Raw genomic sequence first — 53,872 nt, forward strand, 5'->3', positions numbered from 1 at the left:
GAGCTCTTCGAGAACGTCGGCCCCATCGACTGGGACGACCTGCCCGCCGCCGCCGAGCTGACCCAGCGGCTGATCCGCGAGTTCGCCGCGGACAAGGCCCTCTTCCGCAGGCTCCTGCTCGCCGTCGAGCACGACCCGTACCTGTGGGCCAAGTGCGAGGAGGACGTGGTCGAGGACAAGATCGTGCTCTGGGACGACGTGGAGAAGGGCCTGCGCATCAGGCTCCGGATGTCCACCGACCACCAGCAGCAGCTCGCCCACAACCACCGCTTCTCCTTCACCAACCTCGTGCTGCGCGGCACCTACCTGCACCGCAACTACGTGGCCCGCAACGGCTTCGACGAGAACACCCTGCCCGACGACGTCCAGCCGCTGATGCTGCACGAGGACCGCGCGGGCGAGTGCTTCACCATCCACCACAACGCCCTGCACTCCACGCCCTTCACCGAGCTGGGCACCATCTCCCTGGTGCTGCGCGGCAATCCGGTCAAGGACCGCGCGCCGGTCATGTTCAAGGAGGCCCGCGGCCGCGAGGAGGCGCTGCGCCGGCTGACCGAGGGGCAGGCCGAGGGACAGGCCGAGGGGCGCGGCGAGCTGTCCGAGATCGAGCCGGAGACCGCCGAGGTCGGCACCATGTTCTGGCGCGTCGGCGAGGACCGCGAGTCCGCGGAGCGCCGCGCCGAGCGTCAGATGACCAAGGAGAAGTACCACTTCTGGTGCCGCAGGCTGGAAGAGCTGGGGATCATCTGAATGGCCATCCGACGGCTCACCCCGGGGCGGGGAGCGCTGCGCTACGGGCTCGTCGGCCCCGGCGGCCACGCGCAGGAGAACCTGCTGCCCGCCCTGGCGGCACTCGACGGGGCCCGGCTGACCGCCGTGGCGGCCCGCCGGCCCGAGGCCGCCGAGGAGGCGGCCCGGCGCTGGGGCGCGGAGCTGTGGACCGACGACTGGACCGAGCTCATCGACGGCGCGGCCGGTCCGGCCGTCGACGCCCTGGTCGTGGCCGGCTCGCCCGAGCTGCACGCCGAGGTCCTGGAGCGGGCCCTCGCCGCGGGCGTCAGCGTCCTCGCCGAGAAACCCCCGGCGCCCGACACCGCGACGCTGGAGAAGCTGGCCGCCGCGGAAGCGGCGGCGCCGCGGGGCACGGTGGCGTTCGTCGGCTTCAACTTCCCGTACGGGCAGTCCTACCGGAAGCTCCGCGACACCCTGCGCCCGCACGGGACGCTGCGCACCCTGGACGTACGGATGGTCTCGGCCAAGCCGACCTCCCCGGTCTGGGGCTGCGCCACGGTGGAGGACAGCCTGCTGCAGGGTCTCGGCACGCACGCCGTCGACCTGGCACTGCGCGAACTCGGCGTCCCGGACCGGATCACGGCCCGCCGCGCGGACATCGACGCGCGGCGGCGGGCGATCCGCGTCCTCCTGGAGTACGCCGACGGGCGGCTCGCCACGCTCCTCGTGGGCAACTACTCCAACCGCCTGGAGTACCGCTGCGAGCTGGTGACCGACGAGGGCGTGGTCGGCAGCCTCGACCACTTCAACACCCTGACGGTCGCCCGCCCGGCGACCGCTCCCGGCGCGGGCGTCCTGGACGCCAAGGAGACGCTGACCTACGAGTGGCCCGGCCGCCGCGGCGGTTACGGCCGCACCGGCTACGCCACCGAACTGGAGAGCTTCCACCGGAGCGTCGTGCGGGGCGAGCCCAGCGACTCGCCGCTCTCGGCCTGCCTCGACGTCTACCGCGTCCTCGACGAGGTCCGCCGGCAGACCGGAGCGCGCGCATGACCGCCGCGCCCGCGTCCCTGGCGGGGCGCACCGCGCTGGTCACCGGCGGTGGCAGCGGCATCGGCCGGGCCGTGGCGGTCACCCTCGCGGCGCTCGGCGCCCGGGTCGCGGTCAACCACCCGCCGGGCGCGGACGCGAGGGAGCTGCCCGAGGGCTGCTTCGCCGTACCGGCCGACGTCCGTGACCGGCGCCAGGTGTCCGCCATGTTCGAGACCGTCGGCCGGCGCTTCGACCGGCTGGACATCCTCGTCAACAACGCGGGCGTGTTCCCGCGCGCCCAGGTCCTGGACATCGACGAGGCGGGCTGGGACCTGGTCCTCGACACCAACCTCAAGGGCGCGTTCTTCTGCGCCCAGGAGGCGGCGGCGATGATGATCCCGCGCCGCTCGGGCCGGATCGTGAACGTGGCGTCGAGCGCCGCCTTCACCGGTTCGCCGAAGGGCGCCCACTACGCGGCCAGCAAGGCCGGGCTCCTGGGCATGGGCAAGTCCCTCGCGCGGGCCCTCGGCCCGTACGGCATCACGGTGAACACCGTCGCGCCGGGTGTGACGCGGACGGCCCAGCCGGGCCTGGACGAGGAGGGCTTCCTGGCCGAGGGCCGGAAGATCCCGCTCGGCCGGGTGGCCCGGGCCCAGGACGTGGCGGACACGGTCGCCTTCCTCGTCGGCGACGCCGGCGGCTACCTCACCGGCCAGACGCTGGGCGTCAACGGCGGGACGGTGATGGTGCCGTGAGTGACGTGAGCGGCGTGAGACCCGAGAGCGCCGACGGTGCCGGGTCGTCCTACGGGGCGTCGTCCGGGAGTCCGTCCGGGAGCCTGTCCGGGAGTCCGTACGAGGTCCCGGCGGCCGGCTCCGTACGGGCCGAGCTGACCGAGCGGTGGGGCGCGCCCCTGCCGCGCGTGCGGGCGAAGCTCTCGCCGGTGCTGCACCCGTGGCTGCGCCGCTTCGTCGAGCTGTCGCCGTACGTCGTGGTGGCGAGCTCGGACGGGGACGGGCGCTGCGACGCCTCGCCCCGGGGCGGCGCCCCCGGCTTCGTACGGGTCGTGGACGAGCGGACGCTGTTCCTCCCCGAGGAGTCCGGCAACCGTCTGCTGCAGACCCTGCGGAACCTGGAGCACAGCCCCGGGGTCGGGCTGCTGTTCCTCCTCCCGGGCATGCCCGAGACCGCCCGGGTCAACGGGTGGGCCGAGCCGCTGACCGGGAGCGACCCGAGGTGGGAGCTGCTGCCCCTCGACCCTGAGGAGCGGGAGCGCCTGGCGTGGGGATCGCTCGTCCACGTCGAGGAGGCGTACTACCACTGCGGTCGGGCCGGCCGGTTCGCCGGGCTGTGGGACACCGCGCGGATCCACCGCAACCAGACGGACCCGCCGCTGCCGAAGCGGCCGGCCGTGGTCACCGAAGGGGAGAAGCATGTGCGGAACGGTCGGTCTGTTCATGGGGTGCTCGGCGGTGAGCCTGTGCCCGAAGCAGGCGCTGTTCGCCCGGCGGGATGACGAGACCGGGACCGCACCGGAGGGGGCCGGCCGGGACGCGGCCGGGCGCGACGGGCAGGAACCGGACCGGACCGCTGAGGACGCGTACGTCAGCCCGTTCCGCAACTGGTACGAGCGGTCCACCGTGCGCTCGGCCGAGCGGCGCACCCTCGGCCCGCTCACCGCCGGCCAGGGCTTCTTCGCTCCCGAACTGGTGCCGCTCGCCTCCCACCCGCTGATCGCGGGCCTGCGCGACGAACGGCCCGAGATCTACCGCGACGTGCTCGTCCGGCATCTGTACCGGTACCTGGACTTCACGGCGAAGCTGGAACACCTCGTCGTCAACCGGACCGTGCTCGGCATCGCCCACGGCACGATCGGGGTGCGGCTGCCCGAGGCCATGCGGCTGGACGCCTTCAAGATCTACTGCGACGAGGCGTACCACGCGCTGTTCTCGGCGGACCTCGCGGCCCAGGTCCGTGCGGCGACCGACGTCCGCGCGGAGCTGCCGGAGGTGCCGTACTTCATCACCCGCCTGGAGCGGTACCTGGAGGAGACGCCGGACGACCTGACGGCGCTCACCGAGATCCTCTTCGTGATCGTCTCGGAGACGCTCATCACGGCGCAGCTGTCGGACATGTGGAACGACCGGAGCGTCGCTCCCGCGGTCCGCGAGGCGGTCCGCGACCACGCGCTCGACGAAGGCCGTCACCACGCCTATTTCGCCGTGTTCCTGCGTCATCTGTGGGGGCAGCTGACACCGGACACCCGGCGCCGCGCGGCCCTTCGGGTGCCGCGGTTGATCCGTATCTTCACGGACCCCGACATTCCGTCGGTGGAGAGCGAGGTCGTCGGTTACGGGCTTTCCCGTGACGAGGCCCGGCAGATCGTCTCCGAACTCTTTCCGGCCGCGGCCGTCACGGCGTACGCGAAAAGCGTGGCGCAGCAGACGGTCCGGCATTTCGCGTCGGTCGGCGCATTGGACGACGAGCAGGTGCGCGCGGAGTTCGCGGCGCACGGACTGCTGTGAGGCGGCACGGGCTGCCGCGGGCCGGAGCCGGACGCAGAGCCGGCGACGAAGCCATCCGTACAGCCAGAGGCAGAGGCAAGGAAACAAGGACAGGATGATGGTGCACACGATCACCGCCGAGGACGGCCCGCGCCTCCTCGGCCTGCTGCGCGAGCAGGGGCTGCTGCCGGACGGGTACCTGTGCGTGTACGCGGCCGGTTCCCTGGTGCGCGGCTGGGGCAACGAGACGAGCGACCTCGACCTCTACGTGGTGACCGGCGAGCCGGCCCCGATGGAGACGGTGGAGGACTTCCACCCGGTCGCGCTGACCCCGGACCGGGTGCCGGTCGCGGTCCCCACCCTCGGGGACCGGCGTGGCGACGTCGAGTACTGGTCCGCGGGCCAGCTCGACCAGCTGCTCGCGAAGGTCTCCTGGGAGGCCTACCGCACCGAGCGCGACATCGGCGCCACCGTGAGCCAGGTCGAGCGCGACGCCCTGGTCAAGCTCGGCCACGCGGTGGCCCTCGACGGCGCACCCTGGCTCGCCGAACGGCAGCGGCTGCTGCACTCGTCCGCCTTCGGCCGGACGATCGCCGCCCGCAGCCTGGACCTCGCGGACACCTTCGCCGAGGACGCCCTCGGCCAGCTCGGCTCGGGGGACGCGGAGAGCGCGCTGCTCACCGCGAAGCTCGCCTTCGGGTACGCCGCCGACGCCCTGCTCGCCCACCACGGCGAGTACGGCATCACGGCCAAATGGCGGTCGAAGAAGTACCGGGCCGCGGCACCCGCCGTGCTGCCCTTCGAGCGGTACTGGCGGATCGAGACCATGCGCGACTACGACCCCGAGGACCCCGGCCGCTGGATCGAGGACGTCATCGGCTGGGTCCGGCGCATCTCGATGGAGGTGGAGGTCTGATGCCGGCGGAGATCCACGGACACACTGTGCCGCGGCACAACCTGGAGGTCCGCATCCGGTCCTCCGAGGGCGCCATCCTGCTCGCCCGGTACGACCAGGCGTACGAGCTGCCCGAGGTGGCGGCGTTCATCTGGCGCCGGATCGACGGCACGGGCCGGGTCGAGGACATCTCCCGGGCCGTCGCCGAGCACTACGGCATCGACGCCGGCACGGCGCTCACCGACACCACGGAGATGCTGGGCTGGCTGCTCGAAGAGGAGCTGATCCGGCTCGGCAGCTGACCGAAAAACCTCCTGAATTCCGCCCGCATAAGGGCTGGAAAAGCCGTTCTCGAATTCCGAGGACGGCTTGGAGGCGTTTCCCGAATTTCCTCGGAAATAAATTTCCCGAGCGGGGTTGCAATACCTCGGGAATTGCTCATAGAGTCGGCCACGTCGACGCCGCACCGGAACCGACGGGGCGGCGGCTCACTCACTGAATGAGGTGTTTGTTATGCAGCAGTACGCGAAGCCGCAGGCGAAGAAGATCGACTTCTCCCGCGTCATGATGAACAACCGCTAATAACGAGCGGACCGGGGCGCCTCTGCTTTGCAGTCAGAGAGGCGCCCCTCCTCTTTTCACCACCTCTTTTCACCACCCCTTTTCAGTCTTTCGTCACTCCTCGGCATCACCCATCGGAAAGGAACGGCAGCATGTGCGGACTCGGCGGTCTCGCCCGCATCGACGGGCAGGACCTCGGTGTCGAAGCCGACGCGATCCTGGCGACCATGGCCCGCACGCTGGCGCACCGCGGACCCGACGAGGAAGAGCTGCTCCGCCAGGGGCGGGTCGGCCTGGCGTTCACCCGGCTGTCCCTCGTCGACCCGGAGAACGGCGGCCAGCCTCTCTACAGCGAGGACCGCTCGGTCGTCCTCATCGCCAACGGCGAGGTCTACAACCACAAGGAGCTCAGTGCCACGCTGCCGGCCGGCACCCGCTTCCGGACCGGATCCGACTGCGAGGTCCTGGTCCACCTCTACCAGCAGAAGGGCCTGGACTTCCTCGACGACGTGCGCGGCATGTTCGGCCTCGTGCTGTGGGACCGGCGCCGCGACGTCCTGCTCCTCGCCCGCGACCACTTCGGCGTGAAGCCGCTCTACTTCACGCGCGACGACCGGCGGATCGCCTTCGCCTCCGAGATCAAGGCGCTCTTCGCCGACCCCGCCACCCCGCGCCGCGTCGACTGGGACGGCGCCCTGGTCAACCCGACCGTGACGTCCGCCCCTTCGCTCGACCTCGGCGCGCCCGCCACCTACTTCGAGGGTGTCGAGTCCGTCCCGGCCGCCACGATCCTCGAGATCGACCTGCGCGACGGCGCGACCCGGCGGCACACCTACTGGACGCTGCCCGACTTCGACGGCGACTCCACCCGTACCGACGCGGAGATCATCGGCGACTTCCGCGAGCTGCTCGCCGACTCCGTGCGGGCCTGCGCCACCGCGGACGTCTCCATCGGCCTCTTCCTCAGCGGCGGCGTCGACTCGGCCGCGGTCGCCGCGCTCGCCGCCGACACCACGGACCTGCAGACCTTCTCCGTACTGAGCGGCTCGACCGTGGTCAACGGCGACGCCCGGCACGCCCGCCTCGTCGCCGACAAACTCGGCGTCGCCAACCACCAGGTCCGCTTCGACGCCTCCGACGTGCCGACGGCCGACGAGTGGAAGCGGCTGCTGTGGCTCACCGAGATGCCCACCTGCAGCCCGGAGCAGTACTACAAGCACGAACTCCACCGCTACGTCCGCGCCGAGCACCCCGAGATCAAGGGCATGCTGCTCGGCGCGGCGGCCGACGAGTTCTGCGGCGGCTACTCGACCACCACCGCCGGCGACGGCGGCTGGCAGGCCTTCGAGGACGCCCTCGCCGGCATGGCCCGCCGCGGCCGGCTCGACAGCGGCCGGCCCCGGCTCGCCGCGTGGTGGGAGGGGACCGAAGGCGGTCTGCTGACCGACGCGGCGCTCGGCGCGGCCCGCGACCTGGTGGGCCGCGACCCCTACGGCGCCTTCGTCGCGGCGAAGATGCGCGACGTCGAGCAGTTCAACTGCTGGCACGAGGACCGCACGGCGGCCGGCAGCGGCACCGAGGCCCGCGTTCCCTTCCTGGACCGGCGCCTCGTCGAGCTCGTCGCCTCCATCCCGGCCGCCCGGCGCGAACGGCTGCTGTGGGACAAGGCCATCGTCCGCGAGGCGGTCGCCGATCTCCTCCCGGCCGAGGTGACCCACCGCCCCAAGGTGCCCTTCTTCTACGGCGAAGGCGTGCAGCACACCCACCGCCCGTTCATCGAGATGCTCACCCGCGACGGCGCCGCGCTCGTCGAGGAGGCCCTCGCCACCCCGCGCGGCCGGGAGATGCTCGACGCCGACCGCGTCCGGGCGCTGCTGCGCCGCCTGGCGGACGCACCGCTCTCCGCCCACGTGGAGCGGCTCCTCCCGCTGCTCAACCTGTGCCTGCTCGACACGATGGTCGCCGAACTCCCGCCGCCGCTCGTGGACTCCGCGGTGCTGCTGCCCGCCGTCCGCCCCGCCCACCGGTTCACCGACTGGGCCACCGAGGCGCCGCGGATCGAGGAGCTGGTCTTCGCCGCACCGCGCTGGACGCCCGACAGCGTGCTCGCCCTCGCGGACCACGTCGAACTGCTCCGCGACGCCACCGGCACCGCGTACCTCGCGGTGGAGGGCTCCCTGGAATACGTCCTCGGCGCCGACGACACCTGGACGGCCCTGCTGCACTCCCTCGACGGCACGCGCACCCTCGCGGAGGTCTGCGCGGACCTCGACACCCACCCGGAGGCGTTCCGGCAGCTGCTCGACGACTCCCTCGACCTCGGCCTGCTGCGCCCGGGCGCGCCGGCACCGGCCACCACCCCCCACGACGGAGACAGGAACGTCTGATGACCACCGACCTGGCGATCGAGGCCGTGGACCTGGCCCGCTCCTACCGGACGCGGACCGGATGGCTCAAGCCCCAGCGCAAGACGATCGACGCCGTCCGCGGCGTCTCCCTCAGCGTCGGCCGCGGCGAGCTCTTCGGCCTGCTCGGCCCGAACGGCGCCGGCAAGACCACCACGATCAAGATGCTCAACACGCTGCTGCTGCCCACCTCGGGCAGCGCCCGGATCCTCGGCTACGACGTCGCCCGCCAGCCCCTTGAGGTGCGCCGGCGCATCGGCTACGTCTTCGGCGGCGACCGCGGCCTCTACGAGCGGCTGTCCGCCCTCGACAACCTCCGCTACTTCGCCGAGCTGTACGGGGTCGAGCCGCGCGAGCAGCTGCCCCGCATCCACGAACTCCTGGAGACCGTCGGCCTCAAGGGCCGCGAGAAGGAGCGCGTCGAGGGCTACTCCCGCGGCATGCGGCAGAAGCTCCACATCGCGCGCGGCCTGCTGCACCGGCCCGACGTCCTGTTCCTCGACGAGCCGTCGATCGGCGTCGACCCGGCCGCCGCCCGCGAACTGCGCCAGATGGTCGCCGACCTGGTCAAGGGCGGCACCACCGTGCTGCTCACCACGCACTACATGGCCGAGGCAGACGAGCTGTGCGACCGCATCGCCGTCATCGCCTCCGGCACCGTGCGCGCCGAGGGCACGCCCAACGAGCTCAAGGACCGGGTGCGCAAGCTCGACGTCCTGGAGGTCGAGGTCCACGACGCGGTCGGCGAGGAGCACCTGCGCCGGCTCCGGGAGACCGAGGGCATCGAGCGGGCCACCGTCGAGACCGACGGCACGGTCGACGTCGTCACCGTGCACGCCCGGCCGGACCACGGCAGCCACGCCTCGGTGCTGGCCGCGCTCGGCGAGCTGCGCACCGGCAAGGTGACCACGCGCGAGCCCACGCTCGAGGACGCCTACCTCTCGATCATCAGCGACGCGACGTCCGCGGGAGGCCAGGAATGACGGCCTACGGCAGCTCGCTCGGCCCGTACCGCTTCTGGCGGCTCATGGCCATGGGACTGCGCACCCATGTCCTCCACCTCTCCCGCTCCGGCGTCGAGCTGGTGATGGCGGTCTTCTCGCCGCTCGTCTACGCGACCCTCGCGGTCTATCTGTTCCGGGCCGGTGACCACCCGGACCGGCTGCTCCAGGCGGCCGTCGGCGCCGGTCTGATGGGCGTCTGGTCCGCCGTCCTCTTCGGGGCCGGCGGCGCCATCCAGGAACAGCGCTGGATGGGCACCCTGGAGACCCTGGTGTCGGCGCCGACCCGCTTCTCGCTCGTCCTGCTGCCGATCACCTTCGCCACCTCGTTCGTCGGCCTCTACTCGCTCGTGGCCACCGTGGTGTGGGGCGTGGTGCTCTTCGACATCCCCTTCACCCCGGTCTCCCCGGCGCTGCTCGCACCGACGATGCTGGTGTGCGTCCTGGCCCTCGGCATGATGGGCATCCTCATGGCGGCCACCTTCGTGCTGCTGCGCAACGCCAACGCCCTGGCCAACGCCCTGGACTACCCCGTGTGGATGTTCTCCGGCGTGCTCGTCAGCACGGCCTCACTGCCGGAGTGGACCCGCCCGGTCACCTGGGCGCTGCCGACCAGCTGGGCCGCCCGTGCGGTGCAGGCCGCCACGGGCGGCGGAGAGGTCCTGGTGCCGTCGCTCGTGGCCCTCGGTCTCGGCGCCGGCTATGTGGTCGCGGCCCTGATCGCCCTCGTCTGGGTGGAGCGCCGCGCCCGCGGCGCGGGCACCCTCGCACTGACCTGAGCGCCGGAAGACAGCGGAGACACAGCGATGACTGCACTGACGCGCGCCTTGCGCCTGACCTTCCACGGTGGCGGCCTGTCCTACCGTGCCCTGTTCAACTGGACCACCCCGCCCATGTTCATCGGCACCCTGCTGGTGAGCCCGCTGTTCCAGATCTTCTTCTTCGTCCATGTCGGACGGAGCCTGGGCGTGGCCGACGACCGCTTCTACCTGCTCGGGAACGCGGTGCTCGCGACGAGCGTGCCCTGCGTCTACGGCGGCATCATGGCCGTCGCCAACGAGCGCCGGTACGGCACGCTGGGCGCCGTGCTGCTCAGCCCGCGGTCCCGGGGGCTGATCTGGGGCGGCCGGGTCCTGCCGTACGTCCTCAACGGCTTCGCCGTGATGGCCTTCATGATGGGCGTCGGCTCCCTGATCCTCGGCCTTCCGCTGCCGGCCTCGACGCTGCTCGGCCTCGTCCAGGTCTTCGTGGTGGCCGCGGCCTCCTGCGCGCTGTTCGGCCTGGCGCTGGGGGCGCTGGCGGTGCGCATCCGGGACGTCTTCGTCATCTCGAACGCCGCCTTCACGCTGCTGATCCTCTTCAGCGGAGCCAACCTGCCGCCGGCCGCCATGCCGGACTGGATGAGCGCCATCGGCGCGTTCCTCCCGCTCTCCCACGCCATCACCGCGCTGCGAGCCCTGTTCGACGGGGCGCCGACGGGCGAGATCTGGACAAGCCTCGGCCTTGAGGTGGCAGTGGCGCTCGGATACGCGGCGCTGGCCTACGGACTGCTCCGCTTCTTCGAGTGGCGCAGCCGCGCGAACGCGGCGCTGGACGTGATGTGACCCTTTGCGTCCGCTCGATCTGACAAACTTTGGCAAGAAACGCCAAAGCGCGGCGGCTTGATCTAACCTCCCCTTGCACGCGTCGGGCAGGAGTTCGCCTGTTCGGCGTTCCATTCCGCGCACAACGGCCTGGCCGAAAGGCGCGGCTTGCAGGGGGAGTTAGAGGAATGACGAGTTTCAGGCCCGTGACCGGCGGTCTCGCCGTGCTGCTCGCCGCCGTGGTGCTCGCGGGCGGATCCGCTTCCGAGCGGGCGTCCGCCGCGACCGCGCCCCAGGCGGCGGGACGTACGGCGCCGATCGACTGGCCGTAACGGCCGGACTACGTGAAGTGCTCGGCGACTTGGCCAAATTGACTACATGGTCAAGATTTGCCACCGGGTGTCCGGATGTGAAATCATGCGGAGGCGGGTCATCGGTGACCCGCCCTCCTTTTTCGGGTGTCGACCCCTGCCCCGGGGAAGGCGAAGAACGGCTTTCCGACAGAGGTGCAAAGTGCTTGAGCAGCCCGGATTCGGCAAGCGGCTGCGGCAGTTGCGACAGCAGCGCGGTATTTCCCAGGTCGCCCTCGCCGGAACGGGAATGTCCGCCGCCTATCTGTCACGACTGGAATCCGGCGGCCGCCGCCCCACCGAACGGGCCGTCGCCTATCTGGCGGAGCGGCTCGGAATTCCCGTCGAGATGTTCGAGGACGACCGTCCCGAGGACAGCCTCAGCGATGTCGTCGCGATCGTCGCCGCCATGCCGGAGCGCGACCTCGACGCCGGCACCGGCGCGCTCCTCGCCGAGAGCCTGGAAGCCGCCGGCGAAGCGGACGACCTGACCCGCTGGCACGCGCTCGCCCAGCTCGCCCGGGTACACGAGGTGCTCGGCGACTTCCGGCAGGAGCGCGAGGCCCTCGTCGGCCTGAACGCGCTCGGCGAGAAGCTGGGCCGCGCCGCCCTCCAGGACCGCGCCCGGCTCAGGCTCGCCCACTGCGAACGCGACCTCGGCGACGTGAAGGCCGCCCGCGACGCCGTGGCCGAGGTCCTCGCCCACAGCGACGAACGGCGCATGCGGATCTCCGCCGCCGACTCGGTGCGCGCCCGGCTGCTGCTTGCGTCCTGCCAGGCGGAGCTCGGCGACCTCGCGGAGGCCGCGCGGCTCGTGGACGAGGTGTGCGAGTCGCTGCAGGGGGCCACCGGCGCGCTGGCGGCCCAGGCGTTCTGGAGCGCGGCCACGGTGGCCGCCCGGCAGGGCAACGACGTCCGCGCCGCGGAACACCTGGCGCGGGCCATGGCCGCGATCGACAGCCGCGACGACCTCACGCTCTGGATGCGGCTCCGGCTGGCCGGCGCGTCGCTCTCGCTCGCGGCCGACCCGCCGCGGCTGACCGACGCCGAGGAGTTCCTGACCGCGGCCGAGTCCGCGATGCGGCTCATCGGCAGCCCCCGCCACCAGCAGGAACTCATGCTGCTCCAGGCGAAGCTGGCCTTCCACCAGGACCGGCTCGACCGCACGGCGGAGCTGCTCGCCGCCGGCGAGGACGACAAGAACCTGCTCTCGTACCGCGACCAGATCCGCTTCGACGTCCTGGCCTGCCTGGTCGCCCTGCGCTCCGGCGACCGCGACGTACTGGACCGGCTCCGGGAGATCGCCGGCCAGGTCCAGGCCGTCAACATGCCGGACCTGGCGGCCGAGGTGTGGCGCACAGTCGCCCAGAACACCATCTGAGCAGTCGGGAAGACGGCGCGTAGCGACCGGCGAAGGGCCGTTCGCCATGCGCGGGCGTGGTGTACCACCCCGCCCGCGGCGCACAAGGCGGATGAGACTGGTCATCGCAGCACCTGATCATGGACGCGTTTCGCGCGAAGACCAGCCCGTCTACGACTACGCCAAGGACCAGCTCGGCGTGCAGACCCGGTTCGCACCCGCACCCGCCCAACGCGCCGCCGCCCCCGCCACCGTGACGAAGGCAACAACACGGGCAGGAAACGCGGAAGCCCCGCAGGTCATCGACCTACGGGGCTTCCGTCTGGTGCGCGAGGGGGGAGTTGAACCCCCACGCCCTTGCGGGCACTGGAACCTGAATCCAGCGCGTCTGCCTATTCCGCCACCCGCGCATTGGGTGGTCTCCCGGCTCCCTCACCTTTCGGTTCGTTCGCCTGGCGACATCTGAAGATTAGCACGCCGCAGGCCTTGGATTCACATCCGTTGTTTCGGCCCCTCCTCCGCGGACGAGGAGAGAGGAGAGCGAGGAGTGAAGGCGGGGAGTGAAGGACGGCGCCCTCCTGCTCTGCTCCCGGGTGCGGGACACTGTCCACAGGCCGCCTCTACGATCCGTGGGGGAAGGTCTGTGAGAGGTGACACTCGTCCACAGGGCAGAGAAGGGGAACCAGCCGATTTCCCGACGCGTGGATACGATCAGTAAGCAGTACGACGACAACGACGGAGGAGGTGCCCCATGGGAGTCCTGAAGCGGTTCGAGCAGCGACTCGAAGGTCTGGTCAACGGCACCTTCGCCAAGGTCTTCAAGTCCGAGGTCCAGCCCGTCGAGATCGCCGGCGCGCTCCAGCGCGAGTGCGACAACAACGCGACGATCTGGAACCGCGAGCGGACGGTCGTCCCCAACGACTTCATCGTGGAGCTGAGCGCGCCGGACTACGAGCGCCTCAGCCCCTACTCGGGCCAGCTCGGCGACGAGCTCGCCGGCCTGGTCAGGGACTACGCCAAGCAGCAGCGGTACACCTTCATGGGCCCGATCAAGGTCCACCTGGAGAAGGCCGACGACCTCGACACCGGTCTGTACCGGGTGCGCAGCCGCACGCTCGCGTCGAGTACGTCACAGCCGCAGCCGCCCGCCGGTCAGCCGCCTCAGGGCCAGCAGCCGCCCCGCGGCGGCTACGGGTACCCGCCCGCGGCGTACGGCGGCGGGGCTCCCGCCGGTGCCCCGCCGATGCCCGCCGCGCCGCCGCCGGGCGCCCCGGCGATGCCCGGGCACCGTCCGACGGCGCCCGCCGCGGGCCGTCCCGGCGGCCCCGCTCCGGCGTCCGCCGCAAGCGGTCAGATCCGTCGCTGGATCGAGATCAACGGCACGCGTCACCAGATTTCCCGCCCGACCCTGGTCCTGGGTCGCAGCACCGACGCGGACGTGAGGATCGACGATCCCGGCGTCTCGCGCCGGCACTGCGAGATCCGGACCGGAACGCCCTCGACGATCGCGGATCTCGGATCCACCAACGGCATCGTGGTGGACGGGCAGCACACCACCCGCGCTACGCTCCGCGACGGCTCGCGGATCGTCGTGGGCAGCACCACCATCGTTTACCGGCAAGCCGAAGGGTGAAGCGGGGGCAATGTCAGAGCTGACCCTGACGGTCATGCGGCTGGGTTTCCTGGCCGTTCTGTGGCTGTTCGTCATCGTGGCCGTCCAGGTCATCCGTAGCGACCTGTTCGGCACGCGGGTCACCCAGCGCGGCTCGCGCCGCCAGGACGCGCGCACGCAGCAGGGCGGGCGGCAGGCCGCCGCCCCGCCGCAGCAGCGGGGCGGCCAGCAGGCCGCGCCCGGCGGCCGGCAGCGTCGCGGCGCCCCGACGAAGCTCGTCGTCTCCGAGGGCACCCTCACCGGCACGACGGTCGCCCTGCAGGGCCAGACCATCACGCTGGGCCGGGCCCACGACTCGACGATCGTGCTGGACGACGACTACGCCTCCAGCCGGCACGCCAGGATCTACCCGGACCGGGACGGTCAGTGGATCGTCGAGGACCTCGGGTCCACCAACGGCACGTATCTCGACCGGACCCGCCTCACCACCGCCACGCCGATTCCGCTCGGTGCGCCGATCCGCATCGGCAAGACCGTCATCGAGCTGCGGAAGTAGTACGAAAATGAGCGAGCGGAGCGAGCGCGCCGGGACGGTCCCCACGACGGGCCGCCCCGAGGACCGCGCGGCGGCCCGGGCAGTGGGCCAGGGTGGGTACGGGCTCCCGACCGGAGGGTGGGCAGTGTGGCTCGAGACCGGCGGCAACCCGACACGGCGCCGACAGGGCAGGTGGGCATGAGTCTGTCACTGCGTTTCGCCGCGGGCTCGCACAAGGGCATGATCCGCGAGGGCAACGAGGACTCCGGTTACGCCGGTCCGCGGCTCCTCGCGATCGCCGACGGCATGGGCGGCCAGGCCGCCGGCGAGGTCGCCTCGTCCGAGGTGATCTCCACCCTGGTGACGCTCGACGACGACGTCCCCGGCTCGGACATCCTCACCTCGCTCAGCACCGCGGTGCAGCGCGCCAACGACCAGCTGCGGCTGATGGTCGACGAGGACCAGCGTCTCGAGGGCATGGGCACGACGCTCACCGCCCTGCTGTGGACGGGTCAGCGCCTCGGCCTCGTGCACGTCGGCGACTCCCGCGCGTACCTGCTGCGGGACGGTGTCCTCACGCAGATCACGCAGGACCACACGTGGGTGCAGCGGCTCGTCGACGAGGGCCGGATCACCCAGGAGGAAGCGACGACCCATCCGCAGCGCTCGCTGCTGATGCGGGTCCTCAGCGGCGATCCCGTCGAGCCGGACCTGTCGATCCGTGAGGTGCGGGCCGGCGACCGCTACCTGGTCTGCTCCGACGGGCTGTCCGGCGTCGTGTCGCACCAGACCCTGGAAGAGACCCTCGCCAGCTACCAGGGCCCGCAGGAGACCGTGCAGGAGCTGATCCAGCTCGCCCTGCGCGGCGGCGGCCCCGACAACATCACGGTGATCGTCGCCGACGTCCTCGACGTCGACGGCGGCGACACCCTCGCGGGTCACCTCTCCGACACCCCGATGATCGTGGGCGCGGTCGCCGAGAACCAGGCGCAGCTGCACGACGGCGGTGCCATGCACACGCCCGCGGGCCGCGCCTCGGGGCTCGGCCGGCCGGCTCCGCACCAGCAGCCGCCGTCCGGTGGTTTCGGCCCGCCCGGAAGCGGAGACGACCACGGCTACGGCGGGATGCCGCCGCAGGGCTCCTTCGGCTCGTACGCCGAGGACGACTTCGTGAAGCCGCGCTCCGGCCGCAAGTGGCTGAAGCGCTCCTTCTTCATCGTGCTGGCGCTCGCCGTCGTCGGCGGCGGTCTGTACGGCGGCTGGCGCTGGACGCAGACGCAGTACTTCGTGGGCTCGAAGGACGAGCACGTGGCGCTGTACCGGGGCATCAGCCAGGACCTGGCCTGGCTGAAGCTGTCGGAGGTCGAGAAGGACCACCCCGAGATCGAACTCAAGTACCTGCCGGCGTACCAGCGCAAGCAGGTGGAGGACACGATCGCGGGCGGCAGCCTCGGCAAGGCGCAGACGAAGATCGCCGAGCTGGCGCTGCAGGCCTCGGCCTGCAAGAAGAAGGAAGAGCGTCAGAAGGCCGCCGCGGACGCCGCGGACAAGGCGAGCACGCCGCCGCCGTCCACGGACGGTGCCGCCGCGCCGAACCCCAAGCCCACCACAGCCGCGCCGTCCCCTGGACCGACCCTGTCGGCGGAGGAGCAGAAGCTGGCCTCGAACTGCGGCAAGCAGTAAGCAGACCCGTAGGGGGCCTTTCACCACCATGAGCGTTGTCACCAACACGACCACCATCGGCGCCATCGAGGCGCCGAGCCGCCGTAACACCGAGCTGGCGCTGCTGGCGTTCGCCGTCGCCATCCCGGTGTTCGCCTACCTCAACGTCGGTCTGGCGATCGACGGCGAGGTGCCGCCCGGCATGCTCGGGTACGGTGCCGGCCTCACCCTGCTCGCGGGTGTCGCGCATCTCGTGGTGCGCAAGTGGGCGCCGTACGCGGACCCGCTGCTGCTGCCGCTCGCGACGCTGCTGAACGGCATGGGCCTGGTGCTGATCTGGCGCCTCGACCAGTCGCCGCGGCTGATCGCCCTGGCCAAGCGCTCGTACGGGGCGTTCAGCCCGTCCGCGCCGAACCAGATGATGTACTCGGCGATCGGCATCGCCATGTTCGTGGCGGTGCTGCTGCTCCTGAAGGACCACCGGGTGCTGCAGCGCTACACGTACATCTCCATGGTGGTGGCGCTGGTCCTGCTGCTGCTGCCGCTCGTGCCGGGTCTCGGCGCGGACGTGTTCGGCGCGAAGATCTGGATCCGGGTCGGCGGCTTCTCCATCCAGCCCGGTGAGTTCGCGAAGCTGGTCCTGGCCGTGTTCTTCTCCGGCTACCTGATGGTGAAGCGGGACGCGCTGGCGCTGGCCAGCCGCCGGTTCATGGGGCTCTACCTGCCGCGCGGCCGTGACCTCGGCCCGATCCTGACGATCTGGGCGGTCAGCCTCCTCATCCTGGTGTTCGAGAACGACCTCGGTACGTCGCTGCTGTTCTTCGGCATGTTCGTGATCATGCTGTACGTGGCGACGGAGCGGACGAGCTGGGTCGTCATGGGTCTGCTGATGTCCTCGGCGGGCGCCGTGGTCGTCGGTTCGACCGCGAGCCACGTGCAGTCGCGCGTCCAGGCCTGGCTCGACCCGTTCGAGTGCCTGAAGACGGCCCCCGAGGGCACGAACATGGCGTACGCCTGTGACCAGATGACGCAGGTGCTGATGTCGTTCGGCTCCGGCGGCATCCTCGGCACGGGTCTCGGCCAGGGCAACTCGGACCTCATCCAGTTCGCCGCGAACTCCGACTTCATCTTCGCCACGGTCGGCGAGGAGCTCGGCCTGGCCGGCGTCATGGTCTTCCTGCTCTTCTACGGGCTGATCATCGAGCGTGGTGTGCGGACGGCCCTCGCGGCCCGCGACCCGTTCGGCAAGCTGCTCGCCATGGGCCTCTCGGGCGCGTTCGCCCTCCAGGTCTTCGTCGTCGCCGGCGGTGTGATGGGCCTCATCCCGCTGACCGGTATGACGATGCCGTTCCTTGCCTACGGTGGTTCGTCCGTGATCGCCAACTGGGCGCTGGTCGGCGTGCTGATCCGCATCAGCGACACCGCGCGCCGCCCCGCGCCGTCCCCCGCCCCGAACCCCGACGCCGAGATGACGCAGGTGGTCCGTCCGTGAACAAGCCGCTGCGCCGTGTCGCGATCTTCTGCGGCCTGCTGATCCTCGCCCTGCTGGTGCGCGACAACTGGCTCCAGTACGTGCGCGCCGACGAGCTGAACGCCCACCCGAGGAACAAGCGGGTGACGATCGAGCGCTACTCCAACGAGCGCGGGAACATCATCGTCGACGGCAAGCCGATCACCGGGTCCGTGGACTCGGGCGACGAGTTCTACAAGTACAAGCGGACCTATGTGGACGGCCGCATGTGGGCGCCGGTCACCGGTTACGCCTCGCAGGCCTTCGACGCCAGCCAGATCGAGAAGATCGAGGACGGCATCCTCACCGGCAACGACGACCGGCTGTTCTTCGACCGCACGCTGGCGATGTTCACCGGCGAGAAGAAGAAGGGCGGCGACGTCGTCACCACCCTGAGCGGGGCCGCGCAGAAGGCCGCGTTCAAGGGTCTCGGCGACAAGACGGGCGCCGTCGTCGCGATCGAGCCGTCGACCGGCAAGATCCTCGCGCTGGCCTCCACCCCGTCCTACGACCCGGCGTCCTTCGCCGGCTACCACGACGCGGACGCCAAGGCCTGGCAGGCGCTGGAGAAGGACAAGAACAAGCCGAAGCTGAACCGCGCGCTGCGCGAGATCTACCCGCCCGGCTCGGTCTTCAAGGTCGTCACGGCCGCGGCGGCGCTGGAGAACGGCGCGGTCAAGGACATCAACGCGGCGACGGACACCCCCGAAGGCTGGAAGATCCCGCTCTCCTCGAAGGAGATGGTGAACCACGCCAGCGGCTGCGCCAACGCCAGCCTGAACCGTGCGCTGGAGATCTCCTGCAACTCGGTCTTCGCGAAGCTGGGTGACGACGTCGGCCGCGACAAGATGGTCGAGATGGCGGAGAAGTTCGGCTTCAACGCCGAGCAGTTCACGCCGGTCCGCGCCGTCGCCTCGGTGTACGACAAGAACGCCGACCGCGGTGGCAACGCGCTGTCGTCGATCGGCCAGTTCAACACGGCGACGACGCCGCTGCAGATGGCGATGGTCGCGGCGGCGATCGCCAACGACGGCAAGCTGATGAAGCCGTACATGATCGACGAGCTGCGGGCGCCGAACGTCGACCTGATCAAGAAGACGGAGCCGGAGGAGCTGAGCCGCCCCGTCTCGCAGAAGACCGCCCAGCAGCTCCAGGAGATGATGGAGAACGTCGTCCAGAACGGCACCGGCGGCAACGCCGACGTGAACATGGACGGCGTGAAGGTCGGCGGCAAGACGGGTACGGCGCAGCACGGCGAGAAGAACGCCAAGCGCCCCTACGCCTGGTTCATCAGCTACGCGAAGACCGACCAGGGCTCGCCGGTCGCGGTCGCCGTGATCGTCGAGGACTCGGAGGGCACCGACCGCGAGGACATCAGCGGTGGCGGCCTGGCGGCCCCGATCGCCAAGTCCGTCATGAAGGCGGTGCTCAAGAGCCGGAGCTGAGGGCAGAAGCCGCTCTTCCGGGCGTACGGCGCCGGTCCCGGTGACCGGCGCCACGCCGGGGCCCCGCCCGTGTACCGGTGTGGTATCAGGTGGCGGTCGGCGGACGAAGCGCTTCCCCGCGGCCGGTAGCGTATGCGCGAACAGCACACACCGCCGGACCACACATGGGTGCGGTCGGGACAGACGGAGAGGGCTGGAGAAGCTATGGAAGAGCCGCGTCGCCTCGGCGGCCGGTACGAGCTGGGCTCGGTGCTCGGCCGTGGTGGCATGGCCGAGGTGTACCTCGCGCACGACACCCGGCTCGGCCGCACCGTCGCCGTGAAGACGCTGCGGGCCGACCTCGCCCGTGACCCGTCCTTCCAGGCCCGGTTCCGCCGGGAGGCCCAGTCCGCCGCCTCGCTCAACCACCCGGCGATCGTCGCGGTCTACGACACCGGCGAGGACTACGTCGACGGGGTCTCCATCCCGTACATCGTGATGGAGTACGTCGACGGGTCGACCCTGCGTGAGCTGCTGCACTCCGGGCGCAAGCTGCTGCCCGAGCGCACGCTGGAGATGACCGTCGGCATCCTGCAGGCGCTGGAGTACTCGCACCGCGCCGGGATCGTGCACCGTGACATCAAGCCGGCGAACGTCATGCTGACGCGCACCGGCCAGGTCAAGGTCATGGACTTCGGCATCGCGCGCGCCATGGGCGACGCGGGCATGACCATGACGCAGACCGCCGCGGTGATCGGCACGGCCCAGTACCTCTCCCCGGAGCAGGCCAAGGGCGAGCAGGTCGACGCGCGCTCCGACCTGTACTCCACCGGCTGCCTGCTGTACGAGCTGCTGACCGTCCGGCCGCCGTTCATCGGTGACTCGCCGGTCGCCGTCGCCTACCAGCACGTGCGGGAGGAGCCGCAGCCGCCGAGCGTCTTCGACCCCGAGATCACGCCCGAGATGGACGCCATCGTCCTGAAGGCGCTGGTCAAGGACCCCGACTACCGCTACCAGTCCGCCGACGAGATGCGCGCGGACATCGAGGCGTGCCTGGACGGCCAGCCGGTCGCGGCGACCGCCGCGATGGGCGCCGTCGCGTACGGCGGCGGCTACGGCGGCGGCTACCCGCCGGAGGACCAGCCGACGACGGCCCTGCGCCAGGCGGACCCGGCGGGCCAGACGAGCATGCTTCCGCCGATGAACCCGGACGACGGCGGCTACGGCTACGACGACCGCCCGGACCGCCGCCGCCAGAAGAAGTCGAACACCTCGACCATCCTGCTGGTCCTCGCCGGCGTCCTGGTCCTGGTCGGCGCGATCCTCATCGGCCGCTCGATCTTCGACACCAAGGAAGGCGCCGACCAGGTGCCGGTGCCGCAGTTCGTCGGCAAGACGCTGAAGGAAGCGGAAAAGCTCGCGGAGAACTCGCAGGTCAAGGTGCAGCAGTCGGGCACCGAGCGCTGCGACCAGCCGAAGGGCGCGATCTGCAGCCAGACGCCCGCGTACGCCCCGACGGCGAAGATGGACGTCGGCGAGACGATCTCCGTGGTCGTGTCGGAGGGCGCGCCGCAGGTGGAGGTCCCGGACGTCACCGACAAGTTCCAGGACAAGGCCGAGGAGCAGCTCAAGGAGAAGGGCTTCAAGGTCTCCATCAAGTACGAGGAGTCCGACCAGGAGGCCGGCCGTGTGCTGCGGCAGAGCCCCGAGGGCGGCGCGAAGGCGGAGAAGAACTCCGAGGTGACGATCACCGTCGCCAAGAAGGAGCAGTCGCAGCTGCCGGACGTCACCGGCCGCAACTACGACCAGGCCGTGCAGCAGCTCGCCCAGCTCGGCTTCACGAACGTGGCCCGCCAGGACGTGGACTCCGAGCAGCCGCTGGGCACGGTCATCGGACAGAACCCCAACGGCAGCACCAACCAGCCGAAGGACGTCCAGATCACGCTGAAGGTCTCCAAGGGCCCGCAGCAGCCCGCGCAGGTCCAGATCCCGGCCGATGTCCAGGGCAAGAAGTTCAGCGACGTGAAGGCGCAGCTGGAGGGTCTGGGGCTCAACGTGGTGCAGCAGGGTTCCGACAAGGGCAGCGCGACCGTGATGGGCACGAACCCGCCGGCCGGCAGCATGGTGAACGCGGGTGACACGGTCACCGTCTTCACCATCGGCGGCAACAACGACGACGGCAACGGCGGCTTCTTCGGCTAGCCGCACCGAGCGGTCGACGGACCCATGACGTAAGCCCCGGCATCCAGGATGCCGGGGCTTACGTCGTCTCGGGTCTTGCGCCTCAGCGCAGTTCGGCCGGCGGGGTGCGGGCCGAGTCGACCTTCTCCGTGCGCTCCAGTTCGCCCCACACGATGTAGCGGTAGTCCGAGGTGTACATCGGGGTGCAGGTCGTCAGGGTGATGAAGCGGCCCGGCTTGGTCCTGCCGGACTCCTTGGGGACGGGCTGGAGGACGTCCACGTTGAACTTCGTGGTCTCCGGAAGGGTCTTGTAGACCTTGTAGACGTACCAGGTGTCCTTGGACTCGAAGACGATCGGGTCGCCCGTCTTCAGCTTGTGGATGTTGTGGAACTTGGCGCCGTGTCCGTCGCGGTGCGCGGCGAGCGTGAAGTTGCCCTGCTTGTCCTGGGGCAGGGCGGACTTGACCGGTTCGGTGTAATAGCCGGCGACGCCGTTGTTGAGGGTCTTGGTGTCGGTGCCCTTCTTCACGAGCACTTCGCCGTCGCCGAAGGCCGGCACGTGCAGGAAGCCGATGCCGTCCTTGGTGTCGAGTGCTCCGGGGCCGGTGTCGGCCCAGTGGTCGCGGACCTGGTCGCCCTCCTTGTCGGCGGCGCGGTCCGCGAGGACGTTGGTCCACCACAGTGAGTAGACGACGAAGAGTCCGAGGATGAGGCCCGCGGTGATGAGGAGTTCGCCGAAGACGCTGATGATCCCGGCGATCCGGTTGCGCGCTCGTGCCACTAGGTCGTCCCGTCGAGGTGTGGGTGGTCTCGGTAGTGGGGCTCAGCCTACGAGCGCGTCCGGCTTTCCCTTGTCGCGCGGGCGTTCGTCGACGAGCTTGCCCCACACGATCATGCGGTACGTGCTCGTGAACTCCGGCGTGCAGGTCGTCAGCGTGATGTAGCGGCCGGGTCCCGTGAAGCCGGAGCCCTTGGGGACCGGGTCGATGACGGCGACGTTCGACGGCGAGGTCTGCGGCAGGATGCTCGTCATCTCGTACGTGTAGTAGGCGTCGCGGGTCTCGACGACGATCGGGTCGCCGGGCTGGAGCCGGTTGATGTACCGGAACGGTTCGCCGTGGGTGTTGCGGTGGCCGGCGACGGCGAAGTTGCCCTGCTTGTCGGAGGGCATGGCGGTCTTCAACTGCCCCTCGGCGTAGTGGCCGACCATGCCCTTGTCGAGGACCTTGGTCTTGTTGATGCCCTCGGCGACGGGGACGACGACGTCCAGCTTCGGGATGTACATGATGGCGAAGCCCTTGCCGGGTTCGAAGGCGCCCGGCTCGCGGTCCTCCTGGGACCAGGAGTTCTCGATCTCCTCCTTGGCCTTGTCGGTCTCCTGGCCGGCGCGGACGTTGGTCCACCACAGCTGGTAGGTGACGAACAGGAGCATCACCACGCCGAAGGTGATGAAGAGTTCGCCGACGACCCGGCTGAGGACGACGCCGACGCTGTCCTTGGCGGCGCGGGCGGCGCGGCGGGCCTCGACGCGGGAGAGGGGGGCGGCGGGCGCCGCGGGTACGGCGGCGGGGGCCGGCTCGGCGGCGGCACCGCGGCCCTTGCGCCTGGCGGCGCGCCGGCGTTCGGCCCGTCCGGGGCCGGGCAACGGCGTGGTCTCCTCGACGGTGCGCAGCGCCATCGTCTCGGAATCGGGCACGGCCTCGTACGACGTCTCGCGCTGAGCCTCGTACGGCGCCTCGGGCGGTGCCTCGTAGCCGGCGTCGCCCGGTATCTCGTACGAGGGCTCGTAGGGCGCCTGGTAGGGCGTCCCGTACGGCGTTCCCTGCGCCTCCTGGGGCGTCGGGGGCGCCTGGTGGGGCTGGTACGCGTCCGGGGCCGTCGTCGCCTCGTAGACGGCCGTCTCGGGCTCATACGGGGCCTGTAGGGGCTCTGTGGGCCCGGGGACGGGTATCTGCCGGGGCTCGGGCTCCTCGGGCGGCAGGTTCGCCGCCCGGAACCACGGCGACCCGGCCGTCACGCGACGGCCTTGCCCACCACCGGCGCGAGTCCTGCCGACCGCGCGACGGCGCCCGTGTCCCCGCACTGCTCCAGCCAGTTGGCGAGCATCAGGTGGCCGTGCTCGGTGAGCACCGACTCGGGGTGGAACTGCACGCCTTCCACGGGCAGTTCACGGTGGCGCAGTCCCATGATGATGCCGTCCTCGGTCCGCGCGGTGACCTCGAGCTCGTCCGGCAGGGCGGCGGGCTCGGCGGCCAGCGAGTGGTAGCGGGTCGCGGTGAACGGCGAGGGCAGTCCGGCGAAGACGCCCTTGCCCCCGTGGGTGACGAGGGAGGTCTTGCCGTGCAGCAGCTCGGGCGCGCGGTCGACGATCCCGCCGTAGGCGACGGCCATGGACTGCATGCCGAGGCAGACGCCGAAGACGGGCACGCCGGTGGCGGCGCAGTGCCGCACCATGTCGATGCAGACGCCGGCCTGCTCGGGGGCGCCGGGCCCGGGCGACAGGAGGACGCCGTCGAAGCCGTCCTGGGCGTGGCTCAGCTCCACCTCGTCGTTGCGGAGCACCTCGCACTCGGCACCGAGCTGGTAGAGGTACTGCACGAGGTTGAAGACGAAGCTGTCGTAGTTGTCGACGACGAGAATTCGCGCGCTCACTGGCCGTCCACCGTCACATCGTTGAACGGAAGCAGGGGCTCCGCCCAGGGGAACACGTACTGGAAGAGGACGTAGACGACCGCGAGGACCAGCACGACCGAGATCAGCGCCTTCACCCAGGCGTTGCCCGGCAGGTGCCGCCAGATCCATCCGTACATGACGTCCGCCGCCCCTTCCGTTCGTTACGGGGACCAGAGTACGGGGCGCCGGGGCGGTCGGGGGTCAACCGTCCGAAGCCTGTGGACGACTCAAGGCCTGTGGACGGCCGGCCGTCACCGGCTGGGTGGCGTCCAGGTGCGCCCAGACGATCAGCCGGTGGCTGCTGCCCCACTCCGGGTCGCAGGTGGTGAGGGTGAGGTAGCGGCCGGGCCCGTCGTATCCCGACCTGCGCGGGACGGGGTCGATCACGGCGGTGTCGGTGGGCACGGTCCGGTACGGGGCGCGGTCGACGCGGTACGTGAACCAGGTGGTCCCGTCGGTGAGGACGACGGCGTCGCCGGGCCGGAGCCGGGGGAAGTCCTTGAAGGGGTCGCCGTAGGTGCGGCGGTGCCCGGCGACGGCGAAGTTGCCCGTCTCGCCGAGGCGCGCGGTGCCGGCGTAGTGGCCGAGGCCCTTCTTGAGGGTGCCCGTGCGGGTGCCTTCCAGGACGGGCCATTCCCAGTCCCTGCCGAGCCGCGGCACGTACATGACGGCGAAGCCCTTGCCGTCGGTGTACGGGGCCGGGGCGTGCCTCGCCGGGGGCGCGTCGGCCGGTGCGGCGGTGCCGACCGGTTCGACCGGGCGCTCCACCCACTCCCGCTGGAGGCTGTCGAGCTGGCCGGCGGTGGCGCTGCCGGCCTGGACGCCAGTCCAGTACAGGAGGTACGCGACGAAGAGGACGATGAGGGCGCCGACGGTGATGCACAGCTCGCTGAGGGTCCGTACGACCAGTCGCACCGTCACCGCACCCGGCTCCCCCCGGTCAGCGCATGCGTCAGCTCACAGGCTTCGCGTAGTGGAGGTCCACTGTGCCCGAGTAGCCGGGCAGAGTCACCGCCCTGTGCTCGTCGACTTTCCAGCCGAGGCCGTAGGCCTTGACGTACAGCTGGTAGTTCTTGATGGCCGGGGAGTCGGCGAGAGCCTTGCTGAGCTTGTCGCGGTCACCGACAGCGGTGATCTTGTAGGGCGGCGAGTAGACGCGGCCCTGGAGGATCAGGGTGTTGCCGACGCAGCGCACGGCGCTGGTGGAGATGAGCCGCTGGTCCATGACCTTGATGCCCTTGGCGCCGCCCTGCCAGAGGGCGTTGACGACGGCCTGGAGGTCCTGCTGGTGGATGACCAGGTCGTTGGCCTGCGGCTCGGGGTAGCCGGGCGCGGCCTGGGCGTTCGGCGGGGCGTCGTTGAGGGTGACGGAGAGGCCGGGACCGGAGGTCTCGGTGGTGCCCGCGGCGGCCTCCAGGGCGCGCAGCCGCTCGTCCTGGGCCTTGGTGGAGCCGTCGTCGCGGGCGGCGAGGGCGTCGACCTGGCGGCGCAGTGCGGCGGCCGACTCGTCGAGGCCGGCGTTCTTGTGGCTGCGTTCCTCGATCAGGTCGGAGAGCCTGAGGAGGGAGGCGTCGGTGCGGAGGTTGGTGCCCTTGGCGGTGTTGAAGCTGGTGACGAAGATCAGTCCGGCGAGGGCGAAGACGGCAGCGGTGAGCACCCGGACCGGGCGCCACCTGTGGCTGCGGGCCGGCCCAGCGGGAGTGTCGGCGGAATTGCTCAACGTACCCTGATCCCCTTCGGTGCCGCGGAACCACTACGCTAACGGACGCCCGGGGGACGCAGCGGTCCTCTGTGTCACATCCCGTTGTCACAGCCCGTCCGTCCGGCCCGGCACCAGCCACAGTTCCCTGCGCGGTCACGCAGCGCATCGACAGGAGAGTTCCTCGTGCCGAAGTCACGGATCCGCAAGAAGGCCGACTACACGCCGCCGCCCGCCACGAAGCAGGCCGCCGCCATCAAGCTGACCAACCGCAGCTGGGTGGCTCCGGTGATGCTGGCGCTGTTCGCCATCGGCCTGGTGTGGATCGTCGTCTTCTACGTCACCGACGGCACGCTGCCGGTCAAGTCCATCAGCAACTGGAACATCGTGGTCGGCTTCGGCTTCATCGCCGCCGGCTTCGGCGTCTCCACGCAGTGGAAGTGACGCGTCAAGCTCTGCCCTGAGTTATCCACAGTGTTGTGCACAGCACTGGATAACTTACGACGATCTGTGGATAACTCCCACGGAGTTGACGCCGATACGACCGCGGGAACGCCCGTTCGGGAACGCACCGCCCTCTGCCTCTGCCAAAGAACACCAGGCCAGAGCCAGGGGGCGCGGTCATGCACCCAGCTCGGCGGCGCGCTGGACACACACTGTGGATAACTCTGGGGAAAGCTTCCCCAGGGAGCTCTTCCACAGCCCTCCACGCTCAGGTGAGCGCGGCGGTCCGGCCCAGCACGATCCCCAGGTCGATCAGCAGCATCAGCCCGCACACCCCGTACTGCACCAGCTCCCGTCGCGCCCTGGGCGCGTGCACGAGCCCGTACGTGACGAGCGCGCCCGCCACGAGGCCGCCGATGTGCGCCTCCCAGGAGACGCCCGGCCGCGCGAACGTGAAGACCAGCGAGATCGCCACGAACAGCAGCACCGGCCCCATGTCGTGGCGCCGCCGCCGGGCGAGCACCACCCACGCGCCGATGAGGCCGAAGACGATGCCGGACGCGCCGAGCGAGGCCTGGTTCGCCGGGGCGACGAGATAGACGAGCGCCGAGCCGGAAAGACCGGAGAGCAGGCACAGCACGGCGTAGCGGATCCGGCCGAGCTCCGGTTCGACGATCCCGCCGATGACCCACAGGCCCAGCATGTTGAAGACGAAGTGCACGGCCTCCTGGTGGAGGAAGGCCGAGGTGATCAGCCGGTACCACTCGCCGTCCGCGACGCCGACGACCTCGCCGAGCACGGGGTTGTAGGCGTAGCCGATCATGACCAGCTCGTCCACGAACCGGTCGCCCGCCACCTGGGCCGCGATGAACAGGCCCAGGTTGATCGCGATGACGATCTTGGTGGCGAGCCGTCCGTCCGTCCGCACCCGGCCGCCGGCCAGCGTCCTCGGCCGGTTGGCGTCGGGCGCGTGCCCGGTGCCGGAGCCGGTGCGGACGCAGTCGGGGCACTGGAAGCCGACGGCCGCGGACACCATGCACTCCGGGCAGATCGGCTTCTCGCAGCGGGTGCAGCGGATGCCGGTCTCGACGTCCGGGTGTCGGTAGCAGTGCATCAGGGTCCTCCGAGGACGGTCGGCCGAGGACGGTGGGCGGGAACGGGCCAGCAGATCGCCCCGCCCTCCTGACGGACGGGCGGGGCGCGAAGGTTCCCGGGCCCGGACCGGGCCCGCCGGAACGGTCAGCGGTTCTCGATCACGACGGTCTCGATGACGACGTCCTCGACCGGGCGCTCGGTGCGCGGGTTGGTCTCGACGGCGGCGATCGCGTCCACGACCTTCTTGCTCGCCTCGCCGACGACCTCGCCGAAGATCGTGTGCTTGCGGTTCAGCCAGGTCGTCGCTCCGACCGTGATGAAGAACTGCGAGCCGTTGGTGCCCGGGCCGGCGTTGGCCATCGCGAGCAGGTAGGGCTTGTCGAAGAAGAGCTCGGGGTGGAACTCGTCGGCGAACTCGTAACCGGGGCCGCCCGTGCCGTTGCCCAGCGGGTCGCCGCCCTGGATCATGAAGCCCTTGATCACCCGGTGGAAGACCGTGCCGTCGTAGAGCGGGGACGTCGAGACCTCACCGGTCGCCGGGTGGGTCCACTCGCGCTCGCCGCGGGCCAGCTCGACGAAGTTCCGCACGGTCTTCGGGGCGTGGAACGGCAGCAGCCGAATCTCGATGTCACCCCGGCTGGTCTTCAGAATCGCGTACTGCTGGGCCACGTTCCGCCTTCCTCCACACCTCCGCACGGGCACGTCGTCGCCCACGCTTCCTGCACGTCCGCATCCTCGCATGCCCCGGATGCCCGCTACGCATGCCGGAGCACGGTACGGCAGGCATGATTCCGAAAAGGATGGAAAGGTGAAAAACCGACATCGCCACCGAGGAGGAGGAATCCCGTGACCCGCATGGACAGCGTGCGCGCCGCGACAGGTTCGGCGAAGGAGAGCGTCCTGCACGCCGCGGAAGTGGTGGCGCCGTACGCCGGCACGGCCCGGGACCAGGCCGTTCTCTACGCGCACGAGGCGCGCGTCAGGCTCGCGCCGAAAGTCTCGAAGGCCGCGTCAGCGGCCCGTGTTCAGGCCCGTCAGCAGTACGACAGCCATGTCGCACCGCACGTGCCGCCGCGGGTCGACGAGGCCGCGCATCGCGCCGCGGCCGTGACCCGCAAGGCCGCCCGTCAGGCGACCGACTACACCGTTCCGCGTGTCGGGCACGCGGTTGCCGCGACCGGTCCGGTCCTCGAGGAGGCCGGTTCGCGTTCGACCGCCGCCTGGGCCGCGCTGCGCGGTCAGGTGACGCCGAAGGACATCGACAAGATCATGAAGAAGCATGCGCGTCGGGCCAGGGCCGGACGCCTCGCCAAGGGATTCGTGGTCCTCGGCGTCGTGGTCGGCGGCGCGTTCGCCGCCTGGAAGTGGTGGGACAAGCAGGCCAACCCCGACTGGCTGGTCGAGCCGCCCGCTCCCACCGAGGTGGACGAGGAGACCGGGCTGTCGTCCGTCGACGACGCTTCGTCCCTCGATCCCGGCGTTGCGGCCAAGGAGGCCGAGGAGGAGGCCGCGGATCGCGACGAGGAACGTCGCTGACCACCGGCCGTTCCGGGCGGTAGGGCGCGGCGGAATCCGCCGCGCCCTACGCGGCAGCGGCGGCAGCGGCGGCGGTCGTGGTCAGCGCCGCGCCCGTCAGGTGGTGCGCTCCGGCCGGGTCCGAGCCGGCCGGGGCGTCCGCACGCAGGTGGCGGACGGAGGGCGAGGAACCGTGTGCCTCGGCACCGATGCGCTGCTTGATGGTGGGCGGCAGGGCGCGGCCCTGCGCGGTGTGCCACTGATGGCTGCTCCGCTGTGCCGGTACGGAGACGAGGGAGCGCGCGGCGGTCGTCGCCGCCTTCGCGGGGGCGGCCGCCGGCTCCTCACCCTGCTGGAGGGAGGGCTGCTGGGCGGCGGTGGCCGGGCTCGCCAGGCCGAGGGAGGCGAACAGGGCGAAGAAGAGGGAGATGAAGGCGGTCCAGAACTGCTTGACCTTGGCGGTGGCCATGGCTCCTCACTTTCCTGAGACGGTTTCAGGTGGGCTGAGATGTTCTCGGATGGTTCATTTCGGATTGCGCGCTTTTCGTACCTTCCTCATGATGAGGAAGCGCGTCCGCGATCCGTGGAGCTACGCCGTCACCGCGCAGTTCTTCCGATGAACACCACCCGTCCGGCTCAGTGCGCGCCCGCGAGCTCCGCGGCGGGGGCGCCCGGGGCCGTGTCCGCCAGGGCCCGGGAGCGCTCCGCCCAGCGCACCGCCGGCGCCGTCGCGTAGCCCGCCACCAGGAAGATTCCGCCCAGGACCAGCCAGCCCGCCGCGCCCCAGCCGATCAGCAGCGTGGTGACAAGCAGCGGCCCGAGCGTCCTGGCGACCGGCACGCCGGTGCCGTAGAAGCCCTGGTACTGGCCGATCCGGTCGGCCGGGGCGAGCGCGAAGCCGATCTGCCACGAACCCGCGGAGTGGCGCATCTCGGCGATCACCTGGAGGACCGCTCCGAGGACCAGGACCGCGACGCTCTGCCAGGCGCCGAATCCGGCGGCCGTCACGGCGAACACCGCGCAGGAGGCGAGCATCACCACGCCGGACCGGCCCACCGCCCGGGTGGCCGCGGGCAGCCCGGTCACCGAGCGGGCGGCCCGCACCTGGAAGAGCATCACGGCGCCGGTGTTGAGGACGAAGAGCCCCGAGACCGTCCAGCCGGGGGCCGAGGTGCGCTCCACGATCCACAGCGGCAGCGCGAGGCTGAGCAGCGGCAGGCGGAGCAGCAGGGCCGCGTTGAGCAGGGTGAGCACGGCGTACGGGCGGTCCCGCAGCACCACGAGCCGGGGCTCGCCGGCGCCGCCGGCCGGGCTGCCCGGCACCGGCGGGAGGCCGCGCAGCAGCAGGGCGCAGAGCAGGAAGCCGAGCGCGTCGAGGGCGAAGACCGTGAGGTAGGCCGTACGGGTCCCGGCGCCGAGGGCGAGACCGCCGAGCGCGGCGCCGACCGCGAGGCCGGCGTTGAGCGTGGCCTGCAGCCTGGCCAGCATCCCGACCCGTTCGGCCGGCTCGACGAGCCCCGCGAGGAGCGCCTGGCGGGCGGCGGCGAGGCCGCTCTGGGCGGTCGCGTACGCAGCGGCGGCGAGCAGGAAGGGCACGAAGGAGCGGACGAGGAGGAAGGAGGCGACGGCCGCCGAGGTCACCAGGGCGAGCAGGACGGCGCTGCCGCGCGGCCCGCGCCGGTCGGCGAGGTGCCCGAGCGGCACCCCGGCGAGCGAGCCGATGCCCCAGGCGACGGCGAGGCCGGCGCCGATCTGCGCGGCCGGGAGTCCGACGATCCGGGAGAAGTAGAGGGCCGAGGTCACATAGAAGGCTCCGTCGCCGACGGAGTTGGCGAGCTGGGCGGCCAGCAGTGTCCGGCGGGTCCTCGTACGCGTGTGCGTCGTGCTCCTCGTCTGCGTCATGACCACGAATCTAGGGGCCGGTGGCCCACGCCTCCTGGTCCATTTCCACCCCGGGACACTGGGCCACTTCGCCTCGGGCACGAAAAAGCTCCCTGCCTGCGTTTCCGCAGGTCAGGGAGCTTTTCTTACCGGAGTGGAGCCTAGGGGAGTCGAACCCCTGACATCTGCCATGCAAAGACAGCGCTCTACCAACTGAGCTAAGGCCCCGGAACGACAACAGAGTACCGGGTCACCCCCCGTATCCCGCAAAAGGATTGGGACTCCCCGTCGGCGACCACGCTCCGTAAGATGCTGATCGGGGTTCGCAGTGGCGAACCCAAGGGATGGGGAGAAGTAGTAATGGATACAGCGCAGCAGGAAGCCACGGCGAGAGCCCGCGAGCTTCAGCGCAGTTGGTACGGGGAGCCGTTGGGGGCGCTCTTCCGTCGACTGATCGACGATCTCGGGCTGAACCAGGCCAGGCTTGCGGCCGTGCTCGGGCTCTCGGCGCCCATGCTGTCGCAGTTGATGAGCGGCCAGCGGGCCAAGATCGGCAATCCCGCCGTCGTCCAGCGCGTCCAGGCTCTTCAGGAGCTCGCCCGCCTGGTCGCCGACGGCAGCGTGAGCGCCGCCGAGGCCACCGACCGGATGGACGAGATCAAGAAGTCCCAGGGCGGCTCCGTCCTGACCTCGGGCAGCCAGACCACCACGAGCAGCGGCGCGCCCACCGTGCGCCGCGTGGTCCGCGAGATCCAGTCCCTGCTGCGCTCCGTGGCCGCGGCAGGCGACATCATCGAGGCCGCCGACTCCCTCGCGCCCGTCCACCCCGAACTGGCAGAGTTCCTCCGGGTGTACGGCGCCGGGCGCACCGCGGACGCGGTCGCCCACTACGAGGCGCACCAGAACTGACGCCGGCCCGCCCGGGGCGACCCGGTGCGGACACGGCGACATCCGAGACGGCACGGGGAGCGGGCGCAGCGCGATGGGTGAGGTCTTCGCTGGTCGGTACGAGCTGATCGATCCGATCGGCCGCGGCGGAATCGGCGCGGTCTGGCGTGCCTGGGACCACCGGCGACGCCGCTATGTGGCGGCCAAGGTGCTCCAGCAGAGCGACGCCCACGCCCTGCTGCGCTTCGTGCGCGAGCAGGCGCTCAGGATCGACCACCCGCACGTCCTCGCCCCGGCCAGCTGGGCCGCGGACGACGACAAGGTCCTCTTCACGATGGACCTCGTGGCGGGCGGTTCCCTGGCGCACGTCATCGGGGACTACGGCGCGCTGCCGCCCCGCTTCGTGTGCGTCCTGCTCGACCAGCTGCTGTCCGGACTGGCCGCGGTGCACGCGGAGGGGGTCGTGCACCGCGACATCAAGCCGGCCAACATCCTGCTCGAGGTCACCGGAACCGGACGGCCGCACCTGCGGCTGTCCGACTTCGGGATCTCGATGCGCAAGGGCGAGCCCCGCCTCACGGAGACCAACTACGTGGTGGGGACGCCGGGTTATTTCGCGCCCGAGCAACTGATGGGCGCGGAGCCCGACTTCACCGCCGACCTGTTCGCGGTCGGCCTGGTCGCGCTCTATCTGCTCCAGGGCCGCAAGCCGGACTCGCAGGCCCTGGTGGACCACTTCCGGAGGCACGGCACGCCGGGCGCCCCGCAGGGCATCCCGGAGCCCCTGTGGCAGGTCCTGGCCGGGCTGCTCCAGCCCGACCCGCAGGCCCGCTTCAAGACGGCCACGGGCGCCCGGAAGGCGCTGACGGCGGCGGCCGAGCTGCTGCCCGAGCCCGCGCCCGGCGAGGAGCCCGTCGAGGTCTTCGACCAGATCGGCCCGCTGCCGCCCGGCTTCGGCCCGAACGGCCCCGAGACCGCGGACCACGGCGACCGGGCCCAGGCGTCCGCTGCCGCGGCTGCCGCGCAGGCCGACGCCCCGGCCGCCGTGCAGGCCGGCGCCCCGGCCGCCGCGCCCGTACCGCAGCAGGACCAGCAGCAGCCACAGTCCGCGCAGCAGGTCCCGGGCCCGTCGGAGACGGGCAGCTTCCATCTGCCGCCACCGCCCCGGCAGGCGCCGGTCCCGACACCCACGCAGGCCGTCGCGGCCCCGCCGTCCCCGGCCTACGCGCCGGCTCCGGCCCCCGTACAGGCTCCCGCGCATTCCCCCGCCTCCTTCGCCCAGGCCCCCACGGCCGCGGTGCCGTACGAGCGGGTCCCTCCTACTCCTGAATACACCGGTCAGGGCGCATCGGTTCCCGCCCGCCGGCCGGGGCCGCCGGCGAAGGTGGCGGTCCCCGTCCTGATCACGGCGCTGCTCTGCTTCGCCGTGGGCATCTGGGCGCTCATCCAGGCGTAGGGCCCGCCCCGGCCGCCGACCGCCGGGCGAGCAGCCACCAGGCGCCGAGGCCGAGCAGCAGGACGCTCCCGGCGCCGATCCCGGCCACGCCGACGACCTTCAGGGTGCCGCTCCTCGCCGCCTGGGGGCCGCTGTGCCCGCTGGCGGCCGCGTCCCGGTCGTCGTCGGTCACCGCGAAGGACCCGGCGGGTCCGTCGTACGCGGGCCCGGGCTTGGGCTGCCCGGTGAGGTTCACCCGCAGCGTGAGCGGCAGTGGCTTGTCCCCGTACGCCTTGGCGACCGCCGGGTTGAGCGTGGCCGACACGTAGTACCAGCCGGCGAAGCGCATGGCGCTCGTCGTGTAGGTCCCGGAGAAGCGGTTCTCGTAGGCCACCGGCCGCTCGGGGTCGAGCGCCATCCTCGCCGGGTCGCCGTCGTAGGTCATGGTGTCGCGGCTGACGTGGCCGAGGACCTGGTTCTCCAGCGACAGCGCGAGCGCGCCGCTGATGTACTCGTCCGATGCGGGGCTGCTGCCGAGCTCGGCGCTGACGAACAGCTGCTGGCCCCAGTCGACCGGCACCCGGTAGATCAGCGTCTGCCCCGGCTTGATGTCGGTGCGCCACTCGCCCTGCTTCAGGGAGGTCGCGTTGCCGAACCCGGCGCCGCCGTCACGCCGCTGCGGCCCGCCCGTGGGCGGCGCGGGCGTGCCCGAGGGCCAGTTCGACGGCAGTGCCGTCGGCCCCGTCTTCGTGAGCCCCGGCTCGGTGCGGAAACGGATCTCCAGTTCCCAGTCGGCCGGGTCGGACTCCTGGCCCGACTCCCGCTCGACGAGCACGTAGTAGGCGCCCGCCTGGCGGCACGTGGTGGAGTCCGGGTCGATGGTGCGGTCGGCGTACGCGGTGATCGGGCGGGGGAACTCGGCCGAGCCGAAGCTCGATTCCTGGGAGCCGCACTGGGTGCTGGAGCCGTCCTGCATGCTCACCTTGATGCCGTCGCCGTACGCGGCCTTGCCGCCGGCCTTCGGGACGGCGACGACGGAGACGTACGCGTTCTGCTTCGAGTCGAGGTCGACGCGGTAGTAGAGCTTGCCGTCCTTCTTGATGGTGTCGCGGTAGGTCTGCCCGGCCTTCAGCTGCTCGGCGTCCAGGTTGGAGATGGCGCCCTTCACCCGCTGCGCGCCGTCCTCGAAGGCATACCCGCCGCCGTCCCCGGCCGCCCACGCCGTGCCCGGCAGCAGGGCGGCCGTGCACACCGCCGCGGCCAGCGCTCCCGCCGCCCGCACGCCTGCCGTACGCCCTCCCGCCGTACGGCCGGTAGCCCGTTGCCTCTTCACGCTCATCCCCTCGTCGTGTCCGTGCCGGCCCATCCTGCCCGCCCGTACGGCCGACACCCTACAAATTCGCGAGAGCAAGTAATTCGTTCACTGAGGCAAACAGAATGAGGCCCCGGCCGCTCGAAGCGGCCGGGGCCTCACACAGACGATCTTTCGTCTCACACACCCGAACCTGCGGGCACGGAGTCGGTCGCCTCCGTCCACAGATCCTGCTCGGCGCGATCCGCCTGGATCTGGCGGTACACGAGGAGCCCGCCGATGGCGGCCAGTGCGACCAGGAGAAGCTTCTTCACCGCGCGACCTCGTCTTTCGTTGACGTAGGAGACTTCTGACGCCCACTCTACACACCGGCCGATACCGATCAGTGACCTAGGCCGACAAGGCGTGCCCAAAACCAATCGGCCCGGACGGGTGAACCGTCCGGGCCGATCTTCGATGTGGGGCTAACAGGATTTGAACCTGTGGCCTCATCCTTATCAGGGATGCGCTCTAACCAACTGAGCTATAGCCCCGCCGCGCTTTGCGGTGTGTGTCCCGCGCGCTGACTCCTGAAGATTAGCGCACGTGGGGGCCAGTCCCAAAATCGGTTCCCGGACCGCCCCCCGGAGCACACCGGCGCAGGTCACTCGTCCTCGGCGAGAGTGAGCTCGACACCGCCCACGAAGCCGGCCGACAGGTTGTAGATGAACGCGCCCAGCGTCGCCAGGGCGGTCATCAGGACCACGTCGATCACCGCGATCACCGAGGTGAACATCAGGACGCGCGGCAGCGACAGGAAGGACTGCAGGTCGAAGCCGTTCGACTCGTTGGAGCCGGTCGCCTCCGAGATGGTGCCGCCGACGGTCGAGAAGACGCCCATGGCGTCCATGACCATCCACAGCACCGCCGCGGCCACCACCGTGCAGATGCCGAGCGCGATGGAGAGCAGGAAGCTCACCTTCATCACCGACCACGGGTCGGCCTTGGCCACCCGCAGCCGCGCCTTGCGGGTGCGCGGCGTGGTGCGCGCCCCCGTGCGGGCCTTGCGCATGGCGGCGGCGTTCTGGCCGCCCAGGGTGCCCCCCTGGCCGCCCTGCGTCCCGCCACCGGCCGCGTAGGCCTGCGGCGGGTGGTACGGGCCGCCCTGCGGCTGCGCCCCCGCCCGCTCGCCGGGCAGCGGCCCGTTGTACGTGTCGTACGAGGGGCCCTGCCCCCGAGTGTCCGTCACCGTAACCCCCTGGGAGTCCGTGGCGGAGCCACGGGCACCGCTCGATCCTGCGGACCGGCCGTCGGCCGGACCGGCGCCCGTGGCTCCACTCACGCTCTACTCCTCGTGCTCCCCGGCCGCGGGCTCCGTGCCCTCGGCCGCCTCGACGGCCTCGGCAGCCTCGGCCACTCCATCGACGTCCTCGTCGTCCTCGCCGCCCGCCTCGGCGTTGCGGGCGATGCCGACGACGGCATCACGCTTGCCCAGGTTGATCAGCTGGACGCCCATGGTGTCACGGCCGGTCTCCCTGACTTCGTTGACTCGCGTACGAATCACACCGCCGGACAGCGTGATGGCGAGGATCTCGTCCGTCTCCTCGACCACCAGCGCGCCCACGAGCGAGCCACGGTCCTCCACGATCTTGGCGGCCTTGATGCCGAGGCCGCCGCGGCCCTGGACGCGGTACTCGTCGACGGCGGTGCGCTTGGCGTAGCCACCGTCGGTCGCGGTGAAGACGAACGTACCCGGCCGGACGACATTCATCGAGAGGAGCTCGTCGTCCTCGCGGAAACTCATCCCCTTGACGCCGGAGGTGGCACGGCCCATCGGGCGCAGCGCGTCGTCCGTGGCGGTGAAGCGGATCGACTGCGCCTTCTTGGAGATCAGCAGCAGGTCGTCCTCGGCCGACACCAGCTCGGCGCCGATCAGCTCGTCGTCGCTGCCGTCCTCCCGCTCGCGCAGGTTGATCGCGATGACGCCGCCGGAGCGCGGGGAGTCGTAGTCCTTCAGCGCGGTCTTCTTCACCAGGCCGGCCTTGGTGGCGAGCACCAGGTACGGCGCGGCCTCGTAGTCGCGGATCGCCAGGATCTCGGCGATCTGCTCGTCCGGCTGGAAGGCCAGCAGGTTGGCCACGTGCTGGCCGCGGGCGTCCCGGCCGGCGTCCGGCAGCTCGTACGCCTTGGCCCGGTAGACCCGGCCCTTGTTGGTGAAGAACAGCAGCCAGTTGTGGGTGGTCGTCACGAAGAAGTGGTCGACGATGTCGTCCTGCTTCAGCTTCGTGCCGCGCACGCCCTTGCCGCCGCGCTTCTGCGAGCGGTAGTCCTCGGTCTTCGTCCGCTTCACGTAGCCGCCACGCGTGATGGTGACGACGATGTCCTCCTCGGCGATCAGGTCCTCGATGGACATGTCGCCGTCGAAGGGCACGAGCTGGCTGCGGCGGTCGTCGCCGTACTTCTCGACCAGCGCCGCGAGCTCCTCGCTGACGATCGTCCGCTGCTTCTCGGGCGAGGCCAGGATCGCGTTGTACTCGTTGATCTTCGCCTGGAGCTCGTCGTGCTCGGCGACGATCTTCTGGCGCTCCAGGGCGGCGAGCCGGCGCAGCTGCATCTCGAGGATGGCGTTCGCCTGGATCTCGTCGATCTGGAGGAGGTCCATCAGACCGCCGCGGGCGATCTCGACCGTCTCGCTGCGCCGGATGAGGGCGATGACCTCGTCGATCGCGTCGAGCGCCTTGAGCAGACCGCGCAGGATGTGGGCGCGCTCCTCGGCCTTGCGCAGCCGGAACCTGGTGCGCCGGACGATGACCTCGATCTGGTGCGTCACCCAGTGGCGGATGAACGCGTCGATCGAGAGGGTGCGCGGCACGCCGTCGACGAGCGCCAGCATGTTGGCGCCGAAGTTCGTCTGCAGGTCGGTGTGCTTGTACAGGTTGTTGAGGACGACCTTGGCGACGGCGTCCCGCTTGAGCACGATGACCAGGCGCTGGCCGGTGCGCGAGGAGGTCTCGTCGCGGACGTCGGCGATGCCGCCGATCTTGCCGTCCTTGACGAGGTCGGCGATCTTCTGCGCGAGGTTGTCCGGGTTGACCTGGTAGGGCAGCTCGGTGACCACCAGGCACTGGCGGTTCTGGATCTCCTCGACCTCGACGACCGCGCGCATGGTGATGGAGCCGCGGCCGGTGCGGTACGCCTCCTCGATGCCCTTGCGGCCGACGACGAGCGCGCCGGTCGGGAAGTCGGGTCCCTTGATGCGCTCGATGAGCGCGTCGAGGAGCTCCTCGTGGCCGGCCTCGGGGTGGTCCAGGTACCACTGGGCGCCGGCGGCGACCTCGCGCAGGTTGTGCGGCGGGATGTTGGTCGCCATGCCGACCGCGATGCCGGCGGAGCCGTTGATCAGCAGGTTGGGGAAGCGGGCCGGCAGGACGGTCGGCTCCTGGGAGCGGCCGTCGTAGTTGTCCGTGAAGTCGACGGTCTCCTCGTCGATGTCGCGGACCATCTCCATCGACAGCGGCGCCATCTTGCACTCGGTGTAGCGCATGGCGGCCGCCGGGTCGTTGCCCGGGGAGCCGAAGTTGCCGTTGGAGTCGACGAGCGGCATCCGCATGGCCCAGGGCTGGGCGAGGCGGACGAGGGCGTCGTAGATCGAGGTGTCGCCGTGCGGGTGGTAGTTACCCATCACGTCGCCGACGACGCGGGCGCACTTGTAGAAGCCCTTCTCGGGCCGGTAGCCGCCGTCGTACATCGCGTAGAGCACGCGGCGGTGCACCGGCTTGAGGCCGTCGCGGACGTCGGGCAGCGCGCGCGACACGATGACGGACATCGCGTAGTCGAGGTACGAGCGCTGCATCTCGGTCTCGAGCCCGACGGGCTCGATCCGCAGCTGCGGGCCTTCTTCTTCGGGAGTCTCGGGGGTCCCGGTGTTCACAGGAGTGGTTTCGTCGGCCATTGCTGGTCGTCAGTCCTTTCGTACGGTCAGCTGAGACCGACTCAGATGTCGAGGAAGCGAACGTCCTTGGCGTTGCGCTGGATGAACGAGCGCCGCGCCTCGACGTCCTCGCCCATCAGCACCGAGAACAGGTCGTCGGCCTGGGCGGCGTCGTCCAGGGTGACCTGGCCGAGCACGCGGTGCTCGACGTCCATGGTGGTGACGCGCAGCTCCTCGGCGTTCATCTCGCCGAGACCCTTGAAGCGCTGGATCGAGTCTTCCTTGATCCGCTTGCCGTTCTGCTTGCCCAGCTCGACGAGCGCGTCGCGCTCGCGGTCCGAGTACGCGTACTCGAAGTCGTCCCGGCCCCACTTGATCTTGTAGAGCGGCGGGCGGGAGAGGTAGACGTGACCGGCCTCGACCAGCGGGCGCATGAAGCGGAAGAGGAAGGTCAGCAGCAGGGTGTTGATGTGCTGGCCGTCGACGTCGGCGTCCGCCATCAGGATGATCTTGTGATAGCGGAGCTTCTCGATGTCGAAGTCCTCGTGGACGCCGGTGCCGAAGGCGGAGATCAGCGCCTGGACCTCGGTGTTCTGCAGGATCTTGTCGACGCGGGCCTTCTCGACGTTCAGGATCTTGCCGCGGATCGGCAGGATGGCCTGGTACATCGGGTTGCGGCCGGACTTGGCCGAGCCGCCGGCGGAGTCACCCTCGACGATGAAGATCTCGCACTTGGTGGGGTCGTTCGACTGGCAGTCGGAGAGCTTGCCCGGCAGGGAGGCCGACTCCAGGAGACCCTTGCGGCGGGTCAGGTCGCGCGCCTTGCGGGCGGCCACGCGCGCGGTGGCGGCGGTGATGCCCTTGCGGACGATGTCCGCGGCCTCGTTCGGGTTGCGGTCGAACCAGTCCGTGAGGTGCTCGAAGACGACCTTCTGCACGAAGGTCTTCGCCTCAGTGTTGCCGAGCTTGGTCTTGGTCTGGCCCTCGAACTGCGGCTCGCCGATCTTGACCGAGATGATCGCGGTCAGACCCTCGCGGATGTCGTCGCCCGTGAGGTTGTCGTCCTTCTCGCGGAGCAGCTTCTTCTCGCGCGCGTACTTGTTGACGAGGGTCGTCAGCGCGGCGCGGAAGCCCTCCTCGTGCGTACCGCCCTCGTGGGTGTGGATCGTGTTCGCGAACGAGTACACGCCCTCGCTGTACGAGGAGTTCCACTGCATCGCGATCTCGACCGAGAGCAGGCGCTCCTTGTCCTCGGCCTCGATGTCGATGACTGTCGGGTGGATCAGCTCGCCCTTGCGCGAGTTGAGGTACTTCACGAAGTCGACGATGCCGCCCTCGTAGTGGTACTTCACCGTGCGCGCGGTCGGCTCCGCGGCCGCCTCGGCGTCGGGGTCGTCGGCGCCGACGGTGGCCTTCGCGGACTCGCGCTCGTCGGTGAGCGTGATCGTCAGGCCCTTGTTGAGGAAGGCCATCTCCTGGAAGCGGCGCGAGAGCGTCTCGAAGGAGTACTCGGTCGTCTCGAAGATGTCCGGGTCGGACCAGAACGTGACCGAGGTGCCGGTCTCGTCGGTCTCCTCGTGCTTCGCGAGGGGCGCGGTGGGGGCGCCCATCTTGTAGTCCTGCGTCCAGCGGTGGCCGTCGGTCTTGATCTCCACCGAGACCTTGGTGGAGAGGGCGTTGACCACGGACACGCCGACACCGTGCAGACCGCCGGAGACGGCGTAGCCGCCGCCGCCGAACTTGCCGCCCGCGTGGAGGACGGTCAGCACGACCTCGACGGCCGGCTTGCCCTCGGACTCGACGATGCCGACGGGGATGCCACGGCCGTTGTCGACGACGCGCACGCCGCCGTCGGCCAGGATCGTCACGTCGATGGTGTCCGCATGGCCGGCCAGGGCCTCGTCGACCGAGTTGTCGACGACCTCCTGCACCATGTGGTGCAGGCCGCGCTCACCGGTCGAGCCGATGTACATGCCAGGGCGCTTGCGCACGGCATCCAGGCCCTCGAGGACCTGGATGTTGCTGGCGGTGTACTGGTTGTTCTCGTTGGGGTTGCCGGAATCGGCCACGAAGCGCCCTTTCTGGCACAGCACAGGCCGTTCTCCGGGCATACGGGAGCGGCTGCGTCGTTCGACTTGTTCCGCAGGGTGGCGGGATTGTCTTCCAGTCTACCGGTACCACTGACACTCATGGGGGTTTGCCGGTACCTGAATGCTCATGTGCCGCCCTCGGCGGGCGCGAGACGACTCCCCATATCTGGAGAGGGGCTCCAGAGGCCCCTGACGGCCACCTAGCGCTTCGGGCCGTGACGGCGAGTGGCACCTGGGCGGAGGCCGTCGTTCCGCTGGGGGTGGCCGGCCGAAAACGAGGGGAACGGGCGGGCGTGAGGAAGGGGTGGGCGCGAGAAAAGGGGACGGCACGAGAAGGGGGAGGGCGCGAGAAAGGGGGCGGCACGAGGAACGGGTGGGTACGGCCGCCACCCGGGCGGGGTCTACCTGCTACCCGTAGGTGTCGCCCGGTCCCGTGGACCCCGGCGCCCGCAGGGGCCCGTACCCGCGGCGCGGTCCGCCCGGCCCCAGCACCTTGATCATCCGTACGGTGCCGTGCCCCAGGTCCTCGTTCAGCCGCGCCACCAGCCGCGGTGCCAGCAGCCGCAGCTGCGTCGCCCAGGCCGTGGAGTCGCACTGCACGGTGAGCACCCGCTCCTCCGGGTCCTCGTCGTACCGCAGCGGTACGCAGTGCTTGGCCAGGTCCTCGCCGACGATCTGGGGCCAGCGGCCCATGACGCCGCCGACCGCCGCGGGCGTCTCCCAGCCCCGCTCGGTGATCAGCCGGTTGATCGCGGCGCCGAGCGCCATCGGGTCGCGTCCGTCGGCGTGCGCGCCGGAGCGCAGTCCGCCGCCGCGCCGGGCCTGCTTCTTCTGGGCGGCCGCCGCGCCCCGCGCCCGTGCCTGCTCCTTGGCGGCGCGCAGCGCGACCCGCGCGAGGTCCACGCCGGACGGCTCGGCGGCCGGTCCGGCCGGTCCGGCCGACGCGGCCTGAGCCGAAGACTTGTCCACAGGCTGTGGGGAAGTGTTCTCGGTCATGCGCGCTCCACCGTCCCGCCGGACACCGCGTACCGCGTCCCCGTGAGCACTCCCGGCACGTCGTCGTCGACCGCCGCCGTGACGAGCACCTGCTCGCCCGGCGCGACCAGCTCCGCGAGCCGCTCGCGGCGGCGCGCGTCGAGCTCGGCGAAGACGTCGTCGAGGACGAGCACCGGCTCGTTGCCCTCGGCCCGCAGCAGGTCGTACGAGGCGAGGCGCAGCGCCAGCGCGTACGACCAGGACTCGCCGTGGCTCGCGTATCCCTTGGCCGGCAGGTCGCCGAGCTTGAGCAGCAGGTCGTCGCGGTGCGGTCCGACCAGCGTGACGCCCCGCTCGATCTCCTGCTTGCGTACGTCGGCGAGCGCGGCGAGCAGCTGTCCGTACAGCTCCTCGCGGGTGTGCCCGGCGCCGGGTGCGGACGGCTTGTACTCCAGCTGGACCGGCCCGCCGCCGGGGGCCAGCTGCTCGTACGCCTTGTCGGCGAGCGGCTGGAGCGTCCCGACGAGGTCGAGCCGCTGGGCGAGCAGCTCGGCGCCGGCCCGCGCCAGGTGCTGGTCCCAGACGTCCAGGGTGGACATGTCCATGGACCGGCCGCCGTGCCGCCGGGCCATGGCGGCGGACTTCAGGAGTGTGTTGCGCTGCTTGAGCACCCGCTCGTAGTCGGAGCGCACGCCCGCCATGCGCGGCGCGCGCGCCGTGATCAGCTCGTCGAGGAAGCGCCGGCGCTCGCCGGGGTCGCCCTTGATCAGCGCCAGGTCCTCGGGCGCGAACAGCACCGTGCGGATGATGCCGAGCACGTCACGGGGCTTGACCTGCGAGGACCTGTTGATACGGGCGCGGTTGGCACGGCCCGGGTTGAGTTCGAGCTCGACCAGCTGGGAGCGCTCGCCCTGGGTGACGGCCGCGCGGATGATCGCCCGCTCCGCGCCCATGCGTACCAGCGGGGCGTCGGAGGCGACCCGGTGGCTGCCGAGGGTGGCGAGATAGCCGACGGCCTCGACGAGGTTGGTCTTGCCCTGGCCGTTCGCCCCCACGAAAGCGGTGACGCCCGGATCGAGAGGGACCTCGACCCGGGCGTACGAGCGGAAGTCGGCCAGCGACAGATGCGTGACGTGCATGGTGGGCGCCGACCTTCCCCCGGCTGCTGTGCACCGCGGGGTGCACAGCCTGTGGATTACTTCTTCGTCTCGACCGCGTGGCCACCGAACTGGTTGCGCAGCGCGGCGATCATCTTCATCTGCGGCGAGTCGTCCTGACGCGACGCGAACCGCGCGAACAGCGACGCGGTGATCGCCGGGAGCGGTACGGCGTTGTCGATGGCGGCCTCGACGGTCCACCGGCCCTCGCCGGAGTCCTCCGCGTAGCCGCGCAGCTTGTCCAGGTGCTCGTCCTCGTCGAGGGCGTTGACCGCGAGGTCGAGCAGCCACGAGCGGATGACGGTGCCTTCCTGCCAGGAGCGGAAGACCTCGCGGACGTCGGTGACCGAGTCGACCTTCTCCAGCAGCTCCCAGCCCTCGGCGTAGGCCTGCATCATCGCGTACTCGATGCCGTTGTGGACCATCTTCGCGAAGTGGCCGGCGCCGACCTTGCCCGCGTGCACGGAGCCGAACTCGCCCTCGGGCTTGAGCGCGTCGAAGATCGGCTGGACGCGGGCCACGTGCTCGGCGTCGCCGCCGTACATCAGCGCGTAGCCGTTCTCCAGGCCCCACACGCCGCCGGAGACGCCGCAGTCGACGAAACCGATGCCCTTGGCGGCGAGCTCCTCGGCGTGCTTCTCGTCGTCGGTCCAGCGGGAGTTCCCGCCGTCCACGACGATGTCGCCGGGGGAGAGCAGCTGTGCCAGCTCGTCGATGGTCGACTGGGTGGCGGCACCGGCGGGGACCATGACCCACACGACGCGCGGACCCTTGAGCTTGCCCACAAGCTCCTCGAGGCTGTGGACATCGGCGAGGTCCGGGTTGCGGTCGTATCCGATGACGGTGTGGCCGGCGCGGCGAATGCGCTCGCGCATGTTGCCGCCCATCTTGCCGAGACCGACGAGACCGAGCTCCATCAGAGATTCCTTAAGCGTCGTGTGCGGTTCGTACCCGGGTCCGAGCCTACGCCCGGACCCGCGTGCACACCTGTGGGGTCAGCCGCTCAGTCGACCACCCGGTCGACCCCGTTACCGCGTCTCCCCGGGGACGAACCCCGGGGCCCCGGCAGAGGGCGTCAGCCGCTCAGCCGCACCGGCATGATCAGGTACTTGTAGGCCTCGTCCGCCTCCGCGTCGAGCGCCGGCTTGCCGCTCAGGAGCGCGGGCTTGGTGGAGGTCGTGAAGGACAGCTGGGCGACCGGGGAGTCGATCGCGCTCAGACCGTCCAGCAGGAAGGTCGGGTTGAAGGCGATCGAGATGTCGTCGCCCTCCAGCTGCGCGTCCACACGCTCCACAGCCTGTGCGTCGTCGCTGGAGCCGGCCTCCAGGATGAGCACGCCCTGCTCGAAGCTGAGGCGCACCGGGGTGTTGCGCTCGGCCACCAGGGCCACACGCTTGACGGCCTCGACGAAGGGGGCGGTCTCGATCACGGCGACCGAGTTGAACTCGGTGGGGAACAGCGTCCGGTACTTCGGCAGGTCGCCCTCGAGCAGTCGGGTGGTGGTGCGGCGGCCCGCGCCCTCGAAGCCGATCAGGCCCTCGCCCTTGCCCGAGCCGGAGAGCGCCAGGGTGACCGAGTCGCCGCTGGTCAGGGACTTGGCCGTGTCCAGGAGGGTCTTCGCGGGCACCAGCGCGACGGCGGAGGTGTCCGGGGACTCCGGCTTCCACAGGAACTCGCGGACCGCGAAGCGGTAGCGGTCGGTGGAGGCCAGGGTGACGGTGTCGCCCTCGATCTCGATGCGCACACCGGTGAGGACGGGCAGCGTGTCGTCACGGCCGGCGGCGATGGCCACCTGCGCGGCGGCGGCGGCGAAGACCTCGCCGGGGACGGTGCCGGTCGCGGTCGGCATCTCCGGCAGCGCCGGGTACTCCTCCACAGGCAGGGTGTGGAGGGTGAAGCGGGAGGAGCCGCAGACCACGGTCGCCCGTACACCGTCTGTGGAGATCTCCACCGGGCGGTTCGGGAGGGCGCGGCAGATGTCGGCGAGCAGGCGGCCGGAGACGAGGACGGTGCCGTCCTCCTCGACCTCCGCCTCGACGGAGACCCGCGCCGAGACCTCGTAGTCGAAGCTGGAGAAGCTCAGCGCGCCGTCCTCGGCCTTCAGCAGAAGGCCCGCGAGAACGGGCGCCGGCGGACGGGCCGGAAGGCTGCGGGCCACCCACGCCACCGCCTCCGCGAGTACATCGCGCTCCACCCGGATCTTCACCGGAACCGCCTCCTGCTTGTTGCTGGCTCTTCGTCGACTGCGGGAACCAGTCTGACGTACGCCACCGACACTCGGTGCGGCTCGGGGTCAAGTCGCGACAAGAGGTCGCCGAGGCTCCGGGCTCGAGTTGTGCACAGGCCCCGCTTCAAAGCAGATTCCGAGCTAACTATGAGTGGGAGTAGTAGTAGGGCCTGTGGAAACCGTGGATAACGTCGTCCACGCAGGTCAGACCCACTTTTTTGTCCACTGCCCCTGTGGGTGGAACCCGTGGACAACCGGGGTGTTCTGTGGACACACGAAAGTTCTGCACACCCGATTCACAGGACAGGGGGAGTTCTCCCCAGTGCTGTCCCCAGCTTTCCCCAGGTTCCCCACAGCCCAAACGTCTCCCTTGGTGTGACGGCTTTCACTCGCCCCAGTGAGCCCGGGCGTTTCCTTGCCGAACAGTGGACAGCGGTGTGGAGAAGCTGTGGGCAACCCGCCGCTGCCTGTGGGCTGCCGGTGGACAACCGCGCGGCGCCCCTGTGGACGGATCTTTTGTCCACAGGCTGTGGAGATCGTTTGCCAACAATTCCACAGGGCCCTGACCTGGGATGATGCCTGGTCAACAGGGGCGCCTGTGGATGCAATCCGGATAACTCGGCAGTCCCCACCCTGTGGACGGGAGATCATCCCCCAATCTGTGGAGAAGCCGCCACCGGAACGCAGTAATCGAACAGCGGCAACGGCTCGGCGGCGGCTCGGCGACGGCCTGGCACCTGCCTCGGCGGCGGTTGCATGCCCCGGAGGGCGCCCCGGAAACGCCGAAGGGCGCCCCGGGAGTGCCCGGAGCGCCCTTCGTGAGGAGCCTTCGTGAGGAGGCCGAGGAAGCGGTCGTCAGCCGTTCTTGATGCGGTTGGTCAGCTCGGTGACCTGGTTGTAGATGGAGCGCCGCTCCGCCATCAGCGCCCGGATCTTGCGGTCCGCGTGCATGACGGTCGTGTGGTCCCGCCCGCCGAACTGCGCGCCGATCTTCGGCAGCGACAGATCCGTGAGCTCCCGGCACAGGTACATGGCGATCTGGCGGGCGGTGACGAGCACGCGGCTGCGCGAGGAGCCGCACAGGTCCTCCACCGTCAGCCCGAAGTAGTCGGCCGTGGCCGCCATGATCGCGCCGGCGGTGATCTCCGGCGCCGTGTCCTCGCCACCCGGGATCAGGTCCTTGAGGACGATCTCGGTGAGCCCGAGGTCCACCGGCTGCCGGTTGAGGCTCGCGAAGGCGGTGACGCGGATCAGCGCGCCCTCCAGCTCACGGATGTTCCGCGAGATCCGGGAGGCGATGAACTCCAGCACCTCCGGCGGGGCGTTCAGCTGCTCCTGGACGGCCTTCTTGCGCAGGATCGCGATGCGGGTCTCCAGCTCCGGCGGCTGCACGTCGGTGGTGAGGCCCCACTCGAAGCGGTTGCGGAGCCGGTCCTCCAGCGTCATCAGCTGCTTCGGCGGCCGGTCGGAGGAGAGCACGATCTGCTTGTTGGCGTTGTGGAGCGTGTTGAAGGTGTGGAAGAACTCCTCCTGCGTCGACTCCTTGCTCGCGAGGAACTGGATGTCGTCGACCAGCAGGATGTCCACATCCCGGTAGCGCTTGCGGAACGCGTCGCCCTTGCCGTCACGGATCGAGTTGATGAACTCGTTGGTGAACTCCTCCGAGCTCACGTACCGCACCCGCGTGCCCGGGTAGAGGCTGCGCGCGTAGTGGCCGATCGCGTGGAGCAGATGGGTCTTGCCGAGGCCCGACTCCCCGTAGATGAAGAGCGGGTTGTACGCCTTCGCCGGCGCCTCGGCCACGGCGACCGCGGCCGCGTGCGCGAAGCGGTTCGAGGAACCGATGACGAAGGTGTCGAAGAGGTACTTGGGGTTCAGGCGCGCGTGCTGCTCGCCCGGCGCGCCCGAGCCGGCGCCCTGACCGGACGAGGAGCCGCCCATGCCGGTCGTTCCGGCTCCCGGGCGGGGTCCGCGGCCGCCGGGGCCGGGGCCGCCGGGGCCGTCCGTGTCGGGCAGCTCGCCCCGTTCGGGGCGCTGCGGCGCCTGCTCGTACGGGGGGCGCTCGTCGTACCGCGGCTGCTGGGGCTGCTGCGGCCGGGGCGTCGCGTACGGATCGCGCTCCTGGAAGCCGGCGAGCCGCTGCTGCTGCCAGGTGACGTCCTCCTGGGCGCGCGGCCAGACGCCCGGGTCGGGGCGCTGCTGCTGGTACTCGGGGTAGGCGGGCCGGGCGGTCGGCAGGCCGTCGTCCGGCATCGGACGCCCGTAGTCGTCGTAGTTGTCGTAGCCGTCGTACGCGCCGTAGGGCTGCGGCGGGGCCGGCCGGGCGGGCGGCGCGGGCGGCGTCGGTTCGGCCGCGGAGTCGTCGACGGTGATCGCGATCCGGATCGGCCGGCCGCACGCGCGGCTGAGGGCCTCGCTGATCAGCGGGGCGAGCCGGCCTTCGAGGACCTGCTTGCCGTACTCGTTGGGCACGGCGAGGAGCGCGGTGTCGGCCACCAGTGCGAGCGGCTGGCAGCGCTCGATCCACTGCTTGTCCTTGGGCTCGATGCCCTGGCCTTCGCCGAGGAGCTGTTCCAGCACGCGCGGCCACACTGCGGCAAGATCGGCAGGTACGTCAGCCACGGGGCACGCTTCCTCATTGGTCCCACGAAGGTGTGGTTCTGCGGGACGGTGGGTCGAAGTCCGGAAGGACAGGTAAGGACAGAACGGAAAAGACTGCGGAGTCCAGCCACGGTAGTCGTGGCGGCTGACGTGGTTCAAGTTGTTGTCCACAGCCTGTGCACAGAGCACCCCGGTGACCGGTCGGTTTGACCGGATGGCGTAGCCGCGCGTACCGTAACCAGGTCGAGTTGTCGATGGCTGCTGCCGCCTGCCTACCGATGGGCGAAGATCACCATATGTGATCGCGAAGCGGTGCACTCGGGCGTATGCGAGCTACTCGTGGGCGCACGGTGACAGCCAGGCGATGTCCCGCCACCAACGAATCATTACTGGAGCCCCCGAGTGAGCAAGCGCACCTTCCAGCCGAACAACCGTCGTCGCGCGAAGACCCACGGTTTCCGCCTGCGCATGCGTACCCGTGCCGGCCGCGCCATCCTGGCCGCTCGCCGTGGCAAGGGTCGCGCCCGCCTGTCCGCCTGATCCGCGCACAGGTCATGACGTGCTGCCTACCGAGAATCGGCTGAGGCGGCGCGAGGACTTCGCGACCGCGGTACGCAGAGGACGCCGGGCCGGCCGCCCGCTCCTCGTCGTCCATCTACGCAGCGGTGCAACGGACCCGCACGCGCCTGGGGAGAGCGCTCCCCCGACGCGTGCGGGTTTCGTCGTGAGCAAGGCCGTAGGCGGCGCGGTCGTCCGCAACCAGGTGAAGCGTCGCCTCCGCCATCTCGTCCGTGAGCGGCTCACCGAGCTCCCCCCCGGTAGCCTGGTGGTCGTACGGGCGTTGCCCGGAGCCGGTGACGCCGACCACGTTCAGCTGGCCCGAGACCTGGACGCCGCTCTCCAGCGGTTGCTGGGAGGGGGCACGCGATGAAGTACCCGCTGCTGGCTCTCATCAAGCTGTACCAGTGGACGATCAGCCCGCTTCTGGGTCCCGTCTGCCGGTACTACCCGTCGTGTTCCCACTACGGATTCACGGCCATCGACCGGCATGGCGCGATCAAGGGCACTGCCCTGACCGCCTGGCGCATCCTGCGGTGCAATCCGTGGTCGCCCGGCGGCGTGGACCATGTTCCCCCGCGCAAGCGGCCGCGTTGGCACGAGATGCTGCGGGACGCGCTGCGCGGAGACAAGGGCGGGTCCACCGCCGAGACGAGCCCGGCTGCAGAGACCTCGCCCAATGCTCAAGGAGCCTGATTAGTGGACACGATTGCCAATTTTTTCAGCTTCATCACCACACCTGTCTCATGGGTGATCGTCCAGTTCCACAAGCTGTACGGGGCGATCTTCGGCCCTGACACGGGCTGGGCCTGGGGCCTGTCGATCGTGTCCCTCGTGGTGCTGATCCGCATCTGCCTGATCCCGCTCTTCGTGAAGCAGATCAAGTCGACGCGGAACATGCAGGCGCTCCAGCCGAAGATGAAGGCGATCCAGGAGCGCTACAAGAGCGACAAGCAGCGTCAGTCCGAAGAGATGATGAAGCTGTACAAGGAGACGGGCACCAACCCGCTCTCCTCGTGCCTTCCCATCCTGGCGCAGTCGCCGTTCTTCTTCGCCCTGTACTCGGTGCTCTCGCACATCGCCGAGGGCAAGACGATCGGCGTCATCAACCAGTCGCTGCTCGACAGCGCCCGTCAGGCGCACATCTTCGGCGCCCCGCTGGCCGCCAAGTTCACGGACAGCGCGGAGAAGGTAGCTTCCCTCAACGCCTCGATCACCGATGTGCGGATCGTCACCGCGGTCATGATCATCCTGATGTCTGCCTCGCAGTTCTTCACCCAGCGCCAGCTGATGATGAAGAACGTCGACCTCTCCGTGAAGACCCCGTACATGCAGCAGCAGAAGATGCTCATGTACATCTTCCCGGTGATCTTCGCCGTCATGGGCATCAACTTCCCCGTCGGTGTCCTCGTCTACTGGCTGACCACCAACGTGTGGACCATGGGCCAGCAGATGTACGTGATCAACCAGAACCCGACTCCGGGCAGCAAGGCCCAGGACGCCTACCTGCAGCGTCTGCTCAAGAGCGTCACCCACCACGGTGAGGTCCGCGGCCGCCGCCGGAAGAACATCGTCAAGGTGATCGTCGCCAAGGGCAGCGACCGCAACGAGAACGAGCGCCGCTTCTTCACGGGCCTGGCCAAGGCCGGCTTCGCGCCCCAGGCCGACGGCACCGTGATCAAGAGCGACACCGTGACCGCCGAGGCGGAGGGCGGTGCCGCCGCCACCCGGCGCCAGCAGCCCAAGCGCCAGACCAAGGCCCAGCGCCAGGCCGCCGCCCAGCAGCACGCGAAGGACGCCGAGGCGTCCGACGAGTCCGAGGACGCGGTCTCCGACAAGACGACGGCTCCCTCGCTGGAGAAGAAGCCGCAGTCTCCGGCGAAGGGTGCCAAGGCCGCTTCCCAGGGCCAGGCCGACCAGCCGGCGCGTCCGAGCCGCGCGAACTCCGGAGGCTCCCGCCAGGGCCAGGCCAAGTCCGGTCAGCGCAAGGGCCAGCAGCGGCCCAAGCACCCCTCCTCCAAGAAGTAAGCCTCCACGAAGCAAGAAGGAGTCCATCCGTGACGGAAGGCACCACCTCCGCCGCCGCCGAGGGTGGCGACACCCTGACCCGCCTGGAGCAGGAGGGTGAGATCGCGGCCGACTACCTCGAGGGCCTGCTCGACATCGCCGACCTCGACGGCGACATCGACATGGACGTCGAGGCGGACCGGGCCTCGGTCTCGATCATCAGTGACTCCGGCAGCCGTGACCTGCAGAAGCTGGTCGGCCGCGACGGAGAGGTGCTGGAGGCCCTTCAGGAGCTCACCCGGCTCGCCGTGCACCGGGAGACCGGTGACCGCAGCCGTCTGATGCTCGACATCGCGGGCTTCCGCGCCAAGAAGCGCACCGAGCTCGCTGAGCTGGGTGCCAAGGCCGCGGAGGACGTCAAGACCTCCGGCAAGCCGGTGAAGCTCGACCCGATGACGCCGTTCGAGCGCAAGGTCGTGCACGACGCGGTCGCCGCCGCCGGTCTGCGCAGCGAGTCCGAGGGCGAGGAGCCGCAGCGCTTCGTCGTCGTGCTTCCTGCCTGAACCCTCACGTAGAGTCGGCCCCGTCTGTTCGCAGGCGGGGCCGAATTTTGTCAGCCTGATAGTCAGCCACACAGTGCGTTCGCGCGGTACACATGCGGTACGGAAGGACGGTTCCCCGTGACGGAGGCAGCGGAGCTTCCCCAGGCGCCGGAGCAGGCGCGGACAGTCTTCGGCGAGTACTTCCCGGAGGCGGTCCGGTATGCGGAGCTCCTGGCGGACGCCGGGGTGAAGCGCGGTCTCATCGGCCCGCGTGAGGTTCCCCGGCTGTGGGAGCGCCATCTCCTGAACTGCGCCGTGCTCTCCGAGGTGGTGCCCGAGGGCGTCACGGTGTGCGACGTGGGCTCGGGGGCCGGTCTGCCGGGCATCCCGCTGGCCCTGGTCCGGCCGGATCTGAAGATCACGCTGCTCGAGCCGCTGCTTCGCCGCACCACCTTCCTCCAGGAGGTCGTCGAGCTCCTGGGCCTCGACCATGTGACCGTGGTCCGCGGTCGCGCCGAGGAGATGATGGGCAAGCTGCCGTCCGTGCACGTCGTGACCGCCCGCGCCGTGGCGCCGCTCGACCGGCTGGCCGGCTGGGGCGTGCCGCTGCTCCGTCCTTACGGCGAGATGCTCGCCCTCAAGGGCGACACGGCCGAGGAGGAGATCAACGGTGCTCGTGCCGCGCTCTCCAAGCTCGGTGTGGTCGAGGCCTCGGTCCTGCACGTGGGCGAGGGCATCGTCGATCCGATGACCACGGTCGTCCGGGTCGAGGTCGGCGAAAGCCCCGGTGGCGTGAGGTTCGCCGCCAAGCGTGCCAAGGCCGCCCGGTCGGCCAGGCAGCCCCGCCGGCGCCGCTGAGACCTTTCCGACAGTGATCCCCTGCGGGCGATCCCTGTCCGCTGATCCGTACAAGCTGCGATACGTACAGATTTCGGAGTGTCGAGCGGTCCCGGCCCTGCGGCGCGTGCATCGTGTTTCACGTGAAACGTCGCTCACTGCTGCAGGGGATCATCAGCCGCGGCCGCGCGGCCGCCACGCCCTGGGACCGCAAGCCGCCCGTGAAGCCCCCCGTGAGGGTGAGGGGGTTGTCCACAGAGGTGGATTCATCCACAGAACCACGGGCCTCGCTGGTTCACGACCCCGAAAGCATGGCAGGCTCTGTTCATCGCGAGCCTGAAGCCGAGGAGAGTGAATCCTTGCGGTCCGACGCCAACATCGCGGGACCGATGACCGATCCGGTCCCCGGTCCCCGAACCGAATCGGTAGGGATGGATGTTTCACGTGAAACACCGCCTCCGATGGACGACACCCCCATCGGTCGTGCTGCCCAGCTGGCCGTAGAGGCGCTGGGTCGTGCCGGTGAGGGACTTCCTCGGCCTGCCCAGACCCGCGTGATGGTGGTCGCCAACCAGAAGGGCGGCGTGGGCAAGACGACCACGACGGTCAACCTTGCCGCCTCCCTGGCCCTGCACGGTGCGCGTGTCCTGGTCGTCGACCTCGACCCGCAGGGCAATGCCTCCACGGCGCTCGGCATCGACCACCACGCCGAGGTGCCCTCGATCTACGACGTGCTGGTGGAGAGCCGCCCGCTCGCCGAGGTCGTCCAGCCGGTGCGGGATGTCGAGGGCCTTTTCTGCGCCCCGGCCACCATCGACCTCGCCGGTGCCGAGATCGAGCTGGTCTCGCTGGTGGCGCGCGAGAGCCGGCTGCAGCGAGCGATCCAGGCCTACGAGCAGCCGCTCGACTACATCCTGATCGACTGCCCGCCCTCGCTCGGTCTGCTGACGGTCAACGCCCTCGTGGCTGGCGCCGAGGTGCTCATCCCCATCCAGTGCGAGTACTACGCGCTGGAGGGACTGGGCCAGCTGCTGCGGAACGTCGATCTGGTCCGGGGCCATCTCAACCCCGCCCTGCACGTCTCGACGATCCTCCTCACCATGTACGACGGCCGCACCCGGCTCGCCTCGCAGGTGGCCGACGAGGTGCGCAGCCACTTCGGTGAGGAGGTCCTGCGGACCAGCATCCCGAGGTCCGTACGCATCTCGGAGGCACCGAGCTACGGGCAGACCGTGCTCACCTACGATCCGGGCTCCAGCGGTGCCCTGTCGTATCTCGAAGCGGCGCGCGAGATCGCCCTGCGTGGGGTCGATGTCGGCTATGACGCCACCCAGGCCCACGGAGGACAGCCTCCGCTGGGTCACCAGAACAGCCAGCGAATGTCGGAGGGGATCCAGTGAGTGAGCGACGTAGGGGGCTGGGGCGTGGGCTCGGTGCGCTGATCCCCGCTGCTCCCCAGGAGCGACCGGCGCCGGCTGTCGGGGTGGGCTCCGTCCCGGCCGCGGCTTCTCCCGGGGCCATTCCGGCTCTCGGTGCGGAGCGGGGTGTGGCCGCGGCGAAGCTGGCGACTCTTCCGGCGAGCCCGCAGTCCCCGGACTCCGTGGTTCCGGTGGTCGAGCCCGAGCCGACGCCGGAGACCGTCGCCGGGGCGCACTTCGCCGAGCTGCCGCTGGACTCCATCACTCCCAACCCGCGCCAGCCGCGTGAGGTGTTCGACGAGGACGCCCTGGCCGAGCTGATCACCTCCATCAAGGAGGTGGGTCTGCTCCAGCCCGTGGTCGTCCGTCAGCTGGGTCCCGAGCGCTACGAGCTCATCATGGGCGAGCGCCGGTGGCGGGCCTGCCGTGAGGCCGGCCTGGAGCGGATTCCCGCCATCGTCCGTGCCACCGAGGACGAGAAGCTGCTGCTGGACGCCCTCCTGGAGAACCTCCACCGGGCGCAGCTGAACCCACTGGAAGAGGCCGCCGCCTACGACCAGCTCCTGAAGGACTTCAACTGCACCCACGACCAGCTGGCCGACCGCATCGGTCGCTCGCGCCCGCAGGTCTCCAACACGCTGCGGCTGCTGCGCCTCTCGCCGCCCGTGCAGCGGCGGGTCGCTGCCGGCGTCCTGTCGGCCGGGCACGCCCGTGCCCTGCTCTCCGTGGAGGACGCGGAGGTTCAGGACAAGCTCGCCTACCGGATCGTGGCCGAGGGCCTCTCGGTGCGGGCCGTGGAGGAGATCGTCACGCTCATGGGCTCGGAGCCCTCGTCTCCGGTCAAGCCCAAGGGGCCGCGGGCGGGTGCCCGGGTCTCTCCGGCGCTGCGTGAGCTGGCGACCCGGCTCTCCGACCGCTTCGAGACCCGGGTGAAGGTCGACCTGGGCCAGAAGAAGGGCAAGATCACCGTCGAGTTCGCCTCGATGGAGGATCTGGAGCGGATCCTCGCGACGCTGGCTCCGGGTGAGGGCCGCGTCCTGGAGCAGGGATCGGCGGCTCAGGACGCCGAGGACGGTCAGGACGGGCAGGGCTCCGAGGGCTGAGGCTCCTCTTCTTCGTCCTCAGGGCGGAGGGGGGGGGGGGGGGGGGCGGAACACGACCCCCCCCCGCGGCCGGTGCCCTGGCCGGCGTAGGGCTCGCGGTGCGGGGCTGGCGGGTGGGCGTACGGTGCGAGGGCGACCGGCTCGTCGTGCGGGGCTTC

Annotated in this window: 51 protein-coding genes and 3 tRNA genes (1 of these 54 running past the window's edge); 31 read left to right on the top strand and 23 right to left on the bottom strand. The window is 70.4% G+C overall.

Translation table 11 applies throughout. The features are described from left to right. From ACFWJO_RS22945 to ACFWJO_RS23005, 13 genes are all read left to right on the top strand, one after another. Positions 1–750 carry the 3' portion of a hypothetical protein gene (locus tag ACFWJO_RS22945; RefSeq protein WP_386867840.1) on the top strand. The gene continues 48 nt to the left of window position 1, outside the view, so 750 of the gene's 798 nt are visible here — the last part of the coding sequence; its start codon lies beyond the left edge, outside the window; its stop codon occupies positions 748–750. Beyond that, complete coding sequence (locus ACFWJO_RS22950) at positions 751–1,785, top strand: Gfo/Idh/MocA family protein (protein ID WP_386867841.1); 1,035 nt, start codon at positions 751–753, stop codon at positions 1,783–1,785. Beyond that, positions 1,782–2,519 (top strand): SDR family NAD(P)-dependent oxidoreductase, encoded by a 738-nt coding sequence (locus ACFWJO_RS22955; protein ID WP_386867843.1) that lies wholly within the window; start codon positions 1,782–1,784, stop codon positions 2,517–2,519. The genes ACFWJO_RS22950 and ACFWJO_RS22955 overlap by 4 nt, the downstream gene beginning before the upstream one ends. A 5-nt stretch (positions 2,520–2,524) precedes the next feature. Further along, positions 2,525–3,280, top strand: a complete 756-nt coding sequence (locus ACFWJO_RS22960) for a pyridoxamine 5'-phosphate oxidase family protein (protein WP_386867845.1) — start codon at positions 2,525–2,527, stop codon at positions 3,278–3,280. Further along, positions 3,198–4,289, top strand: a complete 1,092-nt coding sequence (locus tag ACFWJO_RS22965; protein ID WP_386867847.1) for a diiron oxygenase — start codon at positions 3,198–3,200, stop codon at positions 4,287–4,289. Before ACFWJO_RS22960 ends, ACFWJO_RS22965 begins: the two co-directional genes overlap by 83 nt. Before the next feature lie 94 nt (positions 4,290–4,383). After that, complete coding sequence (locus tag ACFWJO_RS22970) at positions 4,384–5,184, top strand: hypothetical protein (protein WP_386867849.1); 801 nt, start codon at positions 4,384–4,386, stop codon at positions 5,182–5,184. Next, a complete protein-coding gene (locus tag ACFWJO_RS22975; protein WP_386867851.1) occupies positions 5,184–5,465 on the top strand; it encodes a PqqD family protein in 282 nt (93 codons plus the stop codon). Before ACFWJO_RS22970 ends, ACFWJO_RS22975 begins: the two co-directional genes overlap by 1 nt. A gap of 411 nt (positions 5,466–5,876) precedes the next feature. Continuing rightward, positions 5,877–8,111 (top strand): asparagine synthase (glutamine-hydrolyzing), encoded by a 2,235-nt coding sequence (asnB, locus tag ACFWJO_RS22980; protein ID WP_386867853.1) that lies wholly within the window; start codon positions 5,877–5,879, stop codon positions 8,109–8,111. After that, complete coding sequence (locus tag ACFWJO_RS22985) at positions 8,111–9,112, top strand: ABC transporter ATP-binding protein (protein WP_386867855.1); 1,002 nt, start codon at positions 8,111–8,113, stop codon at positions 9,110–9,112. The genes asnB and ACFWJO_RS22985 overlap by 1 nt, the downstream gene beginning before the upstream one ends. Then, positions 9,109–9,909 carry an ABC transporter permease gene (locus ACFWJO_RS22990; RefSeq protein ID WP_386867857.1) on the top strand — a complete coding sequence of 267 codons (801 nt, stop codon included), beginning with the start codon at positions 9,109–9,111 and terminating at the stop codon, positions 9,907–9,909. The genes ACFWJO_RS22985 and ACFWJO_RS22990 overlap by 4 nt, the downstream gene beginning before the upstream one ends. Before the next feature lie 27 nt (positions 9,910–9,936). Beyond that, complete coding sequence (locus ACFWJO_RS22995) at positions 9,937–10,734, top strand: ABC transporter permease (RefSeq protein ID WP_386867859.1); 798 nt, start codon at positions 9,937–9,939, stop codon at positions 10,732–10,734. Between the two features lie 167 nt (positions 10,735–10,901). Beyond that, entirely contained in the window at positions 10,902–11,045 is a 144-nt protein-coding gene (locus ACFWJO_RS23000) for a hypothetical protein (protein ID WP_386867861.1), read from the top strand. Positions 11,046–11,226: 181 nt separating this feature from the next. Further along, a complete protein-coding gene (locus tag ACFWJO_RS23005; protein WP_386867863.1) occupies positions 11,227–12,444 on the top strand; it encodes a helix-turn-helix domain-containing protein in 1,218 nt (405 codons plus the stop codon). 302 nt (positions 12,445–12,746) lie between these two features. Here the strand turns inward: ACFWJO_RS23005 and ACFWJO_RS23010 are convergent. Next, positions 12,747–12,833 (bottom strand) — tRNA-Leu (locus ACFWJO_RS23010). A 341-nt stretch (positions 12,834–13,174) separates the two neighbouring features. On the opposite strand from ACFWJO_RS23010, the gene ACFWJO_RS23015 reads away from it, so the two are divergent. The 6 genes from ACFWJO_RS23015 (at position 13,175) to pknB (ending at position 21,368) form a co-directional block, all read left to right on the top strand. After that, positions 13,175–14,056 (top strand): FhaA domain-containing protein, encoded by an 882-nt coding sequence (locus ACFWJO_RS23015; RefSeq protein WP_386867865.1) that lies wholly within the window; start codon positions 13,175–13,177, stop codon positions 14,054–14,056. Positions 14,057–14,066: 10 nt separating this feature from the next. After that, the gene (locus ACFWJO_RS23020) at positions 14,067–14,591 is read left to right on the top strand and encodes an FHA domain-containing protein (protein WP_386867867.1); all 525 of its coding nucleotides are present in this window, start codon (positions 14,067–14,069) and stop codon (positions 14,589–14,591) included. A gap of 177 nt (positions 14,592–14,768) precedes the next feature. Then, the gene (locus tag ACFWJO_RS23025; protein WP_386867869.1) at positions 14,769–16,253 is read left to right on the top strand and encodes a PP2C family protein-serine/threonine phosphatase; all 1,485 of its coding nucleotides are present in this window, start codon (positions 14,769–14,771) and stop codon (positions 16,251–16,253) included. 28 nt (positions 16,254–16,281) lie between these two features. Further along, a complete protein-coding gene (locus ACFWJO_RS23030) occupies positions 16,282–17,724 on the top strand; it encodes an FtsW/RodA/SpoVE family cell cycle protein (protein WP_384417965.1) in 1,443 nt (480 codons plus the stop codon). Beyond that, positions 17,721–19,187 carry a peptidoglycan D,D-transpeptidase FtsI family protein gene (locus tag ACFWJO_RS23035; RefSeq protein WP_386867871.1) on the top strand — a complete coding sequence of 489 codons (1,467 nt, stop codon included), beginning with the start codon at positions 17,721–17,723 and terminating at the stop codon, positions 19,185–19,187. The genes ACFWJO_RS23030 and ACFWJO_RS23035 overlap by 4 nt, the downstream gene beginning before the upstream one ends. Before the next feature lie 204 nt (positions 19,188–19,391). Further along, positions 19,392–21,368, top strand: coding sequence for a Stk1 family PASTA domain-containing Ser/Thr kinase (pknB, locus tag ACFWJO_RS23040; protein WP_386867873.1), 1,977 nt, complete (start codon positions 19,392–19,394; stop codon positions 21,366–21,368). 82 nt (positions 21,369–21,450) lie between these two features. On the opposite strand, the gene ACFWJO_RS23045 is transcribed toward pknB, so the two are convergent. The 6 genes from ACFWJO_RS23045 to ACFWJO_RS23070 all read right to left on the bottom strand — a co-directional run bounded on the left by ACFWJO_RS23045 (position 21,451) and on the right by ACFWJO_RS23070 (position 25,740). Next, entirely contained in the window at positions 21,451–22,128 is a 678-nt protein-coding gene (locus ACFWJO_RS23045; RefSeq protein ID WP_386867875.1) for a class E sortase, read from the bottom strand. Positions 22,129–22,170: 42 nt separating this feature from the next. Continuing rightward, complete coding sequence (locus ACFWJO_RS23050; protein ID WP_386867877.1) at positions 22,171–23,364, bottom strand: class E sortase; 1,194 nt, start codon at positions 23,362–23,364, stop codon at positions 22,171–22,173. Then, positions 23,361–23,999 (bottom strand): aminodeoxychorismate/anthranilate synthase component II, encoded by a 639-nt coding sequence (locus ACFWJO_RS23055; protein ID WP_384417950.1) that lies wholly within the window; start codon positions 23,997–23,999, stop codon positions 23,361–23,363. The genes ACFWJO_RS23050 and ACFWJO_RS23055 overlap by 4 nt, the downstream gene beginning before the upstream one ends. Continuing rightward, positions 23,996–24,157, bottom strand: a complete 162-nt coding sequence (locus tag ACFWJO_RS23060; RefSeq protein ID WP_030493741.1) for a hypothetical protein — start codon at positions 24,155–24,157, stop codon at positions 23,996–23,998. The genes ACFWJO_RS23055 and ACFWJO_RS23060 overlap by 4 nt, the downstream gene beginning before the upstream one ends. 64 nt (positions 24,158–24,221) lie before the next feature. Next, positions 24,222–24,941: a class E sortase gene (locus tag ACFWJO_RS23065; protein ID WP_386867879.1), complete on the bottom strand. Its 720-nt coding sequence runs from the start codon at positions 24,939–24,941 to the stop codon at positions 24,222–24,224. A 31-nt stretch (positions 24,942–24,972) separates the two neighbouring features. Further along, entirely contained in the window at positions 24,973–25,740 is a 768-nt protein-coding gene (locus ACFWJO_RS23070) for a DUF881 domain-containing protein (protein WP_386867881.1), read from the bottom strand. A 165-nt stretch (positions 25,741–25,905) separates the two neighbouring features. Between ACFWJO_RS23070 and crgA the strand changes: the two genes are divergently transcribed. Next, positions 25,906–26,163 carry a cell division protein CrgA gene (gene crgA / locus ACFWJO_RS23075; protein WP_128977105.1) on the top strand — a complete coding sequence of 86 codons (258 nt, stop codon included), beginning with the start codon at positions 25,906–25,908 and terminating at the stop codon, positions 26,161–26,163. Positions 26,164–26,431: 268 nt separating this feature from the next. Here crgA and ACFWJO_RS23080 read toward each other — a convergent pair whose 3' ends face one another. Then, complete coding sequence (locus ACFWJO_RS23080) at positions 26,432–27,277, bottom strand: rhomboid family intramembrane serine protease (protein WP_386867883.1); 846 nt, start codon at positions 27,275–27,277, stop codon at positions 26,432–26,434. Between the two features lie 125 nt (positions 27,278–27,402). Then, on the bottom strand, positions 27,403–27,927 hold the full coding sequence (locus tag ACFWJO_RS23085) for a peptidylprolyl isomerase (protein WP_386867885.1): 525 nt from the start codon (positions 27,925–27,927) through the stop codon (positions 27,403–27,405). Positions 27,928–28,104: 177 nt separating this feature from the next. Here ACFWJO_RS23085 and ACFWJO_RS23090 point away from each other — a divergent pair, with 177 nt between their 5' ends. Then, on the top strand, positions 28,105–28,794 hold the full coding sequence (locus ACFWJO_RS23090) for a DUF5324 family protein (RefSeq protein ID WP_386867887.1): 690 nt from the start codon (positions 28,105–28,107) through the stop codon (positions 28,792–28,794). Positions 28,795–28,840: 46 nt separating this feature from the next. Here ACFWJO_RS23090 and ACFWJO_RS23095 read toward each other — a convergent pair whose 3' ends face one another. The 3 genes from ACFWJO_RS23095 to ACFWJO_RS23105 all read right to left on the bottom strand — a co-directional run bounded on the left by ACFWJO_RS23095 (position 28,841) and on the right by ACFWJO_RS23105 (position 30,882). Further along, positions 28,841–29,242, bottom strand: a complete 402-nt coding sequence (locus ACFWJO_RS23095; protein WP_384417932.1) for a DUF6344 domain-containing protein — start codon at positions 29,240–29,242, stop codon at positions 28,841–28,843. 167 nt (positions 29,243–29,409) lie between these two features. Next, positions 29,410–30,675: an MFS transporter gene (locus ACFWJO_RS23100; RefSeq protein ID WP_386867889.1), complete on the bottom strand. Its 1,266-nt coding sequence runs from the start codon at positions 30,673–30,675 to the stop codon at positions 29,410–29,412. 134 nt (positions 30,676–30,809) lie between these two features. Next, positions 30,810–30,882 (bottom strand) — tRNA-Ala (locus tag ACFWJO_RS23105). Positions 30,883–31,014: 132 nt separating this feature from the next. On the opposite strand from ACFWJO_RS23105, the gene ACFWJO_RS23110 reads away from it, so the two are divergent. Both ACFWJO_RS23110 and ACFWJO_RS23115 read left to right on the top strand, forming a co-directional pair. Continuing rightward, a complete protein-coding gene (locus tag ACFWJO_RS23110; RefSeq protein ID WP_386867891.1) occupies positions 31,015–31,563 on the top strand; it encodes a helix-turn-helix domain-containing protein in 549 nt (182 codons plus the stop codon). Between the two features lie 73 nt (positions 31,564–31,636). Next, positions 31,637–32,998 carry a serine/threonine-protein kinase gene (locus tag ACFWJO_RS23115; protein WP_386867892.1) on the top strand — a complete coding sequence of 454 codons (1,362 nt, stop codon included), beginning with the start codon at positions 31,637–31,639 and terminating at the stop codon, positions 32,996–32,998. Here the strand turns inward: ACFWJO_RS23115 and ACFWJO_RS23120 are convergent. The 11 genes from ACFWJO_RS23120 to dnaA form a co-directional block, all read right to left on the bottom strand. Next, entirely contained in the window at positions 32,985–34,310 is a 1,326-nt protein-coding gene (locus tag ACFWJO_RS23120) for a hypothetical protein (protein WP_386867894.1), read from the bottom strand. The genes ACFWJO_RS23115 and ACFWJO_RS23120 overlap by 14 nt on opposite strands. Positions 34,311–34,468: 158 nt before the next feature. Then, positions 34,469–34,603 carry a DLW-39 family protein gene (locus ACFWJO_RS23125; protein ID WP_003958712.1) on the bottom strand — a complete coding sequence of 45 codons (135 nt, stop codon included), beginning with the start codon at positions 34,601–34,603 and terminating at the stop codon, positions 34,469–34,471. 145 nt (positions 34,604–34,748) lie between these two features. Next, positions 34,749–34,822: transfer RNA gene (locus tag ACFWJO_RS23130), tRNA-Ile, on the bottom strand. Positions 34,823–34,932: 110 nt separating this feature from the next. Further along, positions 34,933–35,517, bottom strand: a complete 585-nt coding sequence (locus ACFWJO_RS23135; RefSeq protein ID WP_386867895.1) for a DUF3566 domain-containing protein — start codon at positions 35,515–35,517, stop codon at positions 34,933–34,935. 96 nt (positions 35,518–35,613) lie between these two features. Beyond that, positions 35,614–38,220, bottom strand: a complete 2,607-nt coding sequence (gene gyrA / locus ACFWJO_RS23140; RefSeq protein WP_386867897.1) for a DNA gyrase subunit A — start codon at positions 38,218–38,220, stop codon at positions 35,614–35,616. 41 nt (positions 38,221–38,261) lie between these two features. Next, on the bottom strand, positions 38,262–40,292 hold the full coding sequence (gene gyrB / locus ACFWJO_RS23145; protein WP_386867899.1) for a DNA topoisomerase (ATP-hydrolyzing) subunit B: 2,031 nt from the start codon (positions 40,290–40,292) through the stop codon (positions 38,262–38,264). 405 nt (positions 40,293–40,697) lie between these two features. Then, complete coding sequence (locus ACFWJO_RS23150; RefSeq protein ID WP_386867901.1) at positions 40,698–41,285, bottom strand: DUF721 domain-containing protein; 588 nt, start codon at positions 41,283–41,285, stop codon at positions 40,698–40,700. Next, complete coding sequence (gene recF, locus ACFWJO_RS23155; protein ID WP_386867902.1) at positions 41,282–42,403, bottom strand: DNA replication/repair protein RecF; 1,122 nt, start codon at positions 42,401–42,403, stop codon at positions 41,282–41,284. The genes ACFWJO_RS23150 and recF overlap by 4 nt, the downstream gene beginning before the upstream one ends. A 56-nt stretch (positions 42,404–42,459) precedes the next feature. Further along, the gene (gene gnd / locus ACFWJO_RS23160; RefSeq protein ID WP_386867904.1) at positions 42,460–43,338 is read right to left on the bottom strand and encodes a phosphogluconate dehydrogenase (NAD(+)-dependent, decarboxylating); all 879 of its coding nucleotides are present in this window, start codon (positions 43,336–43,338) and stop codon (positions 42,460–42,462) included. Between the two features lie 158 nt (positions 43,339–43,496). After that, a complete protein-coding gene (gene dnaN, locus ACFWJO_RS23165; protein WP_386867906.1) occupies positions 43,497–44,627 on the bottom strand; it encodes a DNA polymerase III subunit beta in 1,131 nt (376 codons plus the stop codon). Between the two features lie 876 nt (positions 44,628–45,503). After that, on the bottom strand, positions 45,504–47,270 hold the full coding sequence (dnaA, locus tag ACFWJO_RS23170; RefSeq protein WP_386867908.1) for a chromosomal replication initiator protein DnaA: 1,767 nt from the start codon (positions 47,268–47,270) through the stop codon (positions 45,504–45,506). Between the two features lie 381 nt (positions 47,271–47,651). On the opposite strand from dnaA, the gene rpmH reads away from it, so the two are divergent. The 8 genes from rpmH (at position 47,652) to ACFWJO_RS23210 (ending at position 53,714) form a co-directional block, all read left to right on the top strand. Next, the gene (gene rpmH / locus ACFWJO_RS23175) at positions 47,652–47,789 is read left to right on the top strand and encodes a 50S ribosomal protein L34 (protein ID WP_125638610.1); all 138 of its coding nucleotides are present in this window, start codon (positions 47,652–47,654) and stop codon (positions 47,787–47,789) included. A 19-nt stretch (positions 47,790–47,808) separates the two neighbouring features. Next, entirely contained in the window at positions 47,809–48,180 is a 372-nt protein-coding gene (gene rnpA / locus ACFWJO_RS23180; protein ID WP_384417893.1) for a ribonuclease P protein component, read from the top strand. Continuing rightward, positions 48,177–48,503 (top strand): membrane protein insertion efficiency factor YidD, encoded by a 327-nt coding sequence (gene yidD, locus ACFWJO_RS23185; protein WP_128983195.1) that lies wholly within the window; start codon positions 48,177–48,179, stop codon positions 48,501–48,503. Before rnpA ends, yidD begins: the two co-directional genes overlap by 4 nt. 3 nt (positions 48,504–48,506) lie before the next feature. Next, positions 48,507–49,835 (top strand): membrane protein insertase YidC, encoded by a 1,329-nt coding sequence (gene yidC, locus ACFWJO_RS23190; RefSeq protein ID WP_386867911.1) that lies wholly within the window; start codon positions 48,507–48,509, stop codon positions 49,833–49,835. Positions 49,836–49,864: 29 nt separating this feature from the next. Then, complete coding sequence (locus tag ACFWJO_RS23195) at positions 49,865–50,377, top strand: protein jag (RefSeq protein WP_384417888.1); 513 nt, start codon at positions 49,865–49,867, stop codon at positions 50,375–50,377. A gap of 117 nt (positions 50,378–50,494) precedes the next feature. Then, entirely contained in the window at positions 50,495–51,214 is a 720-nt protein-coding gene (gene rsmG / locus ACFWJO_RS23200) for a 16S rRNA (guanine(527)-N(7))-methyltransferase RsmG (RefSeq protein WP_384417885.1), read from the top strand. Positions 51,215–51,504: 290 nt separating this feature from the next. After that, positions 51,505–52,593 (top strand): ParA family protein, encoded by a 1,089-nt coding sequence (locus ACFWJO_RS23205; RefSeq protein ID WP_386867921.1) that lies wholly within the window; start codon positions 51,505–51,507, stop codon positions 52,591–52,593. Next, the gene (locus ACFWJO_RS23210) at positions 52,590–53,714 is read left to right on the top strand and encodes a ParB/RepB/Spo0J family partition protein (RefSeq protein ID WP_386867913.1); all 1,125 of its coding nucleotides are present in this window, start codon (positions 52,590–52,592) and stop codon (positions 53,712–53,714) included. The genes ACFWJO_RS23205 and ACFWJO_RS23210 overlap by 4 nt, the downstream gene beginning before the upstream one ends. Positions 53,715–53,872 lie beyond the last annotated feature (158 nt).

The sequence above is a fragment of the Streptomyces sp. NPDC127092 genome (assembly GCF_042722475.1).
Lineage (GTDB): Bacteria > Actinomycetota > Actinomycetes > Streptomycetales > Streptomycetaceae > Streptomyces.

Bases quoted from the DNA above. Each gene is read 5' to 3' on its own strand.
- ACFWJO_RS22950 (WP_386867841.1), top strand. From the start codon at position 751: ATGGCCATCCGACGGCTCACCCCGGGGCGGGGAGCGCTGCGCTACGGG.
- ACFWJO_RS22955 (WP_386867843.1), top strand. From the start codon at position 1,782: ATGACCGCCGCGCCCGCGTCCCTGGCGGGGCGCACCGCGCTGGTCACC.
- ACFWJO_RS22965 (WP_386867847.1), top strand. From the start codon at position 3,198: ATGTGCGGAACGGTCGGTCTGTTCATGGGGTGCTCGGCGGTGAGCCTG.
- ACFWJO_RS22970 (WP_386867849.1), top strand. From the start codon at position 4,384: ATGATGGTGCACACGATCACCGCCGAGGACGGCCCGCGCCTCCTCGGC.
- ACFWJO_RS22975 (WP_386867851.1), top strand. From the start codon at position 5,184: ATGCCGGCGGAGATCCACGGACACACTGTGCCGCGGCACAACCTGGAG.
- asnB (WP_386867853.1), top strand. From the start codon at position 5,877: ATGTGCGGACTCGGCGGTCTCGCCCGCATCGACGGGCAGGACCTCGGT.
- ACFWJO_RS22985 (WP_386867855.1), top strand. From the start codon at position 8,111: ATGACCACCGACCTGGCGATCGAGGCCGTGGACCTGGCCCGCTCCTAC.
- ACFWJO_RS22990 (WP_386867857.1), top strand. From the start codon at position 9,109: ATGACGGCCTACGGCAGCTCGCTCGGCCCGTACCGCTTCTGGCGGCTC.
- ACFWJO_RS22995 (WP_386867859.1), top strand. From the start codon at position 9,937: ATGACTGCACTGACGCGCGCCTTGCGCCTGACCTTCCACGGTGGCGGC.
- ACFWJO_RS23000 (WP_386867861.1), top strand. From the start codon at position 10,902: ATGACGAGTTTCAGGCCCGTGACCGGCGGTCTCGCCGTGCTGCTCGCC.
- ACFWJO_RS23015 (WP_386867865.1), top strand. From the start codon at position 13,175: ATGGGAGTCCTGAAGCGGTTCGAGCAGCGACTCGAAGGTCTGGTCAAC.
- ACFWJO_RS23020 (WP_386867867.1), top strand. From the start codon at position 14,067: ATGTCAGAGCTGACCCTGACGGTCATGCGGCTGGGTTTCCTGGCCGTT.
- ACFWJO_RS23025 (WP_386867869.1), top strand. From the start codon at position 14,769: ATGAGTCTGTCACTGCGTTTCGCCGCGGGCTCGCACAAGGGCATGATC.
- ACFWJO_RS23030 (WP_384417965.1), top strand. From the start codon at position 16,282: ATGAGCGTTGTCACCAACACGACCACCATCGGCGCCATCGAGGCGCCG.
- pknB (WP_386867873.1), top strand. From the start codon at position 19,392: ATGGAAGAGCCGCGTCGCCTCGGCGGCCGGTACGAGCTGGGCTCGGTG.
- ACFWJO_RS23060 (WP_030493741.1), bottom strand. From the start codon at position 24,157: ATGTACGGATGGATCTGGCGGCACCTGCCGGGCAACGCCTGGGTGAAG.
- ACFWJO_RS23080 (WP_386867883.1), bottom strand. From the start codon at position 27,277: ATGCACTGCTACCGACACCCGGACGTCGAGACCGGCATCCGCTGCACC.
- ACFWJO_RS23095 (WP_384417932.1), bottom strand. From the start codon at position 29,242: ATGGCCACCGCCAAGGTCAAGCAGTTCTGGACCGCCTTCATCTCCCTC.
- ACFWJO_RS23100 (WP_386867889.1), bottom strand. From the start codon at position 30,675: ATGACGCAGACGAGGAGCACGACGCACACGCGTACGAGGACCCGCCGG.
- ACFWJO_RS23110 (WP_386867891.1), top strand. From the start codon at position 31,015: ATGGATACAGCGCAGCAGGAAGCCACGGCGAGAGCCCGCGAGCTTCAG.
- ACFWJO_RS23115 (WP_386867892.1), top strand. From the start codon at position 31,637: ATGGGTGAGGTCTTCGCTGGTCGGTACGAGCTGATCGATCCGATCGGC.
- gyrA (WP_386867897.1), bottom strand. From the start codon at position 38,220: ATGGCCGACGAAACCACTCCTGTGAACACCGGGACCCCCGAGACTCCC.
- ACFWJO_RS23150 (WP_386867901.1), bottom strand. From the start codon at position 41,285: ATGACCGAGAACACTTCCCCACAGCCTGTGGACAAGTCTTCGGCTCAG.
- recF (WP_386867902.1), bottom strand. From the start codon at position 42,403: ATGCACGTCACGCATCTGTCGCTGGCCGACTTCCGCTCGTACGCCCGG.
- gnd (WP_386867904.1), bottom strand. From the start codon at position 43,338: ATGGAGCTCGGTCTCGTCGGTCTCGGCAAGATGGGCGGCAACATGCGC.
- yidD (WP_128983195.1), top strand. From the start codon at position 48,177: ATGAAGTACCCGCTGCTGGCTCTCATCAAGCTGTACCAGTGGACGATC.
- ACFWJO_RS23205 (WP_386867921.1), top strand. From the start codon at position 51,505: ATGGCAGGCTCTGTTCATCGCGAGCCTGAAGCCGAGGAGAGTGAATCC.